General features: G+C 64.5%; 55 protein-coding genes (2 of these 55 running past the window's edge). 24 read left to right on the forward strand and 31 right to left on the reverse strand.

Annotated elements, in window-relative coordinates; all coding sequences use genetic code 11:
- A protein-coding gene (gene mutS / locus BLS61_RS12460) for a DNA mismatch repair protein MutS (protein WP_090431267.1) crosses the window boundary here: on the reverse strand, positions 1-564 show its 5' portion. It extends 2,004 nt beyond the left edge of the window; the window shows 564 of its 2,568 coding nt (coding positions 1-564); its start codon is at positions 562-564; the stop codon falls past the left edge of the window.
- A gap of 171 nt (positions 565-735) precedes the next feature.
- Here mutS and BLS61_RS12465 point away from each other — a divergent pair, with 171 nt between their 5' ends.
- From BLS61_RS12465 to recX, 3 genes are all read left to right on the forward strand, one after another.
- On the forward strand, positions 736-1,236 hold the full coding sequence (locus tag BLS61_RS12465) for a CinA family protein (RefSeq protein ID WP_090431268.1): 501 nt from the start codon (positions 736-738) through the stop codon (positions 1,234-1,236).
- 87 nt (positions 1,237-1,323) lie between these two features.
- On the forward strand, positions 1,324-2,367 hold the full coding sequence (gene recA / locus BLS61_RS12470; RefSeq protein ID WP_090431270.1) for a recombinase RecA: 1,044 nt from the start codon (positions 1,324-1,326) through the stop codon (positions 2,365-2,367).
- Between the two features lie 9 nt (positions 2,368-2,376).
- Complete coding sequence (gene recX, locus BLS61_RS12475; protein ID WP_090431272.1) at positions 2,377-2,838, forward strand: recombination regulator RecX; 462 nt, start codon at positions 2,377-2,379, stop codon at positions 2,836-2,838.
- 4 nt (positions 2,839-2,842) lie between these two features.
- Here recX and BLS61_RS12480 read toward each other — a convergent pair whose 3' ends face one another.
- The gene (locus tag BLS61_RS12480; RefSeq protein ID WP_090431274.1) at positions 2,843-3,733 is read right to left on the reverse strand and encodes a DUF6685 family protein; all 891 of its coding nucleotides are present in this window, start codon (positions 3,731-3,733) and stop codon (positions 2,843-2,845) included.
- Between the two features lie 144 nt (positions 3,734-3,877).
- Here BLS61_RS12480 and BLS61_RS12485 point away from each other — a divergent pair, with 144 nt between their 5' ends.
- Positions 3,878-4,099, forward strand: coding sequence for a DUF2835 domain-containing protein (locus tag BLS61_RS12485; protein ID WP_090431276.1), 222 nt, complete (start codon positions 3,878-3,880; stop codon positions 4,097-4,099).
- Positions 4,100-4,186: 87 nt separating this feature from the next.
- Positions 4,187-5,209 (forward strand): quinone-dependent dihydroorotate dehydrogenase, encoded by a 1,023-nt coding sequence (locus tag BLS61_RS12490; RefSeq protein WP_090431278.1) that lies wholly within the window; start codon positions 4,187-4,189, stop codon positions 5,207-5,209.
- A 93-nt stretch (positions 5,210-5,302) separates the two neighbouring features.
- Here BLS61_RS12490 and rmf read toward each other — a convergent pair whose 3' ends face one another.
- The gene (gene rmf, locus BLS61_RS12495) at positions 5,303-5,518 is read right to left on the reverse strand and encodes a ribosome modulation factor (RefSeq protein ID WP_003244273.1); all 216 of its coding nucleotides are present in this window, start codon (positions 5,516-5,518) and stop codon (positions 5,303-5,305) included.
- A gap of 415 nt (positions 5,519-5,933) precedes the next feature.
- On the opposite strand from rmf, the gene rlmKL reads away from it, so the two are divergent.
- On the forward strand, positions 5,934-8,114 hold the full coding sequence (gene rlmKL / locus BLS61_RS12500; RefSeq protein WP_090431280.1) for a bifunctional 23S rRNA (guanine(2069)-N(7))-methyltransferase RlmK/23S rRNA (guanine(2445)-N(2))-methyltransferase RlmL: 2,181 nt from the start codon (positions 5,934-5,936) through the stop codon (positions 8,112-8,114).
- Between the two features lie 72 nt (positions 8,115-8,186).
- Here the strand turns inward: rlmKL and dacB are convergent, their stop codons facing one another.
- Positions 8,187-9,623: a D-alanyl-D-alanine carboxypeptidase/D-alanyl-D-alanine endopeptidase gene (gene dacB, locus BLS61_RS12505; protein ID WP_090431282.1), complete on the reverse strand. Its 1,437-nt coding sequence runs from the start codon at positions 9,621-9,623 to the stop codon at positions 8,187-8,189.
- Positions 9,624-9,865: 242 nt separating this feature from the next.
- Between dacB and BLS61_RS12510 the strand changes: the two genes are divergently transcribed.
- Positions 9,866-10,207 carry a YggL family protein gene (locus tag BLS61_RS12510; protein ID WP_024308874.1) on the forward strand — a complete coding sequence of 114 codons (342 nt, stop codon included), beginning with the start codon at positions 9,866-9,868 and terminating at the stop codon, positions 10,205-10,207.
- Positions 10,208-10,339: 132 nt separating this feature from the next.
- On the opposite strand, the gene BLS61_RS12515 is transcribed toward BLS61_RS12510, so the two are convergent.
- The 7 genes from BLS61_RS12515 to BLS61_RS12545 form a co-directional block, all read right to left on the reverse strand.
- Positions 10,340-13,291 (reverse strand): HD domain-containing phosphohydrolase, encoded by a 2,952-nt coding sequence (locus tag BLS61_RS12515; protein WP_090431284.1) that lies wholly within the window; start codon positions 13,289-13,291, stop codon positions 10,340-10,342.
- Positions 13,292-13,362: 71 nt separating this feature from the next.
- Positions 13,363-14,427 (reverse strand): FUSC family protein, encoded by a 1,065-nt coding sequence (locus BLS61_RS12520; protein WP_090431286.1) that lies wholly within the window; start codon positions 14,425-14,427, stop codon positions 13,363-13,365.
- 12 nt (positions 14,428-14,439) lie between these two features.
- Complete coding sequence (locus BLS61_RS12525; protein ID WP_090431288.1) at positions 14,440-15,771, reverse strand: deoxyguanosinetriphosphate triphosphohydrolase; 1,332 nt, start codon at positions 15,769-15,771, stop codon at positions 14,440-14,442.
- 72 nt (positions 15,772-15,843) lie between these two features.
- Positions 15,844-17,007, reverse strand: coding sequence for an EAL domain-containing protein (locus BLS61_RS12530; RefSeq protein WP_090431290.1), 1,164 nt, complete (start codon positions 17,005-17,007; stop codon positions 15,844-15,846).
- An 84-nt stretch (positions 17,008-17,091) separates the two neighbouring features.
- Positions 17,092-17,409, reverse strand: coding sequence for a hypothetical protein (locus BLS61_RS12535; protein WP_090431292.1), 318 nt, complete (start codon positions 17,407-17,409; stop codon positions 17,092-17,094).
- Entirely contained in the window at positions 17,406-17,765 is a 360-nt protein-coding gene (locus BLS61_RS12540; RefSeq protein ID WP_090431294.1) for a phage holin family protein, read from the reverse strand. The genes BLS61_RS12535 and BLS61_RS12540 overlap by 4 nt, the downstream gene beginning before the upstream one ends.
- 8 nt (positions 17,766-17,773) lie before the next feature.
- Positions 17,774-18,091, reverse strand: a complete 318-nt coding sequence (locus BLS61_RS12545; protein WP_090431296.1) for an ElaB/YgaM/YqjD family protein — start codon at positions 18,089-18,091, stop codon at positions 17,774-17,776.
- 369 nt (positions 18,092-18,460) lie between these two features.
- On the opposite strand from BLS61_RS12545, the gene BLS61_RS12550 reads away from it, so the two are divergent.
- Positions 18,461-19,669, forward strand: a complete 1,209-nt coding sequence (locus BLS61_RS12550) for an ammonium transporter (RefSeq protein ID WP_090431298.1) — start codon at positions 18,461-18,463, stop codon at positions 19,667-19,669.
- 856 nt (positions 19,670-20,525) lie between these two features.
- On the opposite strand, the gene BLS61_RS12555 is transcribed toward BLS61_RS12550, so the two are convergent.
- The 3 genes from BLS61_RS12555 to purM are packed head-to-tail and all read right to left on the reverse strand — an operon-like array spanning position 20,526 to position 22,953.
- Positions 20,526-21,242, reverse strand: a complete 717-nt coding sequence (locus BLS61_RS12555) for a DUF3108 domain-containing protein (RefSeq protein ID WP_090431300.1) — start codon at positions 21,240-21,242, stop codon at positions 20,526-20,528.
- Between the two features lie 8 nt (positions 21,243-21,250).
- On the reverse strand, positions 21,251-21,895 hold the full coding sequence (gene purN, locus BLS61_RS12560; protein ID WP_090431302.1) for a phosphoribosylglycinamide formyltransferase: 645 nt from the start codon (positions 21,893-21,895) through the stop codon (positions 21,251-21,253).
- Positions 21,895-22,953 carry a phosphoribosylformylglycinamidine cyclo-ligase gene (purM, locus tag BLS61_RS12565; protein ID WP_090431304.1) on the reverse strand — a complete coding sequence of 353 codons (1,059 nt, stop codon included), beginning with the start codon at positions 22,951-22,953 and terminating at the stop codon, positions 21,895-21,897. The genes purN and purM overlap by 1 nt, the downstream gene beginning before the upstream one ends.
- A gap of 237 nt (positions 22,954-23,190) precedes the next feature.
- On the opposite strand from purM, the gene BLS61_RS12570 reads away from it, so the two are divergent.
- From BLS61_RS12570 to hda, 3 genes are all read left to right on the forward strand, one after another.
- Complete coding sequence (locus BLS61_RS12570) at positions 23,191-24,234, forward strand: DUF2066 domain-containing protein (protein ID WP_090431306.1); 1,044 nt, start codon at positions 23,191-23,193, stop codon at positions 24,232-24,234.
- Positions 24,235-24,305: 71 nt separating this feature from the next.
- On the forward strand, positions 24,306-25,388 hold the full coding sequence (locus BLS61_RS12575) for an AI-2E family transporter (protein ID WP_090431308.1): 1,083 nt from the start codon (positions 24,306-24,308) through the stop codon (positions 25,386-25,388).
- Entirely contained in the window at positions 25,385-26,089 is a 705-nt protein-coding gene (hda, locus tag BLS61_RS12580; RefSeq protein ID WP_090431311.1) for a DnaA regulatory inactivator Hda, read from the forward strand. The genes BLS61_RS12575 and hda overlap by 4 nt, the downstream gene beginning before the upstream one ends.
- Before the next feature lie 94 nt (positions 26,090-26,183).
- Here the strand turns inward: hda and BLS61_RS12585 are convergent, their stop codons facing one another.
- The 4 genes from BLS61_RS12585 to arsC are packed head-to-tail and all read right to left on the reverse strand — an operon-like array spanning position 26,184 to position 28,208.
- Positions 26,184-26,849: an alpha/beta fold hydrolase gene (locus BLS61_RS12585; RefSeq protein WP_090431313.1), complete on the reverse strand. Its 666-nt coding sequence runs from the start codon at positions 26,847-26,849 to the stop codon at positions 26,184-26,186.
- A complete protein-coding gene (locus tag BLS61_RS12590) occupies positions 26,849-27,259 on the reverse strand; it encodes a DUF2069 domain-containing protein (protein WP_090431316.1) in 411 nt (136 codons plus the stop codon). The genes BLS61_RS12585 and BLS61_RS12590 overlap by 1 nt, the downstream gene beginning before the upstream one ends.
- Before the next feature lie 2 nt (positions 27,260-27,261).
- A complete protein-coding gene (gene wrbA, locus BLS61_RS12595) occupies positions 27,262-27,858 on the reverse strand; it encodes an NAD(P)H:quinone oxidoreductase (protein ID WP_090431318.1) in 597 nt (198 codons plus the stop codon).
- Positions 27,855-28,208 (reverse strand): arsenate reductase (glutaredoxin), encoded by a 354-nt coding sequence (arsC, locus tag BLS61_RS12600; RefSeq protein ID WP_090431320.1) that lies wholly within the window; start codon positions 28,206-28,208, stop codon positions 27,855-27,857. Before arsC ends, wrbA begins: the two co-directional genes overlap by 4 nt.
- Before the next feature lie 135 nt (positions 28,209-28,343).
- Between arsC and BLS61_RS12605 the strand changes: the two genes are divergently transcribed.
- Both BLS61_RS12605 and BLS61_RS12610 read left to right on the forward strand, forming a co-directional pair.
- Positions 28,344-29,561: a YihY family inner membrane protein gene (locus BLS61_RS12605; protein WP_090431323.1), complete on the forward strand. Its 1,218-nt coding sequence runs from the start codon at positions 28,344-28,346 to the stop codon at positions 29,559-29,561.
- 217 nt (positions 29,562-29,778) lie between these two features.
- Positions 29,779-29,979 (forward strand): hypothetical protein, encoded by a 201-nt coding sequence (locus tag BLS61_RS12610; protein WP_090431324.1) that lies wholly within the window; start codon positions 29,779-29,781, stop codon positions 29,977-29,979.
- A gap of 48 nt (positions 29,980-30,027) precedes the next feature.
- Here the strand turns inward: BLS61_RS12610 and BLS61_RS12615 are convergent, their stop codons facing one another.
- Both BLS61_RS12615 and BLS61_RS12620 read right to left on the reverse strand, forming a co-directional pair.
- A complete protein-coding gene (locus tag BLS61_RS12615) occupies positions 30,028-30,420 on the reverse strand; it encodes a hypothetical protein (protein ID WP_090431326.1) in 393 nt (130 codons plus the stop codon).
- 114 nt (positions 30,421-30,534) lie between these two features.
- The gene (locus BLS61_RS12620; RefSeq protein WP_090431328.1) at positions 30,535-31,941 is read right to left on the reverse strand and encodes a PilZ domain-containing protein; all 1,407 of its coding nucleotides are present in this window, start codon (positions 31,939-31,941) and stop codon (positions 30,535-30,537) included.
- A gap of 30 nt (positions 31,942-31,971) precedes the next feature.
- On the opposite strand from BLS61_RS12620, the gene BLS61_RS12625 reads away from it, so the two are divergent.
- The 5 genes from BLS61_RS12625 to BLS61_RS12645 all read left to right on the forward strand — a co-directional run bounded on the left by BLS61_RS12625 (position 31,972) and on the right by BLS61_RS12645 (position 36,561).
- Positions 31,972-32,448: a TlpA disulfide reductase family protein gene (locus tag BLS61_RS12625; RefSeq protein ID WP_208598798.1), complete on the forward strand. Its 477-nt coding sequence runs from the start codon at positions 31,972-31,974 to the stop codon at positions 32,446-32,448.
- Positions 32,449-32,547: 99 nt separating this feature from the next.
- Positions 32,548-33,720, forward strand: a complete 1,173-nt coding sequence (locus BLS61_RS12630; protein WP_090431330.1) for an MFS transporter — start codon at positions 32,548-32,550, stop codon at positions 33,718-33,720.
- A 112-nt stretch (positions 33,721-33,832) separates the two neighbouring features.
- On the forward strand, positions 33,833-34,438 hold the full coding sequence (locus BLS61_RS12635; RefSeq protein WP_244157945.1) for a porin family protein: 606 nt from the start codon (positions 33,833-33,835) through the stop codon (positions 34,436-34,438).
- A gap of 66 nt (positions 34,439-34,504) precedes the next feature.
- Positions 34,505-35,182: a response regulator transcription factor gene (locus BLS61_RS12640; RefSeq protein WP_090431332.1), complete on the forward strand. Its 678-nt coding sequence runs from the start codon at positions 34,505-34,507 to the stop codon at positions 35,180-35,182.
- On the forward strand, positions 35,179-36,561 hold the full coding sequence (locus BLS61_RS12645; RefSeq protein WP_090431334.1) for an ATP-binding protein: 1,383 nt from the start codon (positions 35,179-35,181) through the stop codon (positions 36,559-36,561). The genes BLS61_RS12640 and BLS61_RS12645 overlap by 4 nt, the downstream gene beginning before the upstream one ends.
- Before the next feature lie 46 nt (positions 36,562-36,607).
- On the opposite strand, the gene BLS61_RS24020 is transcribed toward BLS61_RS12645, so the two are convergent.
- Together BLS61_RS24020 and BLS61_RS12655 are read right to left on the reverse strand one after the other, a co-directional pair.
- Positions 36,608-37,918 (reverse strand): methyl-accepting chemotaxis protein, encoded by a 1,311-nt coding sequence (locus BLS61_RS24020; protein WP_090431336.1) that lies wholly within the window; start codon positions 37,916-37,918, stop codon positions 36,608-36,610.
- A 103-nt stretch (positions 37,919-38,021) separates the two neighbouring features.
- A complete protein-coding gene (locus tag BLS61_RS12655; protein WP_090431338.1) occupies positions 38,022-39,020 on the reverse strand; it encodes an AraC family transcriptional regulator in 999 nt (332 codons plus the stop codon).
- Positions 39,021-39,182: 162 nt separating this feature from the next.
- Between BLS61_RS12655 and BLS61_RS12660 the strand changes: the two genes are divergently transcribed.
- Complete coding sequence (locus BLS61_RS12660) at positions 39,183-40,322, forward strand: acyl-CoA dehydrogenase family protein (RefSeq protein ID WP_090431340.1); 1,140 nt, start codon at positions 39,183-39,185, stop codon at positions 40,320-40,322.
- A 94-nt stretch (positions 40,323-40,416) separates the two neighbouring features.
- Positions 40,417-41,598 carry a CaiB/BaiF CoA transferase family protein gene (locus tag BLS61_RS12665; protein WP_090431342.1) on the forward strand — a complete coding sequence of 394 codons (1,182 nt, stop codon included), beginning with the start codon at positions 40,417-40,419 and terminating at the stop codon, positions 41,596-41,598.
- A 96-nt stretch (positions 41,599-41,694) separates the two neighbouring features.
- On the opposite strand, the gene BLS61_RS12670 is transcribed toward BLS61_RS12665, so the two are convergent.
- From BLS61_RS12670 to BLS61_RS12685, 4 genes are all read right to left on the reverse strand, one after another.
- A complete protein-coding gene (locus BLS61_RS12670) occupies positions 41,695-42,189 on the reverse strand; it encodes a SprT family zinc-dependent metalloprotease (RefSeq protein ID WP_090431344.1) in 495 nt (164 codons plus the stop codon).
- Positions 42,190-42,251: 62 nt separating this feature from the next.
- Entirely contained in the window at positions 42,252-42,917 is a 666-nt protein-coding gene (locus BLS61_RS12675; protein WP_090431346.1) for a Yip1 family protein, read from the reverse strand.
- A 135-nt stretch (positions 42,918-43,052) separates the two neighbouring features.
- Positions 43,053-43,652 carry a Yip1 family protein gene (locus BLS61_RS12680; protein WP_090431348.1) on the reverse strand — a complete coding sequence of 200 codons (600 nt, stop codon included), beginning with the start codon at positions 43,650-43,652 and terminating at the stop codon, positions 43,053-43,055.
- 166 nt (positions 43,653-43,818) lie between these two features.
- Positions 43,819-44,412, reverse strand: coding sequence for a DNA-J related domain-containing protein (locus tag BLS61_RS12685; protein WP_090431350.1), 594 nt, complete (start codon positions 44,410-44,412; stop codon positions 43,819-43,821).
- 101 nt (positions 44,413-44,513) lie between these two features.
- On the opposite strand from BLS61_RS12685, the gene ttcA reads away from it, so the two are divergent.
- The 4 genes from ttcA to BLS61_RS12700 all read left to right on the forward strand — a co-directional run bounded on the left by ttcA (position 44,514) and on the right by BLS61_RS12700 (position 47,790).
- A complete protein-coding gene (gene ttcA / locus BLS61_RS12690) occupies positions 44,514-45,338 on the forward strand; it encodes a tRNA 2-thiocytidine(32) synthetase TtcA (RefSeq protein WP_090431352.1) in 825 nt (274 codons plus the stop codon).
- Positions 45,339-45,457: 119 nt separating this feature from the next.
- Positions 45,458-45,589, forward strand: coding sequence for a hypothetical protein (locus BLS61_RS24025; protein WP_279615168.1), 132 nt, complete (start codon positions 45,458-45,460; stop codon positions 45,587-45,589).
- A 261-nt stretch (positions 45,590-45,850) separates the two neighbouring features.
- Positions 45,851-46,915: a 3-deoxy-7-phosphoheptulonate synthase gene (locus tag BLS61_RS12695; protein ID WP_090431354.1), complete on the forward strand. Its 1,065-nt coding sequence runs from the start codon at positions 45,851-45,853 to the stop codon at positions 46,913-46,915.
- Between the two features lie 122 nt (positions 46,916-47,037).
- Positions 47,038-47,790 (forward strand): DNA-3-methyladenine glycosylase I, encoded by a 753-nt coding sequence (locus tag BLS61_RS12700; RefSeq protein ID WP_090431356.1) that lies wholly within the window; start codon positions 47,038-47,040, stop codon positions 47,788-47,790.
- On the opposite strand, the gene BLS61_RS12705 is transcribed toward BLS61_RS12700, so the two are convergent.
- From BLS61_RS12705 to BLS61_RS12725, 5 genes are all read right to left on the reverse strand, one after another.
- A complete protein-coding gene (locus BLS61_RS12705; RefSeq protein WP_090431379.1) occupies positions 47,780-48,031 on the reverse strand; it encodes a YheU family protein in 252 nt (83 codons plus the stop codon). The two genes, BLS61_RS12700 and BLS61_RS12705, sit on opposite strands and share 11 nt — an antisense overlap.
- A 64-nt stretch (positions 48,032-48,095) precedes the next feature.
- Positions 48,096-50,846: a hybrid sensor histidine kinase/response regulator gene (locus tag BLS61_RS12710; protein ID WP_090431358.1), complete on the reverse strand. Its 2,751-nt coding sequence runs from the start codon at positions 50,844-50,846 to the stop codon at positions 48,096-48,098.
- 296 nt (positions 50,847-51,142) lie between these two features.
- Positions 51,143-52,342, reverse strand: coding sequence for an osmoprotectant NAGGN system M42 family peptidase (locus BLS61_RS12715; RefSeq protein ID WP_090431360.1), 1,200 nt, complete (start codon positions 52,340-52,342; stop codon positions 51,143-51,145).
- Between the two features lie 63 nt (positions 52,343-52,405).
- Positions 52,406-54,145: an N-acetylglutaminylglutamine synthetase gene (ngg, locus tag BLS61_RS12720; RefSeq protein WP_090431361.1), complete on the reverse strand. Its 1,740-nt coding sequence runs from the start codon at positions 54,143-54,145 to the stop codon at positions 52,406-52,408.
- A 126-nt stretch (positions 54,146-54,271) separates the two neighbouring features.
- Positions 54,272-54,333 carry the 3' end of an N-acetylglutaminylglutamine amidotransferase gene (locus BLS61_RS12725; protein WP_090431363.1) on the reverse strand. The gene runs 1,708 nt beyond the window's last position, so the window shows 62 of its 1,770 coding nt (coding positions 1,709-1,770); the start codon falls outside the window, past its right edge; the stop codon is at positions 54,272-54,274.

The following is a 54,333-nucleotide window of genomic DNA, read 5'->3' on the forward strand; positions in this document are numbered from 1 at the left end:
CTCGGCCGGCAGGCCCTGCGGCCAGTCGTCCGGGATCAGCAGTTCGGCGGGGTTCAGACGTTCCAGTTCGGCCAGCAGGTTTTCCCAGCCCTTGATCTCCTGCACGCTGAAACGGCCGCTGGTGATGTCCAGCACGGCCAGGCCGAACAGGCGTTCGTCACCGAGCACGGCGGCCAGCAGGTTGTCGCGGTGCTCGTCGAGCAGGGCTTCGTCGCTGATGGTGCCGGGGGTGATGATGCGCACCACCTGGCGCTCCACCGGGCCCTTGCTGGTGGCCGGGTCGCCGATCTGCTCGCAGATCACCACCGACTCGCCCAGCTTGACCAGCTTGGCCAGGTAGCCTTCGACCGAATGGAAGGGAATGCCGCACATGGGGATCGACTGGCCGGCCGACTGGCCGCGGGCGGTCAGGGTGATGTCCAGCAGCTTGGCTGCCTTCTTCGCGTCTTCGTAGAAAATCTCGTAGAAGTCACCCATGCGATAGAACATCAACTGGTCCGGGTGCTGATTCTTCAGCTTCCAGTACTGCTGCATCATCGGGGTGTGGGCGGAGAGATCGGTCATGCCGGGCCTTACGTGCGGTGGGTGTGACGAAACGGGGAATCTTCCCATACTTCGCCTATCGCGTGGACCCCGAATCGTTGGCGATATACGTCGCGGTTGCGCCGTGGGGCATGAGCATTTCCACTGCTCGCGCAAGATGTGTAGGGTGGACGACTCGATAAGGAGGCGAACATGAACAGAATCAGTCAGCTGGCCGAGCAACTTGGCCTGGCGCTGAAGGCGCAGGGCGCTCAGGTCAGCACGGCGGAATCCTGCACCGGGGGCGGCATCGCCGAGGCGATCACCCGCATACCGGGCAGCTCGGCCTGGTTCGAAGCAGGTTACGTGACCTACTCCAATGTGCAGAAAACCCGGCAGCTGGATGTGTGCGCCGATCTGTTCGACAGCGTCGGCGCGGTCAGTCGCGAGGTGGTCGAGGCCATGGTACGCGGTGCCCAGGCGCACAGTGGAGCGCGCTACGCGGTTGCCGTCAGTGGCGTGGCGGGGCCCGATGGTGGCTCGGCGGAAAAACCGGTCGGTACCGTCTGGCTGGCCTGGGGAGATGGCGAGCGTCTTTACAGTGTGCGCAGGCAGTTTTCCGGCAGCCGCGACGAGGTGCGCCGACAAACGGTCGAGACCGCTCTGGCGGGCCTTCTGCGCCTGTTGGCCGAGGAAAATCCTGCGATGGGGTAGGCGGACGACTTGCCCTGTGGAATAATACTGGCTACTTATACAGTTGTTGGCGGCCGCTGAGGCCCTTGTGAATACGTGAGGATGGTAATGGACGAGAACAAGAAGCGCGCCTTGGCGGCTGCCCTGGGTCAGATCGAGAAGCAGTTCGGCAAGGGCGCCGTCATGCGCATGGGCGATCATGAGCGTCAGGCGATTCCGGCCATCTCCACCGGCTCGCTGGGTCTGGATATCGCGCTGGGTATTGGCGGCCTGCCGAAAGGCCGTATCGTCGAGATCTACGGGCCGGAATCCTCCGGTAAGACCACGCTGACCCTGTCGGTGATCGCCGAAGCGCAGAAGCATGGCGCCACCTGCGCCTTCGTCGATGCCGAGCACGCGCTGGACCCGGATTACGCCGGCAAGCTTGGCGTCAACGTCGATGACCTGCTGGTATCGCAGCCGGACACCGGCGAGCAGGCCCTGGAAATCACCGACATGCTGGTGCGTTCCAATGCCATCGACGTGATCATCGTCGACTCCGTGGCAGCTCTGGTGCCCAAGGCGGAAATCGAAGGCGAGATGGGCGACATGCACGTCGGCCTGCAGGCCCGACTGATGAGCCAGGCACTGCGCAAGATCACCGGCAACATCAAGAATGCCAACTGCCTGGTGATCTTCATCAACCAGATCCGCATGAAGATCGGCGTGATGTTCGGCAGCCCGGAAACCACCACCGGCGGTAACGCGCTGAAGTTCTACTCCTCGGTTCGTCTGGACATTCGCCGCACCGGTGCGGTGAAGGAAGGCGAGGAAGTGGTGGGCAGCGAAACCCGCGTTAAGATCGTCAAGAACAAGGTTGCCCCGCCGTTCCGTCAGGCCGAGTTCCAGATCCTCTATGGCAAGGGCATCTACCGTAACGGCGAGATCATCGACCTGGGCGTGCAGCAGGGTCTGATCGAGAAATCGGGTGCCTGGTACAGCTATCAGGGCAACAAGATCGGCCAGGGCAAGGCCAATGCCGCCAAGTTCCTTGAGGACAATCAGGAAGTGGCGCGCGAAATCGAAGGCCAGATTCGCCAGAAGCTGCTGGTCAGCGGCGCTCCGGTCAAGGCCTCCGCCGATGATCTGGCTGACGCAGAAGTCGATTTCTAAGCCCAGCGCATGACCGTCGTACTGGATAATCCGCTCGCCGTCAGGCGAGCGGCCATGGATCTGCTGGCACGACGTGAACATGGGCGCGTCGAACTGACGCGCAAGCTGCGCAAGCGCGGTGCCCCCGAAGAGCTGATCGAAGCTGCCCTGCAGCGCCTGTCGGAGGAGGGCCTGCTGTCGGAGGCCCGCTATCTGGAGAGTTTCGTCGCCTATCGGGCTCGTGCCGGTTACGGCCCGCAGCGTATCCGTGAAGAGCTTGGCCAGCGTGGCCTGGCGCGCAGCGACATCGACCAGGCGCTGCGCGAGAGCGGCATCGACTGGTTCGAGCAGTTGCGTGAAACCTGGCTGCGCAAGTTTTCCGGCCAGCTTCCCGTCGATGCACGTGAACGTGCCCAGCAGGGCAGGTTTCTGGCGTACCGTGGCTATTCGTTGGAGATGATCGGGCGCTTGTTGCGCGGTTGTGACGAATAGCTCGTCAACTCGCGCCCTCGGCTGGGACGCCCAGCTTGCGCAGATGGCCAGGTACGTCGGGCGCGCCGGCCAGGCGCAAACCTTCGCCAAGAGCGGTGGCGTCCTGGTGGCCCTTGGGCAGCAGGAGGAATTCCGGCGTGCCGGCTTTCTTCAGCAGCGACAGGCGCGCATAGGGAATGCCGTTGTCCAGCAGCAGGCCCATGAAGCCGGGATCACTCCATGCCGCCTCCGGCATGGCCAGTACGTGATAGCGACTCTGCAGATTATCCAGCCCTGCCTCGTTCAGTCGATAACGCACCAGATTGGCTGGCAGTTGCACATCCAGCCCACGCCTGCGTGCATAGGCGATGGCGCCGGCGAAAGACTCGCCTTGCGTTTCACCCGACCAGAAGGTGCGTGAACCTCGCCAGTTGGCCTGGCGTAGCTCGATCGGCTCGCCGGCGAGAAAGCGTGGCAACGCCTGGCTGATGGTTTTGACGAAATCCTTGTAGCTGATGATGCGAATCTGCTTGCAATGTTCACTCGCAGCATAGTCCTCGAAGCAGGCGTAGCCTGGCGCAGGGACAGGGCAGGCGAAGCCGTCGATCATGCGCAGGTCGAAGGCCTGCAATTGCTGCGCTTGCGCTTCCACTACCTGGGTCAGTGCCGAATGAGCCTGGGCCTTGTCTTCCTGTACCGGGCCGGAGAGCGCGCCGCGAGGCAGATTGAGCAGCAGTTGCAATTGCGGGCCGTCGTGCCAGCAGATGCTCTCGACTGCCGCGGGCAGGGGTTTGAATGGCAGGCGCAGGGCGCTGGCCCTGGCGAAGATCTGCCGCGAGCCACGACCAAGCAGGCCCATGCGTTGAGCGAGGGCTGCCAGACGGCTGCTGATGGTTGAGGATTCGGACAGGCTCATGGCCGGCAGATCGCTCCTGAAGCGTCCACTGCAGTGTGGCAGACGTGCGCGGCTGCTGCCCATAGGGCGTAGCGCGGCGCATGAGCAGCAGCGGCTGTGCAGGTCTGTGGCAATATAGCCGCATTCATTTGCGAGGGTGCCTCCATGCCCAGCTTGGTGCTGGATATTGCGTTATCGGCCGAACGTTTGCAGGCCATCTATCGTGGCCATGCCAACCGGATTATGGCGCAAAGCCGCGACGGGCGCCGCGTGAGTTTGCCTGCCCACCATCTGCGGCCTTATCTGACCCACGCCGGTATCTATGGTTCCTTCGTGCTGGAGTTCAACACCTCGGGCGAGTTGCTGAGCTTACGCCCTTTGGACTGATCTGGCGCGCCTGCCTCGCGCCGGGGCTGCCTGCGCGGCTATAATCGCCGGCCTGCCAACCCTCTACCTGTCGAGCTGAGCCTGCCCATGTACTCACTGGCCCGCGAGCTGCTGTTCAAACTGACCCCGGAAACTTCTCACGAACTGTCCATCGATCTGATCGGTGCCGGTGGGCGGCTGGGGCTCAACGGTCTGCTGACCAAGGCGCCGGCCAGCTTGCCGGTCAACGTGATGGGCTTGCAGTTCGCCAACCCGGTCGGTCTGGCGGCGGGGCTGGACAAGAACGGCGATGCCATCGACGGCTTTGCCCAGCTTGGTTTCGGTTTCGTCGAGATCGGTACCGTCACCCCCAGGCCGCAGCCGGGCAACCCCAAGCCGCGCCTGTTTCGCCTGCCCGAAGCCGAGGCGGTGATCAATCGCATGGGCTTCAACAACCACGGTGTCGATCATCTGCTGGCACGGGTCAGGGCCTCGAAGTTCAAGGGCGTGCTGGGTATCAACATCGGCAAGAACTTCGATACGCCGGTCGAGCGTGCGGTGGATGATTACCTGACCTGCCTGGACAAGGTCTATGCCCACGCCAGCTACGTCACGGTCAACGTCAGCTCGCCCAATACTCCGGGGCTGCGCAGCCTGCAATTCGGCGATTCGCTCAAGGAGCTGCTCGAGGCGCTGCGTCGCCGTCAGGAAGACCTGACCCAAGAGCATGGCAAGCGCGTGCCGCTGGCGATCAAGATCGCGCCGGACATGAGCGACGAGGAGACAGCCCTGGTCGCTTCTGCGCTACTGGGCGCGGACATGGATGCGGTGATCGCCACCAACACCACGCTCAGTCGCGAGGGTGTGGAAGGGTTGGCCCATGCTGACGAGGCCGGCGGACTGTCCGGGGCGCCGGTGCGCGACAAGAGCACGCATATCGTCAAGGTACTGGCTGGCGAGTTGTCGGGCCGTCTGCCGATCATTGCGGTCGGCGGCATCACCGAGGGCAAGCACGCAGCGGAGAAGATCGCTGCCGGGGCGAGCCTAATTCAGATCTATTCGGGGTTCATCTACAAGGGGCCGGCGCTGATTCGCGAGGCGGTGGATGCGATTGCCGCGCTGCGCAAATAAGCGGCGCCAATGAATAGGGCTCCCGAAGGAGCCCTTGGGCTTGCGCCCGCCGCCCGGAGGGGGTCGGCATGGTGAAGTCGGGTGTGATCCTGATCAGCCGACAGCGTGAAGTTCGTTGAGTCGATGAATACCGGCCGTGCCGGTCAGCCCATCCCAGTTGTCGCCACGGCCCTCACGCCAGCCATTGAGCCAGGCCTGACGAACCGAAGGCAGGGTAAAGGGGCAGAGTTCGCGGGATTTACCATTGATGCCGTATTGATAGCCGCGCAGGAAAGCTCGTTCTAACGGATCACGCTTAAGTCTTCTCATAGGGTGTTGCCCTCACTGTTGACTGTTATGTCCCGTTGGCCTTGTGGCAAGGCCGGGCAGACGGATCTGCCTACGAAAGCCCGCTGCCGGCGTGGCGGACTTTCTACGCCTTCGCCGTTGCAGCGAAAGCCTTAGGTAGTGTTCTAACGAATGCACCGGGGCCTGTGAATGATCGATTTGTCATAAGCACGTAACCTAAATGCGGGTCGTGCCATAAGAGCGCTGGGGTTATGTCCAGCCTCTTCCAGCGAAGCGCCGCCATAGCTGGCTGTGCGCATCGATGCCTTCATTGTGCTCGTGCAAATGAGAGCGCTTACTTATTCCGACGAAGGGTCGCACTGTGGCCTTTTGTCACTTATTTTGAGTCGAGGTGCGCCCGCCGCACCTCCCGATTGCCATAGGCAGTGGAACATTCATGTCTGATCGTTACGAAATCGTACTGACCTGCCCCAAGGGGCTCGAAGGCCTGCTGCTGGAAGAGGCCAAGGTCCTTGGGCTGGAGGAGGCGCGCGAGCAGACCGCCGCCGTCCGCGGGCATGCCGAGATCGAGGTGGCCTACCGCTTGTGTCTCTGGTCGCGCCTGGCCAACCGAGTGCTGCTGGTGCTGTCGCGCTTTGCCATGAACAACGCCGATGAACTGTACGAGGGCGTCAAGGCCGTTGACTGGCGTGATCATCTGGAGCCGGCAGGCAGCCTGGCGGTGGAGTTCAGCGGCAACGGTTCGGGCATCGACAACACCCACTTCGGTGCGCTCAAGGTCAAGGATGCGATCGTCGACCGGCTGCGCACCAGCGGTGGCGAGCGTCCCAGCATCGACAAGCTCAACCCCGATTTGCGCGTGCATCTGCGCCTGGATCGTGGCGAGGCAGTGCTGTCTCTGGACCTTTCCGGACACAGCCTGCACCAGCGCGGCTACCGTCTGCAGCAGGGTGCTGCGCCGCTGAAGGAAAACCTGGCTGCCGCGGTGCTGATCCGCGCCGGCTGGCCGCGTATCGCGGCCGAGGGCGGCGCGCTGGCCGACCCGATGTGCGGTGTCGGCACCTTCCTGATCGAAGCTGCGCTGATGGCCGCCGACATCGCGCCCAACCTCAAGCGCGAACGCTGGGGCTTCTCCAACTGGCTCGGCCATGTGCCGGCCATCTGGAAGAAGCTGCATGCCGAGGCCGAACAACGGGCCGCAACCGGGTTGGCCAAGCCGCCGCTGTGGATTCGCGGTTATGAAGCCGACCCACGCCTGATCCAGCCTGGGCGCAACAACGTCGAGCGTGCCGGCCTCTCCGACTGGGTGAAGATCTATCAGGGGGAACTGGGCAGTTTCGAGCCGCGACCGGACCAGAATCAGAAGGGCCTGGTGATCAGCAACCCGCCCTATGGCGAGCGCCTGGGCGACGAAGCCAGCCTGCTGTACCTCTACCAGAACCTCGGCGAGCGCCTGCGTCAGGCCTGCCTGGGCTGGGAGGCGGCGGTGTTCACCGGGGCACCGGAGCTGGGCAAGCGCATGGGGTTGCGCAGCCACAAGCAGTATTCGTTCTGGAACGGTGCGCTGGCGTGCAAGCTGCTGCTGATCAAGGTGCGGACCGAGCAGTTCGTTACCGGCGAGCGGCGCGCGCGCGAGGACGATCAACAGCCGGTGAACGAAGCACCACAGCAGGCGCGTTTGTCCGAGGGCGGGCAGATGTTCGCCAACCGCCTGCAGAAGAATCTCAAGCAGCTGGGCAAGTGGGCGCGCCGCGAAGGTGTCGAGTGCTACCGGCTGTACGATGCCGACATGCCGGAATACGCCCTGGCGGTCGATCTGTATCGTGACTGGGTGCACGTGCAGGAATACGCCGCGCCGCGTTCGGTGGACCCGGACAAGGCGCAGGCGCGTCTGCTCGATGCCCTGGCCGCGATCCCGCAGGCGCTGGGTGTGGCGCAGAGCCGGGTGGCGATCAAGCGCCGCGAGCGCCAGACCGGCACCAAGCAGTACCAGCGCCAGGCTGCCCAGGGCCAGTTCATGGAGGTGAGCGAAGGCGGCGTCAAGCTGCTGGTCAATCTCACCGACTACCTGGATACCGGCCTGTTCCTCGATCATCGTCCGCTGCGTCTGCGCATCCAGCGTGAGGCGGCCGGCAAGCGTTTCCTCAACCTGTTCTGCTATACCGCCACGGCCACCGTGCATGCGGCCAAGGGTGGGGCGCGCAGCACCACCAGCGTCGATCTGTCGAAAACCTACCTGGACTGGGCGCGGCGCAACCTGTCGCTCAACGGTTTTTCCGACAAGCACCGCCTGGAGCAGGGCGACGTGATGGCCTGGCTGGGTGACGATCGCGGCGAGTACGACCTGATCTTCATCGACCCGCCGACCTTCTCCAACTCCAAGCGTATGGAAGGTGTGTTCGACGTGCAGCGCGACCACGTTGAGTTGCTCGACCTGGCCATGGCGCGCCTGGCCCGCGGCGGCGTGCTGTATTTCTCCAACAACTTCCGCAAGTTTCAGCTCGACGAGAGTCTGGTGGCGCGTTATCAGGTCGAGGAAATCAGCGCGCAGACCCTGGATCCGGACTTCGCGCGTAATCCGAAGATCCACCGCGCCTGGCGTTTCACTGCACGCTGACTCCGTAGCCTGGATGCAATCCGGGGGCTCCGCGAACCAGGCCCCGGATTGCATCCGGGCTACACAAAATCGTCAGCGCTTGGGCTGGTTGTAGGTGTACAGCAGCACCTGATCGAGAATGGACGTGGCGCCCCAGGGTTTGGGATCGTTGAGGATGGCCACCACCGCCCAGTCATGGCCGTTGCTGTCGCGGCTGTAGCCGGCGATGGCGCGTACGTTGTTCAGTGTGCCGGTCTTGATATGTGCCTCGCCCACCAGCGGCGTACGTTGCAGGCGCCGGCGCATGGTGCCGTCCATCGCCACCAGTGGCATCGAGCTGCGGAATTCGGCGGCATAGGGGCTGCGCCAGGCTGCCTGGAGAATCAGCGCCATCTCGCGCGCGCTGATGCGTTCGGCGCGCGACAATCCGGAGCCGTTTTCCATCACCAGATGCGGCGCGGTGATGCCCTTGCGCGCCAGCCAGCTACGGATCACCCGCTGTGCGGCCATGGCGTCGTCCTGGTCGGCTTCGGTGCGGAACTGCGCGCCGATGCTGAGGAACAACTGCCGGGCCATGGTGTTGTTGCTGTACTTGTTGATGTCGCGGACGATTTCCACCACGTCGGGCGAGAAGGCGCGTACCAGCATGCGGGCTTTTTCCGGCACGGGGCCCTGGCGATCCTTGCCGAGGATCTTGCCGCCCAGTTCCTGCCAGATGCCGCGTACCGCACCGGCTGCATAGCTGGGGTGATCGAGCAGCGACAGGTAGGTCTGCGCGCTGCAGCCCTCGGCCAGTTGGCCGCTGACGATCAGAGTGGTGCCGTCGAACTGGTCCACCGCGTTGTAGCGGATGTCCGGCCACGACGGGCATTTGTCGGCCTTGAGCACGCGCACCTGGTTTTCGATGCGCACCGTGGCGATGGGCGGGTCCATGGCGATATACGCCTTACCGCCTTCGGCGCGGGTGATGAAACGCTGCGCCTTGAGATTGACCAGCAGCGAGTCGGGCTTGACCAGGAACGGCTTGTTGGCGTCCCCGCCGTCGTCGTTGAAAGCCGGCAGTTGCGGGGCGACGAAGAAACTGCGATCGAGCACCAGATCGCCCTGGACCTGGCGCACGCCATTGATGCGCAGGTCGCGCAGCAGCAGCCAGAGTTTCTCCATGTTGAGTTTCGGGTCGCCGCCACCCTTGAGGTAGAGGTTGCCGTGCAGCACGCCGTCCTTCAGCGGGCCGTCGGCATAGAACTCGGTCTTCCACTGATGGTTCGGCCCCAGCAGTTCCAGGGCTGCGTAGGTGGTCACCAGCTTCATGGTGGAGGCCGGGTTGACCGAGACATCGGCGTTGAATTGCAGGCCGCCGGTCTGTCCGCCCAGGGGCACGGTCATCACCGACAGCGAGTTGCTGGAAATCTTGTTGGCCTTCAGCGCCTGCTCCACCTTGGCAGGCAGTGCGGCGCTGGCAGCATGGCAGGAGAGGGCGAGGGGCAGAAGCACGGCGCTCAGCGCCAGTTGGCGAAACCGTTGAATCATCGACAGGAACCTTCCGCGATCGGGCGGGAGTAACGAGATAGACAAACGACCGTCTGGCTCGGGAAAAAGTTGCCCGCATTATGCCGCAAGAGCCGATCCGCAGTCGGCCCCATCCGCTCAAAAACAGGCGCTGCGAACAGCTGGCGTTCAACCTGTTCCAGGGCGCCGGGGCGACACAAAGCGGGCGCTCGGCCGGCGAAACTGCTAGAGTGCCGCGCGTTATCACCTTTGAGGATTGTTTCATGGCGACCAACCGTTCCCGCCGTCTGCGCAAGAAGCTCTGTGTCGATGAATTCCAGGAGCTGGGCTTCGAGCTGACCCTGAACTTCAAGGCCGACCTGAGCGACCAGACCCTCGACGCTTTCGTCGATCAGTTCCTCGATCAGGCCATCGCCGGCAATGGTCTGGATTATGTAGGTGGCGAAGACTACGGTCTGGTCTGCCTGGCCAAGCGTGGCTCGGTCAACGAGGAGCAGCGCGCTGCCGTCGAAGCCTGGCTGAAGGGCCGTGACGAGCTGCAGAACTACGAGATCAGCCCGCTGCTGGACGTCTGGTATCCGGAAAATCCGATCAACCAGGCTTGATCGCTTCGGCGCCGGTTTGTCCGGCGCCGTTTGCCTGGACAGGTTTCGGCCAACTCAGGCGACTCCCAGCTTGTAGGAGCGAGCTCTGCTCGCGAACCGAGGCGTTGTAAGGCCTATCGAGCGCAGTTGCTCCTACAGAACTCCCGCCTTTTCCAGCACGGCCTGCTCGTTTACCTCATCGATCTGCTCGGCCTGCATGAAGCGCTCGGCATAGCGCCGATAGATGCCGCTGCGCACGAACAGGGCGAACAGCTGCGGGTCGATGTGCGCGCCCTTGCACATGCCGACCATGATGTTCAGCGCCTCCGACAGCGTCTTGCCCTTCTTGTAGGGACGGTCCACCGCCGTCAGGGCTTCGAAGATATCGGCGATCGCCATCATCCTTGCCGGCAGGCTCATCTGCTCGCGTGTCAGGCGCTTGGGATAGCCGGTGCCATCCATCTTCTCGTGGTGTCCGCCAGCGATCTCGGTGACGTTCTGCAGGTGCTTGGGGAAGGGCAGGCGGTCGAGCATCAGGATGGTCTGCACGATGTGGTGGTTGATGATGTAGCGCTCCTCGGCGGTCAGCGTGCCGCGCGCGATGCTCAGGTTGTGCAGTTCGCCACGATTGAACTTGTGCTGCGGCACCTCGAGTTTGAAGCCCCAGCGATTGTCCGGTGCGATCAGCTCCTGCGCCGGGCGCTCGATCAGATGATCGAGGCGATCGGCCAGCAGCGGCTCTTCCACCGGCAGGCTGGCGGGCGCCGAGCGCTCCATGCGTTTGGCCTCTTCCCAGGACACCCCCAGGCGGTTGTCCAGGGTGCGCAGCCAACGGCGTTCGGCGATCTGCGCAAGGCGTGCCTGGTCGGCATCGGCCATGGCCTCGCCACCCAGGTTGATACGCGCGATGAAGGCGAACTCGTCGTCCAGATCGCCCAGCAGCTGATCGCGCAGCGCGGCCAGTGCGCTTTCTTCCCCGCCTGCGGCAAGGCCTCGCCAATAGGCGATCCAGGCATCGCGCTTGAGCACCTCGAAGCGCATGCGCACTTCGTGAATGCGGTCGTACAGGGTTTCCAGCTTGGTCGCCTTGTCCACCACGTATTCCGGCGTGGTGACCTTGCCGCAGTCGTGCAGCCAGGCGGCGATGTGCAGCGCTTCCCATTCCTCCTCGCTGGGGGCGTAGTCAGTGAACTCCGGGGCGTCGCTCTCGGCGGCAGCGCGCGCCAGCATCAGGGTGAGTTCCGGCACGCGCTGACAGTGGCCGCCGGTGTAGGGGCTCTTGGCATCGATGGCGCCGGCGATCAGCTGAATGAAGGCGTCGAGCAGCTGCTTCTGCCTGGCCAGCAGGCGCTGGCTTTCGATGCACAGGGCTGCGCTGCCCGAGACGGCGTCGACGAAGGCGACGCGGTCCGGCCTGAGCATGCTCTCGCTGTCCTCGCCGGTATCGCGTTGCAGCAGCACCAGCACGCCAACGGTATCGCCCTGACGGTTGTGCAGGCCGGCGGCGATCAGGTGCAGGCGCGGGCTGTCCATGGTCGATAGCAGCCCCTTAAACGCGCCTGCCTGATCGAAGCCGATGGAGGTGGCGGTGCTTGCGCCGCCGCTGGCCGGGCTTCGCAGCCAGGAGGGCAGGCTCGGGTCATCATGGGCCAGCGCGTGGATGCCCAGTTCGCTCAGGCTACGGCTCTGGCCGTCGATCACCAGCCCCTGCGGTTCCAGCCGGCCGCTGTCATTGTCGAGCAGATAGAGCAGCCCGCCCTGGGCTTCGCTGATCGATACCGTCGCATCCATCACCCGCTTGATCAGGGCGTCGAAATGGGTTTCCGCGGAGAGGCTGGCAGCGATGTCGAGGAAGCTCGACAGGGTATCTTTCATGCTGCTCATCGACACTGCCAACTGGTCGACTTCGAGAATCGGCGAGCGACCGCTGGCCGGGTAGCTGAAGTCGAAGCGGCGGATGGCCTGCGCCTCCTGCACCAGGCTGCGCAGGGGCTTGACCACCAGGCGCGAGGTCAGCCAGCCCAGCGGCAGGCACAGCAGCAGCGTGGTCAGGGTGATCAGCGCGCCCTGCCAGCGGATACGGTAGGCCTCGGCCAGCAACTCCTGCTCGGGCACCAGCAGGGCTAGGTGCAACCCCTGCGGGCCACCTTCCCGGATGTGCCGGTGGGCCATCACCCAGCGCTTGCGAGCCAGCTCGACGACGCCCTCGTCCTGTTCGCTCAACTGGCCGGCCAGCAGTTCACCCAGTGCCGGATCGAGCTCGCTGACCTTGACCAGCGATACCTTGCCATCGACCTCCTTGAGCAGGCGGTCGCTGTCGGGGTAGGCCACCGCGTTGCCGTCGCCGTCGGCGAGCACCACCTGGGTGTGGGGGGTGACGCGATGACCGGCCAGTGTGGCAGAGAGATCGTCGAGGGTGAGATCGGCGCCAAGCACGGTGGTCAGGCCGCTGCGTCTGGCCAAAGTGGTGCCGATTTCCTGGGTGGAGAAGAACAGATAGGGTGCGGTGGTGATCTGTCCGCCGTCGCCGCGCGCGCGCTTGAACCAGTCGCGCTGCCGCGGATCGTAGGGCTCGCTGAGGTTCTGGCGGCGGCTCAGCAGGTTGAGTGAGCCGTCATAGAACAGGTAGTCGCTGTCGGTCCCGGCGCTGCCACGGTCGATGGCCCAGACCTGGTAGGCGGCCGTGTCGGGGGCATTGAAACGCTGCTTGAGCATGTCGCTGCGCAGCGGCCTGACCATGAAGAAGTCGCCGTCTTCGTAGCCCAAGTAGATCGACGCCAGCTTGGGATTGTCGCGCAGCGCCTGGGCGAACAGCGGCAGCATTTTCAGGCGTTCATCGAGCGTGTCGGCCTGGATGGCTGGGTGCAATGCCAGCAGGCTGAGCAAGTGGCGGATGGGCCGGTAGGTGCTGTCCAGGTCACGCTGCACGTCGTGCTGGATGCGTTCGAAGAGTGTCGAGCTGCTGGTGAAGATCAGCCGGCTGGTCTGCTGATAATTGAACAAGCCCAGCACGGCGCCGGTCAGCAGCAGCAGGAGGGTGAACAGGACGCTGATATGAACGTGCAGGGGGAAACGCCGTTCACGCGGGGCGGCGGTATTGAGCATCACACTTCACTCCTTGCGGGACGCTGCAGGCATCCACAGCATAGTGAAGAGTGGGCGAATCTGCCGAAACGTTATAAGGAGCGCGGCGTACTGTTCTCGATCTTGCCCGGTTTGTTCAGTTGCAGGCGCAGGCCATGCACCAGCAGGGCGACCGTCAGGGTCAGGGCGACGCCGATCAGCGCGTTGAGCAGGCGCACCTCGGCCAGGTGCCAGTCCTGCGACAGGCTTTCGGCCAGCAGCACGAAGCACAGGCTGGTCTGCAGCACGAACAGGCCGTAGTGATTGGCCTGCAGCGCCCGGCTGAGGATGACCAGCACCAGCAGGGTCATCACCATCAGTGGCGGGCTTTGCAGGCTGTGGCCGAAGAGGATCAGCAGCCCGGAAGCGGCCAGGCTGGCGAGGCTCGCCTGCAGCGCGCGCACCAGGCTGCCCTGGAACTCCAGCTGCAGGGTGCTGATCACCGTCAGGGTCAGCCAGTAACCACGCGACAGGCCGGCCAGATTGACGATCAGGCCGGAGGCGGCGAAGGCCAGCATGCAGGCCAGCGCATGCAGGCGCCATTGCTGGCGTGGCAGGCGCTGCGCGTGGCGCTTGAGCACCTTGAGAATGGCGAGAAAGCGCGGCATGTAAGGCCACATGCGCAGGCCATGCAGGCCGCGCAGGCCGAAGGCCAGGAGCATGACCCAGAGCCCGCCGAGGATGAACAGCATGGCCACCGCGTAAGGATTGTGCAGGTTGCCGATGCCGAACTGCCCCTGGCCGAGGCACAGGCAGATGCACAGGCCGATGCCCAGCTTGCCGGCCTCGCTGCCGAAGCGCTGCAGCCAGGCCAGCAACAGGCCGAAGGCGGCGAAGATGCCCAGGCTGACCAGCGGATGACTGCCGGCCCAGAACCCCAGGCCGGCACTGCAGGCGCCAAGGCCGGTGAGCAGCAGCATGCGCAGCATGCCGAAGCGGTGCAGCGGATTGGCCTGCGCGGCCTGGAAGGCACCGGCCGAGGCCCAGAGAAAGCCGCTGTGGGCAGTGAACAGGCCGAGCAGCAACGGAAGTGCGCAGCCGAGGCCGGCGACCACCGCCGGGCCCCAGGCCGGCGGACCGGCATGCCAGGTGAAACTGCTTCGGATCAGGTTCTTCATGCGTGCTTTTCGTCAGCCCGGGTTCGAGCGGCCCGTCATTTCCCTCGCCATTTCCGTAGCGTAGCTGTCGGTCATGCCGGCGATGAAGTCGATCACCCGCATGAACGAGCGATACAGCGGCCAGCCCGGCTCGGGCGCGTAGTAGCTGAGCAGATCGAGAATGCGTCGGTGCTTGAACGACAGCGCCCGGCCGCTGTGCTGCTCCAGCGCCGCGCCGCAGAAGGCATTGAGGAGAATTTCCAGTGTGGTGTAGGCGCCGATCTCGTGCAGCGTCTTGCGCTTGTCGTGGAAGATCTTCTCCCGCGCCAGCAGCTTCGCGCTCTGCACGCAGCGCTTGGCCGCGCCGTGCATATGTTCCACCAGATCGCCCTGCAACTGGCCGGCGAGCAGGTCGCGCTGCTGCTCGACGAAGGCGCTGGCGGCCGCGTTGGTCAGGTGCTCGATGGCCTTGCCGCGCAGGATCGCCAGCTTGCGCCGACGCGAGTCCCGCGGGCCGAGCTGACGGTAGGTTTCCGGCAGATCGTCGCCAACCAGATCGAGCAGCAGCGCCTCGACCTCGGTGTAGTCGAGCAGCTCCATCTCCACGCCGTCTTCCAGGTCGATCAGGCCGTAGCAGATGTCATCCGCCGCTTCCATCAGGTAGACCAGCGGGTGGCGTGCCCAGCGTTGCGTTTCCAGCTGCGGCAGCTCGAGCTTGGCGGCGATCTGCTCGAGCAGCGGCAACTCGCTCTGGTAGCAGCCGAACTTGTGTTTCTTGTAGCCCTGGGCGTCGGCATGGCGCGCCGTCCAGGGGTACTTGAGGTAGGTGCCGAGTGTGGCGTAGGTCAGCCGCGTGCCGCCGTCGAACTGGTGGTACTCGAGCTGGGTGAGTACGCGAAAGCCCTGGGCGTTGCCTTCGAAATTAAGGAAGTCGGCGCGTTCGGCATCGCTCATCGCATCCAGCCAGCCGCGCCCGGCCGCCTGCTGGAACCAGTGGCGAATGGCGTCCTCGCCGGAATGGCCGAACGGCGGGTTGCCGATGTCGTGGGCCAGGCAGGCGGATTGTACGACCATGCCCAGATCGCTCGGCGCACACCAGTCGGGCAGCTCCTCACGCAGCATCTCGCCGACGCGCATGGCCAGCGAACGGCCGACGCAGCTGACCTCCAGCGAATGGGTCAGGCGGGTGTGGATATGGTCGTTGCTGGAAACCGGGTGCACCTGCGTCTTTCGCCCCAGACGGCGGAAGGCGCCGGAGAAGATGATGCGGTCATGATCCTTGTGAAAGGGGCTGCGGCCGAGCTCTGCCGAGCTGGGAGCGGGTTTGCCGAGACGTTCGCGGGTGAGCAGGGTGTGCCAATCCAAGGCCGATCCTCGCCAGGTTGATCCAGGCCCCTAGCTTGGGTGTTCGTGCCGCTGCCTGCAACCCCGGGCTGACTACAGATCGGCGGCATCGATGTCCACCAGCAGCAGGCGGCGGCCGTTGTCGATGAACTGGCCGGCGGTCAGGCAGTACTGGTTGCTGGTGGCGTCGCGGTAGGTGGTAGAGAGGGTCAGGCGTCGTTCTTCCCAGCCTTCGGCCAGCAGTTGATAGAAGTAGGGGCGCCACGACCAGTTGTGCCCGAGGTAGCGGTCATCGGCGTGCCAGGTCTGTTGGCGCCACTCCAGGTTCGGCGTCAGCTGGGTGCCATGACGATCGCACTGATAGATGCGCAGCAGCCAGGGGTAGCTGTCCGGTGCAGGCAGGCTGCTGGCCGGGGCGCCGCTTTCGGCCCAGGTCCGCAGTTCGCTCATCAGCTCGGTCAGCTGCTGGCGCAGGTGTACCAGGCGTGCCCGTTCGGCAAGTTTCTGCTTCACGTAACTGTCGCGCAGGCGGGCGAAACGGCCGACGAAGGCATCGCTGGCGAACAGCTCTTGCTCGGCCCTGGCGAAGAGAAAGCCCTGCACGTAGCGGGCGCCGCACTCCAGGGCGAAGTTCAGTTCGGCTTCGGTTTCCACCCCTTCGGCGATGATCCAGCAGCCGGTTTTCTCTGCCATCTGCGCCAGGGCCTTGACCACCTCACCGCTGGGGCCGCCGCGAGCGGCTTCCTGGAACAGGCGCATGTCCAGCTTGAGAATGTCCGGCTGCAGCGCCAGTACGCGGTCGAGCTGCGAGTAGCCGGCGCCGAAGTCATCGATGGCGATGCGCGCGCCGGCCTCCCGGTAGCGTGCGACCACATTCGGCAGACGCTGGCTGGCACCGCCCAGCTCGGTGATCTCGAATACGATGCGCGTCGGGTCGATACCGCTGCGCTGCAGCTGGATCAGGCTCGGCAGAGGCTGCGCCGGGCGCAGGCGGCTGATCCAGCGCGGCGAGATGTTCAGGCTGAGGAACCAGTCGGCCGGGGCCTGGTGGAAGCGCTCAAGAGCATTCTCGCGGACCTGGCGGTCGAGGCGGCGCAGGGCGGCTGGCGGCGTTTTCGGATCGGCGAACAGCGGCCCGGCGGAATGCGCCCGGCCCTCGCCATCGCGCAGCCGAGCCAAGGCTTCGACGCCCGCGATCCGGCCGGTGGCGGTGTCGATAAAGGGTTGGAAGACGGCAAACGGCAGTCCGTCGATCACCTGGGAGGTCCTTAGCGCTCAGCGGTTGAGCCACCACGAGGCGGCCGGGTGGCTCAACCTAGCAAGATCGCGGCCAGCCCGGTGCTACCTCAGCGGTGAGCGCCTGCCCGTACCCTGCTGCGTACGCCGTAGCAGAGGCATGACGATCAGGGCCAGGCGCAGCCAGCGACGCCAGCCGCTTTTTCGGCCGATCAGCCCGACCAGAGCCAGTGCGCCACCGGTGAGCAGAAATGGTGCATTGCCTCGCCGCAGGCGACGACCGTACTCGCGCACCTGCTTCAGCGGATGGCCGATCTGCAGCATTTCATGGCGCAGTTCCTGGCGGTGCATCTCCAGGCGCATGCGCAGCACGGCTTTGCGCAACTCACGGCGCGAGGCGCCTTGGGGCAGGTTCGGAGTCATGGCAGCAGTTGCTCGCGGTCACGTTGCAGTTCTTCGAGGCTGGCACTGAAGGGGGCTTCGGCATTGCGCAGGCTGGTCAGCAGCCAGGCACCGCAGCCGAACAGGCCGATACCGTAGACCAGGCACAGCCCGCCAGCGACCAGCAGGCGGTGACTCTCCCAGTAGAGGATCAGCAGCAGTGCGGACAGGCCGATCAGCAGCAGCAGGGCGAAGGCCAGGCACAGGCCCCCCAGCACCAGGGCGCGCAGTGCCTGGTTGCGCTGGTCTTCGAGTTCATGGGCCAGCAGCGCCACGTGGCCCTGCAGCAGGCCCAGGAACGCGGCGCCCAGGCGCCGTGGTGATGGTCCGTTGCTCATGGGCACTGTCAACGGCGGCTGATCAGCAGACCGAGCACCAGACCGATGGCGGCCGCCAGACCGAGCGCCTGCCAGGGATGCTTGTGCACGTATTGCTCGGTGGCATCGACGGCGATCTTGCCCTGTTCGCGCAAGGCGGCTTCGGCGTCGTGCAGGGTTTCTCGGGCGCGACCAAGGCTGCTGCGAATGTCGTCGCGCAGCGCTTCGGCCTGTTCGCCGGCGAGGCTGGCGGAGTGTTGCAGGAGCTTCTCGGTATCGCTGACCAGAGCCTGGAATTCATCCAGCAGGGCGTCCTTGGTGCTTGGAGTAGCGGCTTTGCTTGTCATGGTGAGCAGTCCTCTGCGTTGGGTATGTATGGTTTACGAGTGCTCAACGGCGTGAGGGTTCCGAAAGAAATAGTCAGGGGGAGCGGTTCGCTGTTTGGTATAGCGATTGCATTTTGCTGGTGCGCGAAAGCCGGTAAATGCCCTTTCATGGGGCTTTTCAGGTGCGGCTCAGGATGGTCTTTTTCGCGCATAACCAATTGATTAATAAGAAATTAGCATCGATCAGACGATTTTCGGTGGCGCTGTTTTAGTGCCATCTGCAGGCACTCTTCGAGGGCGCGCTTTGTAGCTTGGCTGCATTGTGGTGCGTTGTTTTGGGGCTGTGCCTTGGTTTGGTGCCTTTTCTTCTGCCCCCGGAGTTTTTCCTCGATGGAAAACATCAACAGCGCCGTGGCCACGCTGATCCACGGCTCCAATACCCTGTTCATCCTGCTGGGTGCGATCATGGTCCTGGCCATGCATGCCGGTTTTGCCTTTCTCGAAGTGGGCACGGTGCGGCAGAAGAACCAGGTCAATGCGCTCTCGAAGATCCTCTCGGATTTCGCCATCTCCGCCCTGGCGTATTTCTTCATCGGTTACTGGATCGCCTATGGCATCAACTTCCTCGAACCGGCCGCGGTACTGACCGAGAACCACGGCTATGGCCTGGTGAAGTTCTTTTTCCTGCTGACCTTCGCCGCTGCGATTCCGGCGATCATTTCCGGCGGCATAGCCGAGCGCGCCAAGTTCGGCCCGCAGCTGTGCGCCACGGCGTTGATCGTGGCGTTCGTCTATCCCTTCTTCGAAGGCATGATCTGGAACGGCAACTACGGCCTGCAGGCCTGGCTGGAGGCGCGTTTCGGCGCCGGCTTCCATGACTTCGCCGGATCGGTGGTGGTGCATGCCATGGGCGGCTGGCTGGCGTTCGGCGCCGTCGTGCTGCTCGGTCGCCGCAATGGTCGTTACCGCGACGGCAGGCTGGTGGCCATGGCGCCGTCGAACATTCCGTTCCTGGCGCTGGGTTCGTGGATCCTGATCATCGGCTGGTTCGGCTTCAACGTGATGAGTGCGCAGACGCTCGAAGGCGTCAGTGGGCTGGTGGCGGTCAATTCGTTGATGGCCATGGTCGGCGGCACCGTCGCCGCACTGCTGGTGGGGCGTAACGACCCGGGCTTCCTGCACAACGGCCCGCTGGCTGGCCTGGTGGCGATCTGCGCAGGTTCGGACCTGATGCATCCGATCGGTGCCCTGGTCACTGGCGCGATTGCCGGCGCGCTGTTCGTCTGGGCCTTCACCGCGACTCAGGTGAAGTGGAAGGTCGACGACGTGCTCGGCGTCTGGCCGTTGCATGGCTTGTGTGGCGTGTGGGGCGGTATCGCCTGCGGCATCTTCGGCCTCGAAGCCTTCGGTGGCCTGGGTGGCGTGAGCCTGGCCAGTCAGGTGATCGGCACAGCGCTGGGGGTGGTGATCGCGCTGGTCGGTGGTTTCGCGGTCTATGGCCTGCTCAAGACTTCCCTGGGCATTCGCCTGAGTCAGGAAGAGGAGTACAACGGCGCCGACCTGTCGATTCACAAGATCGGTGCGGTAAGTCAGGACTGAGTCATTGCCGGGCGCTGCCAGCCAGCGCTCGGAACAGACAATAAAAAAGGCTCTTCGCGTTCTCGTGGGGAAGATACGCTTGACATCTGATTGGCATTTACGTGTTAGCTGTTGATGGCTTGGCACTATCCATTAGCGCGCCGCCTGGTCTGATGGGTTTCGCCCCTTACGGGCGACTCACTTTCTTTGCTTGTGCAAAGAAAGTAAGCAAAGAAATACACCCCTGCATACGGCCCCGGCTGCGCCGGGGTTCCCTCATTCCATCACCACTCCAGGGGCACGCCACGAGGGGCCATCCCTGGCCCATCGTGGCTCTCGCGACATCCATGTCGCTCAACCCCTTCCGCGGTGATTCCACTCGGCCTCCTGAAGGGGGACTTGGGCGTCGTCTGTACCATCGCAGTTGAAGAGCAAAGGCAAAGGTCAGACGCCGCTAAGTTTAATTTCGCGAAGATTTCGCAAGCTCGCGACCCGCCCCACCCTTCAGGAGGCCGAGTGGAGGTGTTGCGTAGGGGGACGAGCCGCATGAATGCGGCGAGATACCGATGGCGGCCCCGCTTAATGGGCCAGGGATGGCCCATGTAAGCCGGCCCCCGGAGCAGCGCCGGAGCGAGGAAACGCAGCGCAGCGGAGTAACAGCCGCAGGCTGGCCCGAAGGCTGAGCGCAGCGAATTAAGGTGTGGCGCCCGTAAGGGGCGCAACCCGAACGCTCAGCGCACTCGGCAACGGATAGTGCTAGTCAGTAAGCGATACGCACACAAATTTGCCAGTCCGGTGTCAACCCGCACTTTCCCCAAAATATGCGAAGAACCATAAAAAAACCGGGCATTGGCCCGGTTTTTTATTCGATCGCCGATCAGTCGCGGCGGCCTTCGACCGGCTTGCCGGCGACGGTGCCTTCCTTGAGCATGATCTGGTATTCCTTGCCATCGGTTTCCACCTGATGCAGGCGCACCAGCAGGTGGCCCCAATCCTTGGCGAACCACAGCACGGTCTTGCGGGTGCTCTGCGTGGGGTCGCGCACGCGCTCGACCTTGATCGCATCGATCAGACCGGCCTTGGTACGTACCACTTCCTCGCCCAGCACGCGGAAGTCGTAGGTTTCGATCTCGTCACCGTCGACCACCTGGTAGCTCACGCTTTTCTTGCCGGCCGCGACATCCTGCTGCAGGGCGATCTGGTAGGTCGACTTGTCCAGCAGGCCGCGGTTGAGCGGAAAGCGCACCGAGTCGCCGCGGTCGCTGCCGATGACCTGCTTCTGCTCCCAGTCGAAGTCTTGCTCGACCTTCTTGCCTTTGCCCAGCCCGCTGCGGTTGAGGCGGTAGGTCAGTGGCAGCAGGGCGCCATTGTCGACGCGGAAGGTGCTTTCTTCGGTGAGGCCGGCCACCAGCATCGAGGCCTCGAAGTTGAGCGTCCAGCGCCCGTCGCCCTCGCGCTTGAGGCTGCGCGAGGCGCTGCCGCTGACCGGCAGCTGCTTCCAGTCCGCTGTGTAGCTTGCGGAGAAGGGCTCCAGGTCCTCGGCGAGGGCCGGCAGGGCGAAGAGTGTCAGAGCGAACAGCAGGGCACGACGCATAGAGTCTCCTAGGTTCGAATCAGGTGGCCGCTGGCGGGCAGCGGCTCGCCGTCCAGCATTGCGCCTTGGGCGCCAAGACGCAAGCGGCCTTCGGCAAACCAGCGTACGGCCAGCGGGTAGATCTGGTGTTCCTGCTGGTGCACGCGGCTGGCCAGGCTTTCGGCCGTGTCGTCTGCCATCACTGGCAACACAGCTTGTACGACCAGAGGGCCACCATCGAGTTCCTCGGTGACGAAGTGCACGCTGCAGCCGTGCTCGCTATCGCCGGCCTCCAGCGCTCGCTGATGGGTGTGCAGCCCCTTGTGCCTGGGCAGCAGCGAAGGGTGGATGTTGAGCAGACGCCCGGCGTAGTGCTGAACGAAGCCTGGCGTGAGAATGCGCATGAAACCGGCCAGCACCACCAGGTCGGGCTGGTGGGCCTCGATGGCCTGGATCAGGGCTGCATCGAAGGCTTCGCGGCCGTCGAACTGCTTGTGGTCAAGCAGTTCGGTGGCGATGCCGGCCTGTTTCGCCCGTTGCAGGCCGTAGGCATCGGCGCGGTTGGAGATAACCGCGCCGATGCGAGCCGGATTGCCGTCTTGGGCGACGCTGTCGATCAGCGCCTGCAGGTTGCTGCCTGACCCGGAGATCAGGACGACGACATTGCAGGGCATCAGTGGCTTTTCAGGTTGTTCAGCTGAACCTGGGCCGCGCCTGCCGCCGCCTCGGTGATCTGGCCGATGACCCAGGGCTGCTCGCCGCTGGCGCGCAGGCTGGCCAGGGCTGCTTCGACCTGATCCTGGGCGACGCAGATGACCATGCCGACGCCACAGTTCAGTACGCGGTGCATTTCATGCTCGTCGACGTTGCCTTGTTCCTGCAGCCAGTCGAACACGGCCGGGCGATTCCAGCTGGCGACGTCGATCACCGCCTGGGCGCCTTGAGGCAGTACGCGCGGGATGTTGTCCAGCAGGCCGCCACCAGTGATGTGGGCCATGGCCTTGACCGCACCGGTGTCCTTGATCAGCTTGAGCAGCGGCTTGACGTAGATGCGGGTCGGCGCCATCAGCAGGTCGGCCAGGGCCTTGCCGTCCAGTTGCACCTGCTCGATATCGGCGCCGGACACTTCGATGATCTTGCGGATCAGCGAGTAGCCGTTGGAGTGCGGGCCGGAGGAGGGCAGGGCGATCAGCGCGTCGCCGGTGACGACCTTGGAGCCGTCGATGATTTCGCTCTTTTCCACCACGCCGACGCAGAAGCCGGCCAGGTCGTAGTCTTCGCCTTCGTACATGCCCGGCATTTCGGCGGTTTCACCACCGACCAGGGAGCAGCCAGCCAGCTCACAGCCGGCACCAATGCCGGTGACCACGGTGGCCGCCACGTCGACGTTGAGCTTGCCGGTGGCGTAGTAGTCGAGGAAGAACAGCGGCTCGGCGCCACAGACCACCAGGTCGTTGACGCACATGGCGACCAGATCCTGGCCGATGCTGTCGTGCTTGTTCAGGTTCAGCGCCAGGCGCAGCTTGGTGCCCACACCGTCTGTGCCGGAGACCAGTACCGGCTGCTTGTAGCCGGCCGGAATCTCGCACAGGGCGCCGAAACCGCCCAGGCCACCCATGACTTCCGGACGGGCAGTGCGCTTGGCGACGCCTTTGATGCGCTCGACCAGGGCTTCACCGGCATCGATGTCGACGCCTGCGTCCTTGTAGCTGATGGAGGGTTGCTTGCTCATAGATCCGGGCCTTTGGATGGGAGTTCGTGTAGGCGCCGACGTGGCGCAGGCTCTTCCAAAGAGCCCGGCGCGCGTACCGGCTGGCGAAGGCGCGCGATTTTATCAGGCTTGCCCGGTAGCGGCCACTCGCGTGCATGCGCTTCGTCGCGGGCAGTGGCTCAGGTTGCCGGGGCAGGGGCGGCTGTTTAAGGTATAGGCCTTTGCGCCCGCCCCCATCCCTTTGCGAGATCCCGCCCCATGCGTCTGTCTGCCCGCCTGCTGCTGTTCTGTCTGTCGCTTCTGAGCCTGTCGGCATTGGCCGCGCCGGTTGCCGGCCTGTATCAGGTCCGTGAACCGGTGGCGGACCAGCAGCCGGAAAGCCGTGATGCAGCAATGCAGAAAGCTTTGCAGACCCTGGTGCTGCGCCTGACGGGCGATGCCAAGGCGCTGCAGAACCCGGCGCTGGAAGGGTTGCGCAAGGACCCGCAGCAGATCGTCAGCCAGTACGGTTTCGAAGGCGAGGCGCTGCTGGTCGAGTTCGATCCGGCCAGTACCGACCGACAGTTGCGCCAGGCCGGTCTGGCATTGTGGGGCGCCAATCGTCCGGCCATCCTGGCCTGGTGGCTCAACGAGTCGCCGGAGGGCAGCCAACTGGTCGGCGAGAGCCAGAGCGCTTCGGCGTCGCTGCGCGATGCCGCTCAGCATCGTGGTCTGCCGCTGCGTTTGCCATTGGCCGATCTGAGCGAGCAGGCGCTGGGCAGTGCCGATGTTTTGCTGGCCAACGATCCCCAGGCGCTGCGCGAGGCGTCCGAGCGCTATGGCGCCGATGCCCTGCTGGCGGTGCGCGCCGCCGAGAGCGGCGGCAGCTGGCAGGCGACCTGGCGCCTGTGGCTGGGGGATGAGCGTGAGCAGGGCAAGGCCGAAGGCGCGGACAGGGCCGCGCTGGCCGATGCGGTGATGCTGGCCGTGGCCGAGCGCCTGGCGCCGCGTTTCGTGGTCAAACCGGGCGCGGCGCAAAGCCTGACGCTGGTGGTCGAAGGGGCCGACCTGAGTCGTTTCGCGGCGCTGGAGCGCCTGCTCGAACCCTTCGCCGCGCGCTTGCAGGAGATCGATGGGCAACGCCTGGTCTATCAGGTCAGTGCCAGCCCGGAGCAACTGCGTGCCCAGCTTGCGTTGGCTCAGTTGCAGGAAGTCAGCGAGCCGCTCGATGCCGCTGAACCGGTGCAGAATCCGCAGGAGAGTCCCAAGGATGAGGCGCCTCAGGTGAAGCCGCGCACCGATCAGCTGCGCTTTCGCTGGTAGAATCCCACCGGTAAGACACAGCCCTGTTTCACGGCGCCTTTCAGGCGCCGTTTCGCATCGAGGACGCGAGCATGACCGATTCCACCCGCTGGCTATGGATGGCTGGGCTGTTTCTGCTTGGCTGGCTCCTGTATCTGTTGCACCCGATTCTTTCTCCATTTCTGGTGGGCATTCTGCTGGCCTATCTGGGCGACCCTCTGGTCGACCGCCTCGAACGGCATCGTCTGTCGCGTACCGGCGGCGTGGTCGTGGTATTCGCCCTGTTCGCAATGCTGTTGCTGATTCTTCTGCTGGTGCTGGTGCCCATGCTGGGGCGGCAATTGGTGCGCCTGTATCAGCTGGCGCCGGAGATGCTCGACTGGCTGCAGGGCACCGCCTTGCCCTGGTCGCAATCGCATCTCGGCTTGCAGGATAACCTGCTGCAGCTCGATCAGCTCAAGCAGGTATTCGCCGACAACATCGGCAAGACCACCGACGTGCTCAGGGTGTTGCTGGCCCAGGCGACCTCCTCGGGGCTGGCGCTGCTGGCCTGGCTGGGCAACCTGCTGCTGATTCCGGTGGTGAGCTTCTACCTGATGCGTGACTGGGATGTGCTGGTCGAACGGGTGCGCCGTTTGCTGCCGCGTCAGCGCGAGGGCCTGGTGGTCAAGCTGGCCGGCGAATGCCATGAAGTGCTCGGTGCCTTCCTGCGCGGCCAGTTGCTGGTGATGCTGGCCTTGAGCGTGATCTACTCCGTCGGCCTGATGCTGGTGGGCCTGGAGCTGGGCCTGTTGATCGGTGTGCTGGCCGGACTGGCGAGCATCGTGCCCTACATGGGGTTCATCGTCGGTATCGGGGCAGCGCTGAGTGCGGCGCTGTTCCAGTTCGGCCTCGAGCCCTATCCGCTGATCGGCATCGGTGTGGTGTTCATGATCGGTCAGTTGCTCGAAGGCATGGTGCTGACTCCCATGCTGGTGGGCGATCGCATCGGTTTGCATCCGGTCGCGGTGATCTTCGCCATCCTCGCCGGTGGCCAGCTGTTCGGCTTTACCGGCGTGCTGCTCGCCTTGCCGGTGGCTGCGGTGATCATGGTTCTGCTGCGCCATGCTCATGATTTGTATAAACTTTCCGGCCTTTATGGAGAGACAAGCGGTTCCCACGAGCCCCCAGCATGAAACCTATCCAGCTGCCTCTGGGGGTGCGTCTGCGCGACGACGCCACCTTCGCCAACTACTACCCCGGCGCCAACGCCGCGGCCCTGGGCTATGTCGAGCGTCTGTGCGAGGCCGACGCCGGCTGGACGGAAAGCCTGATCTACCTATGGGGTGCACAAGGCGTCGGGCGCAGCCATCTGCTGCAGGCGGCCTGCCTGCGCTTCGAACAGCGTGGCGAGGCGGTGGTGTATCTGCCGCTCGGCGAGGTGGTGCAGCACGGTCCGGAGCTGCTCGACAATCTCGAATTGTGTGAGCTGGTCTGCCTCGATGATCTCGATGCGGTGGCGGGGCGCAGCGACTGGGAAGAAGGCTTGTTCCACCTGTTCAACCGTCTGCGTGACAGCGGTCGACGCCTGCTGCTGGCCGGCACCATGTCGCCGCGCGAGTTGCCGATTCAGTTGCCTGACCTCAAATCCCGGCTGACCCTGGCGCTGGTTTTCCAGCTGCACGAACTGTCCGATGAGGACAAACTGCGCGCCCTGCAATTGCGCGCCTCGCGTCGCGGTTTGCAGATGAGCGACGAAGTCGGCCGCTTCATCCTCACCCGCGGTGAGCGCAGCATGAGCGCGCTGTTCGAACTTCTCGAGCGCCTCGATCAGGCCTCGCTGCAGGCCCAGCGCAAGCTGACCATTCCCTTTCTCAAGGAAACGCTGGGCTGGTAGGGGGCTGCAAGCCTCAAGCTGCAGGCTTCAGGCTTCAGGCTTCAGGCTACAAGCAAGAGCGCAGCCGCAGCCCGAATTCAGTCCTGCGGACTTTCTAGCCCTGGATGAACTCGACGATTGCATTGGCGCAGGCCTGTGGCCGCGTCTGCAGGATGAAGTGCGGGCCATCCAGGCGTATCTGGCGGATGTCGGTGCAGGCCTTGGACAGTCGTTCTGCAGTGCTGTCGGCGACCAGGCGATCCTGCTGTGGCCAGAGGTGTAGGCAGGGTAGATCCAGGGTTTGCGTTGGTGCTTGCAGGCTGGCCAGTGTCGCCAGTCGCGTGCGCAGCAGCCTTGGATCCAGCCGGCGAATTTCTCTTTGCACCCGTTGCAGCATGTGCGCGTCTGCCGTTTTATCCAGGCACAGGGTGCGCAGCAACCAGGGCTGTGTGGCCAGTGCATTGGGGATCGGCAGATGCGCGAGCAGGGTCAGAGCAGGATTGGGCCGGCTCAGGAACGAGGCGGCGAAGATCACGCCGCGCAGCCCGGTGGGCTGGCGCAGGGCTAACTGGTAGGCCAGAGGGCCGGAAAACGATTCGCCCAGCAATGCGAAAGGAGTGGTACCCAGCTGCTCCATTAGTGCGTCGGCCAGGCTGGGATAATCCTGCGGCCCTTGTTCCGGCAGGCTCAGTGGCCAGCAGTCGATGCCCGCGAGAGTCTCGAGCAAGGGCGCGAAGAGGGCGCTGCTGCCATTGAGGCCAGGCAGCAGCACCAGGCGCATCAGGCTTCCCCGGCCTTCTTGCGGTCGTACTGAAAGCGCCAGCGGGTGTAGAGCAGGGCGCAGCAGAACAGGCCGAAGCTGATCACCGCCTCCAGGGCGCCGAACAGCGCGCGTGCCGGGTCGATGGCGGCGAGTATGCCCTGGATGAAGTAGAGGTTGACCACGAAGCAGGCCCAGGCATGAGCACGGGCGTTGCCCATGAGTATGCCGGGCGCGAGCAGGGCCAGTGGCAGCAACTGGATCGCCAGCACCACGCCGACGCGGGCGCCATGCAGGTCGGCGAAGGCCAGGTTCCATACCAGCAGCAGGGTCAGCAGGGCAATGAAGCTGAACAGGCTCAGCGCTCGGCTGAGTTTGACCCGCGGCTCCAGCCATTCGAGGCTGGGCAGGGGTTTCTTGGCTCGGGCCACGATCAGTGCTCCAGTTTGCCGGCGATCTGCGCCAGGCGTTGGCCCAGTGCTCGGCACAGGGCAACTTCATGTTCGTCCAGCGCGCGTTTGCCGTCGCCACCGGCGTGGTGGCTGGGGCCGTAGGGCGTGCCGCCGCCGCGGGTTTTGAGCAGGGCCGATTCGCTGTACGGCAGGCCGCACAGCAACATGCCGTGGTGCAGCAACGGCAGCATCATCGACAGCAGGGTGGTTTCCTGACCGCCATGCAGGCTGGCGGTGGACGTGAACACGCCGGCCGGTTTGCCTACCAGCTCGCCGGTGAGCCACAGGCTGCTGGTGCCGTCGAGGAAATACTTGAGCGGCGCTGCCATGTTGCCGAAACGGGTCGGGCTACCCAGGGCCAGGCCGGAGCAGTGCTTCAAATCGTCCAGGGTAGCGTAGATGGCGCCATCCTCGGGCACGCTGGGTGCCACGGCCTCGCATTCGCTGGATACCGCCGGCACCGTGCGCAGGCGTGCTTCCATGCCAGCCATCTCGACGCCGCGGGCGATCTGTCTGGCCATCTGCGCAGTGGCGCCATGGCGGCTGTAGTAGAGCACCAGGATATAGGGCGTTCTCATGCCAGCAGCTCCAGGACTTTCTCCGGTGGACGGCCGACCACGGCCTTGTCGCCAGCGATCAGAATCGGGCGCTCGATCAGCTTGGGATGCTGGACCATGGCTTCGATCAGTTGCGCTTCGCTCAGGCTGGTATCGCTCAGGCCCAGTGTCTTGTACTCGTCCTCACCGCTGCGCAGCAGGTCACGGGCGGTGATGCCCAGCTTGCCCAGCAGGCTCTTGAGTTCGCTGGCGCTGGGTGGCGTTTCCAGATAGCGCACTACATTCGGTTGCACGCCGCGGGCTTCCAGCAGTTCCAGCGCACCGCGAGATTTGGAGCAGCGCGGGTTGTGATAGAGGGTCAGGTCGGTCATGGTGGCTCGCATCCGGCTTGAAGTGGCGGCTATTCTAACCGCCTGATGCGCGGATGCACGCGAACCGACCGCTGCTTCGTGCGACCTTTTCACGCGGTGCGCTGTCTGTTCAGGTTTGGGGACTAAGGAGAGGTCATGCAGGTTCGTCTCAAGGACTGGCTGGGATTCTGGCTCAGTCTTTACAAGCGCTTCATGGCGAATCGCGGCGCAGGCAATGCCGCGGCGCTGACCTACACCACGCTGTTCGCCGTGGTGCCGATGATGACCGTGACCTTCGCCATGCTCTCGGCGGTTCCGGCGTTCCAGGGCGTCGGCGAAGAGATCCAGGGCTTCATCTTCCACAACTTCGTACCCTCGACCGGCGAGACGGTGCAGGAATATCTGCGCGAGTTCACCACCCAGGCGCGGCAACTGACCTGGTTCGGCGTGGGCCTGCTGGCAGTGACCGCCTTCCTCATGCTGGTGACCATCGAGAAGACTTTCAACGTGATCTGGCGGGTGCGCCAGCCGCGTCGTGGCATGTCCAGCTTCCTGCTCTACTGGGCGATTCTCAGCCTCGGCCCGTTGCTGCTCGGCGCCGGTTTCGCGGTCAGTACCTACATCGCCTCGCTGTCGCTGATCTCCGGGCCGGATGCCGTGGTCGGTGCCAAGACGCTGCTGGGTTTCACGCCGCTGCTGTCGAGCTTCGCCGCCTTCACGCTGCTCTACGCGGCGGTTCCCAATACCCGCGTGCCGCTGCGCCACGCACTGCTTGGCGGCCTGTTCAGCGCCGTGCTGTTCGAGATCGCCAAGGCGCTGTTCGGCCTCTACGTGCGGCTTTTTCCCGGCTATCACCTGATCTATGGCGCCTTCGCCACGGTGCCGCTGTTTCTGGTATGGATCTACCTGTCCTGGCTGATCGTGCTGCTCGGCGCCGAGCTGGTCTACGGCCTTTCGCAGCCACGCCACTGGCGCCGTGATCCTGTCCCCAAGGGCCTGATATTGCTGGTGGTGCTGCGTCTGCTGCTCAAGCGTCAGCAGAAGGGTGAAGCCCTGCATTACGGCGACATGCAGCGCGCGGGCTGGCGCCTGCCCGAGGATGAATGGGGACAGGTGCTGGATTTCCTCGAGCGCGAGCATCTGGCCTGCAAGGCAGGCGGTGGAGGCTGGGTGTTGTGCCGGGATCTGCATACCTTCCCTGTTCATCAGTTGCTCGAGTGCAGCCCATGGCCATTGCCGAGTCTGTCGCAGCTCCCTGCTCAGCTCGACGAGCCCTGGTATCCGGCCTTGCGCGAGGGTCTCCAGCGCCTGCAGGCCGAGCGTGAGGCACAATTCGGCACCAGCCTGGCGGACTGGCTGACCGGCAAGGGCTGACAGGAGCCCCGTGGGGCGATACTGACGTGGCGAGCATGCCAGGTGCGAGGTGACAAAAAACGTCAGTTAAGGGCCTTGTGCCGTTGCGCCGTGGCCCTGGCGCGGGGCTGGACGTCAATGAATGCGGTGCCGCGAGGGTGGCACGCTTCTGGCTATCGCAGGAGTAGTTGCTATCGAACTGCCAGCAGGGCAGGGATCGCTAAGGACGCATGCAGTAATGACAGGTAAAGACCGGGTAATCCACCTCCATCGTCGCGACCCGCAGGAAGCGCTGACGCGGCTCAACCGTATTACCGGGCTGCGTTTCGCCCGCTGGCCGGAATCGCTGCTCGAGCACGCCGTCAGCGAGAGCCTTCAACCCGAAGCGGCCGATGCGAGCTCGCAGCCTTCGCCCAGTGCAGAGGTCTCCTCTGCCTGAAAGCAAAAACCCCGCGACGCTGCGCGGGGTTTTCTCTGTCTTCCTGCCTCAGGCCATGGCCTGGCGGCTCTCGCTATTGGCCAATTCGACGGCCTGCACGAAGAATTCCTCGACTATCAGGCTTTGCGCCGGCACGGCCGAGCGCAGACGTACCTGCATGTCTTCGATCTTCTGCCGCACCGGCATGCGCGCGATGCCCGAGAGCAGGATCTTGCCGTGTGCGTTGACCTTGCCATGATCGACGCTGACTTCGCGGCGTTTGTCGCCGTCGCGATAGCTCACCAGCAGCGATACCGGCAGGTTGGCCAGGCCGGGTAGCTGCAGCCAGGTTGCTACGTTGAATTCGGCGACGCGTCCCTCGTAGGGAGTGAGCTGCAGGCGGGCATCCTCGACGATGCGCGAGGGTACGGAGCCGATCAGCTTGTCTGGCGCTTGAGACATGGCGAAATTCCAGGCTGGGTGAGACTTGAGTGCCAGGAATTATAAGCAGCCGCCCATTGGCGAAACTGTGCACTCGACAGGCAGGGCACGTGACTGGGGTCGCAGTTTCGCGTATCAGGCCAGACGCAGCGGATGACGAGTGACTGCGGAAGTCTGCAGGTTGCTTTCCGGAAGCGGCAGGATCGCCTGGTTATGCACGCTGGCGAGCTGCAGCCAGAGGTGTTCGCCTGAGGCGAACTGGCCATTGGGCAGCCATAGACCATGATGCCAGCCGTTGCCCGGTGCCGGAGTGCTCTGCAACACGCCGGGATGGGTTTGTGCATTGGGCGCGCGGCGTAGCCAGACCGGTCTTGGCAGACCTTTCAGGTAGCGCAGTCCCAGATGCAGCCCTTCGCTGCCCTGATGACGCCAACGCACCAATGCCAGTGTGGGCGTGCCATCGGTGAGCAACAGCACCAGTTGCCCTACCTGCAGTTGCCCGCCTTCGTTGATATTGCACAGCAGGCGCGCGCCGCCGGGGCTGGCATCGAGCAGTTGCGCCTCGGTACGCTGCGGCAGTTTGTCGAGCAACTGCGCATGGATGGCGGGCAGGCCGATCACCAGGCTGCAGTGGCCGTCCAGCTCGGCGCGTTCATGGCGACGCTGCTGGCGTCCCAGCCAGTGATGGCGTACCCGTTCCAGCAACTGGTGTTCCTCGGCGCTTTGCAGGGGCGCCGGTTCGTCCAGGGCGATCAGCAGCGCGCCCAGTTCGAAGCGGCGCAGATTGCCGACCTCACCCTCGACAGGCTGTTCGAAGCCCAGGCAGGCCTGGGACTGGCTGAGATCGACCAGGGGACCTTCGGCGTCGTCCTCTTCGTCCCAGGCCTGCAGCCTGGCCTGCGCAGCCAGCGGCGCGAGTGCGCTGAACAGGGTCAGGCACTCGCCCTCGTCGAGGTGGAACGGGTTGCTCAGGGCCAGCAGCAGCATCTGCTGGTACAGCCCGCGCAGGGTGCTCGCCGGTTTCGGCTCGAAGGCGGCCGCCACGGGTTCGTCCAGGCACTGCTGATGCTCGCCGATCCAGTACAGCAGGTGGCTGTCACGCCAGAGCGCCGGCGGTGGCTCCTGATACAGCTGGTAATGGCGCAGCAGCTGCTGGGCGAGGAAATGCTGGGCCATGTACAGGCACCAGGCCAGGTGCGGCATCGACGGCTGGCGGCCCTGCAGGATCTGCAGCAGCAGACGCTTGAAGCCGATCGCCAACTCGCCGCACAGGCGCACGAACAGCGTGCTGGGCGGATGCTGGCGCTTGGCGAGGCTGGCGTAGTGGCGATATTCGTCACTGAAGCTTTGCAGCGCACGCTGCCTTTCCAGTAAGGTCAGGCCGCTGCGATTGAGCGTGAACAGCAGCCCCAGCACCTGTTGCAGGCCATGCTCCGGTTCCAGCAGGCGCGCGGCTGCGAGTCGCTGGGCGATCTCCGCCGGCGCAAGGCTGTTGTCCTCGCGGATATCCGGTACTTCCAGGCGCAGTGCATTCAGCGTCATATCAACCCCGAGTGGACGAGGATCGAGTACATGGGCTTACGGCTCCGGATTGTCGGCAAGGCTGTTTTGGGTATCTGCGCCGGTCTGCTGCTGGCGGCTTGTGCCGAGGATTTCGGCCCTGATCAGCATGGACGAAAGGTAACGGCTGCCAGCCTCGATGGCCAGTGGCTGATCATTAATTATTGGGCCGAATGGTGTGCACCCTGCCGCACGGAAATACCCGAGCTCAATGCTCTGGAAGAAGCGCTGAAAAGCCGGTCGGCGCGCGTGATCGGCGTCAACTTCGATGCCCTGCAGGGCGATGACCTCAAGCGTGCGGCAGACAGCTTCGACATTCGCTTCACCGTGCTGGCGCAGGACCCGGCAGGGCGTTTCGAGCTGCCGCGCAACGATGTCCTGCCGGTGACCTATATAGTCGATGCCGACGGCAAGCTGCGCGAGCGACTGGTCGGTGAGCAGACCTCGGCGGGGCTGCAGGAGCACCTGAAGCGCCTGCGCGGTCAGTAGCAGGCGAGAAAAACCGCCGAGATGGGCAGTCGCTGCGATAGATAGCATGCTAAGCTTTTGCTCCGGCCGAACCTGCGCCGTGCTTCATGAGTCTGCCTGATGTCCGCTACCCATCTCACCCGTGGCAGCGCCGGTTATCGGCGTGCCACTCTGGCGCTGTTCTGCGCCGGCTTCGCCACCTTCGCCATGCTCTATTGCGTGCAGCCGTTGCTGCCGCTGCTGGCCGCGCACTTTCGCGTGTCGGCGGCCAGCAGCAGTCTGGCGCTGTCGCTGACCACCCTGAGTCTGGCGCTGAGCCTGCTGGTATCCGGCGCCCTGGCCGAGAGCTGGGGGCGCAAGCCGGTGATGGCCGCGGCGCTGGGGTTGGCGGCGCTGCTGGGGATTGCCTGTGCGCTGGTGGAGGAGTGGGGCACGCTGCTGATGCTGCGTGCGCTGCTAGGGTTGGCGCTGAGCGGTCTTCCGGCGCTGGCCATGGCCTATGTGGGCGAGGAGTTCGACCCCGAAGCGCTGCCTGCCGCCATGGGGCTGTACATCGGCGGTACGGCGCTGGGCGGTCTGCTCGGGCGCCTGCTGGCCGGCCTGCTCAGCGATATCGGTGGCTGGCCCTGGGCATTGGGCGGCATCGCCGGGCTCGGCTTGCTGGCGTTGGGGCTGTTCCTCTGGCTGTTGCCGCCTTCGCGGCATTTCACCGCGCAGCCATTGTCCCTGCGCGGGCTGCTGGGCAATTTCGTTCTGCACCTGAGCAATCCGCGCCTGCGCCTGCTGTTCACCCTGGCCTTTCTGCTGATGGGCGGCTTCGTGGCGCTGTTCAACTACGTCGGCTTTCGTCTGGCCGGCGCGCCGTTCAACTTGTCTGCCACGGTGATCGGCCTGCTGTTCACCGTCTATCTGCTGGGTATCTTCAGCGCCGGCTGGGCCGGGCGCCTGGTCCCGCGATTCGGTGCGCGCCAGGTGCTGCATGGCGGCATCGCGCTGATGCTGCTGGGGGTGGCCCTGTGCGCGGCGCCCTGGTTGAGCGCTGCGGTGGTCGGTCTGGCATTGTTCACCCTCGGCTTCTTCGCCGCTCACGCAGTCGCCAGCGGCCAGGTTGGTACCCATGCGCAGGGGGCCAAGGCGCAGGCCTCGGCGTTGTATCTGTGCGCCTATTACCTGGGCTCGAGCCTGGTGGGCTACGTCGGCGGTTATGTCTGGGAACATGCCGGTTGGCTGGCCTTGCTCGGCGTTCTGGCCTCGCTGTTCGTCGTCGCGATGCTGCTGGTACGTAAGATTTAGCTTGTTTGCCGCTCGTTCAGTGCAGGTTCAAGGAGGGTTCAGCGGGTATTCAGTAGTCTTCCCGCAGACTTGTTGTCGAGTTGATGAAAACCGCAACGAGAGGAATGACTCGATGAAAATCACCCTGAACCGTATCGCATTCGCTACCTGCCTGGCACTGGGCGCAACCGCTGCCCAGGCCAACGACAACTTCGTCGGCCTGACCTGGGGCCAGACCGACAACAACATCCAGAAGTCCAGCGCGCTGAACGCCAATCTCGGTAACCCCAAGCTGGACAAGGTGATCAACGGCGAGGGCACCTGGGGCATCCGTGCCGGCCAGAAGACCGCCGATGGCCGTTACTACGCGACCTACGAGAACGTCTCCGACACCTACAGTGGCTACAAGCTGCGTCAGCAGAATCTGCTCGGCAGCTACGACATGTTCGTCCCGCTGGGTGACAACAACACCAAGCTGTTCGGTGGCGTTACCGCCGGCCTGGTCAAGCTGGAGCAGGAGAGCCGCGGCTTCTCCCGCGATAGCGATATCGGATTTGCCGCGGGCCTGCAGGCCGGTATCCTTCAGGAACTGAACAGCAACACCTCGATCGAAGCGGGCTATCGTTACCTGCGTACCAACGCCAGCACGGAAATGGCGCCGCACGGCGCGGGCAAGGCAGGATCGCTGGACCTGCACAGCAGCTCGCAGCTTTACCTCGGTGCCAACTTCGCCTTCTGACGGCGGCTTAGCGTTACCAGGCCGGGCATCGCCCGGCCTTCGTTCAACTGAAAAAGGGAGAGTCTCATGAAATTGCTGGTGGTGGAGGATGAGGCGCTGCTGCGTCATCATCTGTTCACTCGCCTCAGTGAAAACGGGCACGTGGTGGATGCCGTGCGCACTGCCGAAGAGGCGTTGTATCGAGCTGAGTCCTTCAACCATGACCTGGCTCTGGTCGATCTCGGTCTGCCGGGCATGAGCGGCATCGATCTGATTCGTCAGCTGCGCAGCCAGGACAAGAACTTTCCGATCCTGATCCTCACCGCGCGCGGCAACTGGCAGGACAAGGTCGAAGGCCTCTCCTGCGGCGCTGACGACTATCTGGTCAAACCCTTCCAGTTCGAAGAATTGGAGGCGCGTTTGAATGCTCTGCTGCGGCGCTCTTCCGGCTTCACCAAGTCCACCATCGAGGCCGGCTCGCTGGTGCTGGACCTCAATCGCAAGCAGGCCATGGTGGACGAGCAGTCCCTGCAACTGACGGCCTACGAGTACCGCATCCTCGAATACCTCATGCTGCACCACCAGCAGGTGGTGGCCAAGGAGCGCCTGATGGAGCAGCTCTACCCCGGCGATGACGAGCGTGACCCGAATGTCATAGAAGTGCTGGTCGGGCGCCTGCGGCGCAAGCTGGAGGCCGTGCTGGGCGGCAAGCCGATCGAAACCGTGCGTGGCCAGGGCTACATGTTCAACGAGCGCTGCAAGTGAGGCGAGCGCGCGCCTTCCTGCGCAAGCTGCGCATCCGCTTCGGTTCCCTGCGCCTGCGCCTGATGCTCGCCAGTGCGGCGCTGGCGATGTTGTTCATGCTGCTGCTCATGCCCGTGCTGCAGGGCGTTTTCCTCATGGCCCTGGAGCAGACCGTGGAAAAGCGTCTGGCCTCCGACGCGGCTGCGCTGATCTCCGCTGCGCGCATTCAGGACGGCCAGTTGCACATGCCGGACAAGATGCCGGATGAAGAATTCGACAACCTCGATTCACACCTGCTGGGCTTCATCTTCGATCGCGAAGGCCAGATGATCTGGCGTTCGCGCTCCTCCATCGATGAGCTGGTGCGCTACCTGCCGCGCTACGACGGCCGCGGCCATGAGTTCGTGCGGATTCGTGACGACAGTGGCCAGGAATACTTCGTGTACGACATCGAAGTGGATCTGCTGCGCGGCGATCAAACCGCCCTGAGCATCGTCACCATGCAGCCGACACGCGAGTATGAGGGGCTGTTCAACGGTTTCGCCTGGCAACTGCGCCTGTGGCTGGGGATCGCACTGCTGGTGCTGCTGGGCCTGCTCTGGTTCGGCCTGACCTGGGGCTTTCGCAGCTTGCGCGGCCTCAGCGACGAGCTCGATGGCGTGGAGGCGGGCACTCGCCAGCGCCTGAGCGACGAGCATCCGCGCGAACTGCTGCGCCTGACCAATTCCCTCAACCGCCTGCTCGACAGCGAGCGGCGTCAGCGCGAGCGTTATCGCGATTCGCTGGAGGACCTCGCCCATAGCCTGAAAACACCGCTCAGTGTGCTCCAGGGCATCGGCGAAACCCTCGCCGTGCAACCGGAGAATCGTGAGCAGGCGCAGTTGATGCAGGCGCAGATCGAACGCATGAGCCAGCAGGTCGGCTATCAGTTGCAGCGCGCCAGCCTGCGCCGCAGCGGCCTGGTGCGTCATCGCGAACAGGTCTGGCCGCTGCTCGACGGCCTGTGCCGTTCGCTGGACAAGGTCTACCGCGACAAGCGCGTCGAAGCGACGCTGGAGGTACCCCAGCACAGCCAGATCACCATGGAGCGTGGCGCTCTGATGGAGCTGCTGGGCAACCTGCTGGAGAATGCCTACCGCCTCTGCCTGCAGCGCGTGCGCGTCAGGCTCAAACCGCTGGCCGACGGTTGCCTGATCACTATCGAAGACGACGGCCCCGGCGTCCCGCAGCATCAGCGTGCGCGAGTATTGCAGCGTGGTGAACGTCTCGATGTGCAGAATCCGGGGCAGGGCATCGGCCTGGCGGTGGTGGAAGACATCGTCGAAAGCTACGACGGCGAGCTGAGCCTGGAGGATTCCGAGCTCGGTGGTGCCTGTTTCAGGGTGCGCCTGTACGACTGAGTAGGGCGCTCTGCGCTAGCGGTCAAAGCTGTCAGGCCGGCTGCATCTAGAGTTGCGTCGCGAACCGCTCCACCGCGCTGACCACGTGCTTGGCGCCTTCCTGAATTTCCGCGATCACCTGGCCGGCCTGGGCGGAAAGCTCCAGGCCGCGCTCGGCCTGCGTCCTGCCACGGTCGATCAGCCCCACCGCGCGCTCGGCCAGCTCCTGATTCTGCCCGACCACCTGGGTGATTTCCTCCGTCGCTGCGCTGGTTCGCGACGCCAGCTGGCGCACTTCATCGGCCACCACGGCGAAACCACGCCCCTGCTCGCCGGCACGTGCCGCCTCGATGGCGGCATTGAGCGCCAGCAGATTGGTCTGATCGGCGATGCTGCTGATGTTCTTGACGATGGAGCCGATGACCTGCGACTGCTTGTCCAGGGCCTCTATGCCCTGCGCCGCCTGCTGCATGCGGGCCGACAGTTCACGCATGGCGTCGAGCATCTGCTGCACCACCGAGGCGCCGTTCTGGGCGCTGGCGTCGGTGCTTTTCGAGGTTTCGAAGGCGATCCCGGCCGCTTCGGCGATCGCACGCTCGCGGTTGACCTGATCAGTGATCACCGTGGCGAATTTCACCACCTTGTACAGATTGCCCTGCGCGTCGGTGACCGGGTTGTAGGAAGCTTCCAGCCAGACCTCGCGGCCGTGCGCGTCGACGCGCTTGAAGCGGCCGGCGACGAATTCGCCGCGCCGCAGCTGCTCCCAGAAGCGCTGATATTCCGGCGTGGCGGTCATGGCGGGGTCGCAGAACATGCGGTGGTGCTTGCCCTGTATCTGCGCCAGGGTGTAGCCCATGGAGTCGAGAAAGGGCTTGTTGGCGGTGAGAATCTCGCCGGCGAGGCTGAACTCGATGACCGCGGTGGAGCGCTGCAGGGCATTGACCAGATTCTCGTGCTCACGCGATGCGACGATGGTACGTGTCAGGTCGCTGGCGTAAATGGAGAAGAACTGGATCTGCCCCTGGCTGTTGCGTACCGGCTGCAGGATCGAGCGCAGCCAGGCTTCCTGACCGTCGCCGCGCTTGAGGCGAATGACACCGGCCAGATGCTCGCCGCGTTCGAGGGCGTGACGAACGCGGTGGTGGAAATCGAGGTTGCGCACCTGCTCCGGGATCAGCTCCAGCAGCGAGCGGCCGCGCAACTGTTCGGCACGGTAGTGCATTTCCGTCTCGAAGTTGGCATTGACCTTGTCGATGCGACCCTGCGGGTCGAGGGTCAGGGCGATCATTTCGTCGTCGAGGCTGGCACGCACCTGTTGGAACAGCGACAGTTCTTCGCGTAATGCCTTCACCTCTTGCTTGAGTCGGGTCGTGAACATCGGGGCAGGCCTTTGCCGGGAGTTGACGTCATCGACTTAATGTTTAGGGCATTACCGCGCAGAGCGCCAAGGCAAATGTTTCCGCATGTGGCAGCGCTCGCCATCAGCCTTCCTGCGCCCGATACGCCCCGGGTGTCAGCCCCGTCCACTTCTTGAACGCGCGGTGAAAGGCCGAGGGCTCGGAGAAGCCAAGCTGTTCGGCGATATCCTGGATCGCCAGTTCGTCGCGGCCCAGGTGGTAGATGGCCAGGTCACGGCGCAGGTGGTCCTTGAGTTCCTGGAAGCTGGTGCCTTCTTCGCGCAGGTGGCGACGCAGGGTCTGCGGGCTGGTATGCAACTGCTGGGCGACCTGTTCCAGGTCGGGCCAGGTGCGACAGTCACGGCCGAGCAGGCGACGGATCTGGCTGATCAGGCTGTCGCCGCCATCGGGGCGGGCCAGCAGGTCGGCGGGAGAGTGCTGGAGAAACTGCTTGAGCGTGCGTTCGTCCTGCAGCAGCGGCATCGCCAGGTAGCGCGCGTGGAACAGCAGGCTGGTCTGCCCGGCGGCAAAGCGCCGGTTGCAGGGGAACAGCAATTCGTATTCGGCGGCATGCGCGGGCTCGGGATAGGCGAAGGTGGCTTCTTCCAGGCGGATGCGCTGGCCGATCAGCCAACTGCCGAGGCGATGCCAGATCACCAGCAGGCTCTCCAGCAGAAAATGATCCGGGTCCCACAGCGTGCTGTCGTCCACGCTCAGCCGCGCCCAGTCGCCTTCGCGTTGCAGGCAGATGCCCGGTGCGTCGGGAAACAGGCCATAGAACATCGCCCCGCGGCTCAGGGCCTTCTCCAGACTGCGGCAGTGGATGATGGCGTGGCCCATCATGGCGAAGGTGCCGCGCTTGCTCGGCTGGCGGCCGAAGCCGAGGTATTCGTCGTCCAGCGCTTCCCACAGCAGCTGCATCAGGCGGGCGAACTGCTCCGGTGCGATGCGTGCCCGCGGCTCGATGAGCACCGCGCTCTGGATGCCGGCCTGGCGCAGGATCGCCTCGCAGGCCAGACCCTGGCGCTCGGCGCCGCGCAGGGCGGCGCGGACGAAATGGCTGGCGATGGTGCGTTCGCGCATGCTGGGTTTCCAGATCGGGGGTGGCCGATGGTAGTCAGCAGCTCTCGAGCAGAGCAAGCCAGCCGAGCGATTGGGTCAAGCGAGGCTGAGCGCATGGGTCATTGAGGGGCCGCGAGGCGGCCCTTAACCTCCGGGAGATAACAACAGCGGAGGACCCGCCCCATGCAACGCAACCATTTCGACACCGAGCACAACCTGTTCCGCGATGCCTTCGCGGCGTTTCTGGACAAGGAGGTGGTGCCCCATCAGGAGGCCTGGGAGGAGGCCGGCGTGGTGGATCGCAGCGTGTGGCGCAAGGCTGGCGAGATGGGCTTTCTGCTGCCCTGGGCGGATGAGGAATACGGCGGTGCGGGGCTCAGGGATTTTCGCTACGAGCAGATCATGTGCGAGGAGCTGGCGCGGATCAACGAACCGGGTTTCATGATCCCGCTGCACTCGGCGCTGTGCGGCCCCTATATTGCCGAGTACGGCAGCCCGGAGCAGAAGGCGCGCTGGCTGCCCGGCATCATCCGTGGCGAGACCATCCTTGCCGTGGCCATGACCGAGCCGTCTGCCGGCTCCGACCTGGCCGGCATGCGCACCACTGCGCTGGACAAGGGCGACCACTGGCTGCTCAACGGTTCCAAGGTGTTCATCTCCAATGGTTACCTGGCCGATCTGGTGATAGTCGCGGCCAAGACCGATCCGGCCAACAAGCACGCCATGGGCCTGTTCCTGGTGGAGCGCGGCATGCCCGGTTTCGAGCGCGGCAGGAAACTGAAGAAACTCGGCATGCACAGCCAGGACACCGCCGAGCTGTTCTTCAATGACGTCAAGGTGCCCAAGGAAAACCTCTTGGGCGATGCCAAGGGCGGCTTCTTCTACCTCATGAACATGCTCGCCCAGGAGCGGCTGACCAACGCCTGTGGCGCGGTGGCCGGTGCCGAGGCGGCGCTGCAGACCACCATCGACTACGTCAGGGAGCGCCAGGCCTTCGGCCGCCCGGTGGCGCACTTTCAGAACACCCGTTTCAAGCTGGCCGAGATGCGCACGCAGATCGACGTGGCGCAGGTCTTCACCGACCGCTGCGTGCTGGACCACAACCAGAAGAAGCTCACCCCGGAAGTGGCCGCCGAGGCCAAGCTGTTCACCACCGAACTGCTCGGCAAGGTGGTCGACGAGGGGGTGCAACTGCACGGCGGCTGGGGCTACATGTGGGAGTACCCGATCTGCAAGATGTACGCGAACGCGCGGATTCAGCGGATCTTCGCCGGCACTTCGGAGATCATGAAGGAGATCATCAGTCGCGGGATGAAGCTGTAAGAACCTGCAGCCCCGCGTTGAGTCAGGAGTAAGCCGGTAAGCGTCAGCCCGGAGCGCATCCGGGCGACCTCGAATAAGCCAATCTGGAGTCACCATGTCCGGACCCTTGTCATCGCTGAAGATTCTCGATTTTTCCACCCTGCTGCCGGGGCCGTTCGCCTCGCTGCTGCTGGCCGACATGGGCGCCGAGGTGCTGCGTGTTGAGTCGCCCACGCGCATGGACCTGGTGCGCGTGCTGCCGCCGCATGATGGCGGAACGTCCACCAGCCATGCCTATCTGAACCGCAACAAACGTAGCATCGCCCTGGACCTCAAACGCCCCGAGGCCGTGGAAGTGGTGAAGCAACTGGTGAGCGAGTACGACATCCTGCTCGAGCAGTTCCGCCCAGGTGTGATGGACAAGCTGGGCCTCGGCTACGAGGCGCTCAAGGCGATCAACCCGCGGCTGATCTACGTGTCGATCACCGGCTACGGCCAGAGCGGGCCTTATCGTGATCGCGCCGGGCATGACATCAACTACCTGGCGTTGGCCGGCATCGCCAGCTACACCGGGCGTCGCGACAGCGGCCCGTTGCCGCTGGGCGTACAGCTGGCCGATCTGGCCGGTGGCTCGCTGCATGGGGTGATCGGCCTGCTTGCAGCCGTTGTGCAGCGCCAGGTCAGCGGCGTGGGGCAGCAGGTCGATGTGAGCATGACCGACTGCGCCTTCAGCCTGCATGGCATGGCTGGGGCAGGTTATCTCGGCGGTGGGGTGGAGCCCGGCATGGAAAACCAGGCGCTCAATGGCGGCAGCTTCTATGACTACTACCGCACACGCGATGGTCGCTGGTTTTCCGTCGGCAGCCTGGAGCCGCAGTTCATGCAGCAGTTCTGCGCCGCCATCGGCCGGCCCGAGCTGGCGGCGCGTGGCCTGTCGCAGAAGCCCGAGGATCAGCGTGCGCTCAAGCGCGAGATCGAGATCGAATTCGAGAAACGCGATTTCGCGCAGTGGTGCGAAGTCTTTGCTGGGCTGGATGCGTGCGCCGAGCCCATGCTGCCTTTGTCCGAAGCGGTACGCCATCCGCAGATCAGGGCGCGCGAGCTGGTCGTCGAGGTGCCGCGCGAAGGCTTGCCGGCCCAGGCGCAACTGGCCTGCCCGCTGAAGTTCTCCGAGGGTTTGCCGCCGCCCCGGCATGTGGGCGTGGCAGTTGGCGCGCATACCGAACAGGTGCTGGCCGAGCTGGGTTATGACGCTGAACGGATCGCGGCCTTGAGGGCTGCAAGGGCGTTGGGTTGAATCTGGCCCCTGTCGGTGCGCACAGCGCACCCTACGGGAGTTCGAGGCGGGCGTAGGGTGCGCTGTGCGCACCACGGCGTTATGGCATGGTCCCCATCACTCCTGGCGCTGCTGGCCGGTGAACTGCAGCGTCGCCTTGCAGCGTCTGCAGTAGTAGCGGCGCCCCTTGGCCACCAGCGCATGACGCTGAGCGGAGAAGGGAAACTCGCCATCCACGCAGCGGCAGCGATAGATGAAGCGGGCCACCTTGCGCCGTTCGACCTCGTAGCTGTGGCAACGATGCGGTGGCAGCTCGTAGACGCCGCGCATGATCAGCTGCCACTCCTCGCCATGCGGCTGGATGCGCGGGCCGAACAGCTGATGGGCGATCATGTGGGCCACTTCATGGGGCACCGTCTGGCGCAGGAAGTCCTCGTGGTTGTCGCGGTACAGCTGCAGGTTGAAGCGCAGCTTGTTCTCCGTGAGATGCGCGACCCCCGCCTTCTGCCCGCGCAACTTGAAGCTGATCTCGGGGCGGGTGAAGCGTTGCTTGAAGAAGGCTTCCGCCTGCTGATAGCAGGCTTCGACGCGGGCGTGGATCTGTTCGGGCATGGACTGACGCAAGGGCGGGCTGAGGGCCGATTATGCCGCAAGCGGCCCGCCCTGCGCAGGCCTCACTCGTCTGTTGCTGGTGCCTGCATCCGCTCCTGTTGCGTACCGCGGCTCTGGTCCTGTTGCACCGTCCGCTGATAGTCGGGTTCCAGGGTGAGGGTCCAGAACAGGATGGCGCTGACCAGAATGGTCACCACCACCAGCAGACCGACGCCGATCATCGAGGAGGCGTAGAGAAAGCCCTGCTGGTTGTCGATGCGCATGAAGCGCGGCAGGCCGACATAGAACAGGTAGGAGGTATGCGCGCAGGCCGCCAGCAGAACCAGTATCGCCAGCCAGCGAGTGGGGTAGAGCCCGGCGATGCCGGCCAGAAAGAAGGGCGTGCAGGCATAGGCGATGAAACCGATGCACTGGTTGAAGGTGGGCCTGGCCTTGAATGTGCGTGACATGTAGCGCAGGAAGTAGCCCATGATGCCGACGCCGATCAGCGTCGCCACATAGATCAGCGCACTCAGTTGCAGCGCGCTGATCGCCTCCAGGCGAATGCGCTCCTGATCCACCAGGCTCCAGCCCATCCAATGGGTGCCGATGAACAGGCAGACCGCTGGCAACAGGCTGAACAGCAACAGGTAGGGCAGGTAATTGGCGCTGTTACGTTCCTCGTCCTGGCGAATTGCCGTCCAGGCGCGATCCGGGCGGGTGAGAAGGGTATAGAGGTTCGCATACATGGTCTGTCCATCCACTGACTGCCTTTATAGGTGGGGCAGTCATCGCGGCGCAGGGTTCAACTCAAATTCCCGCCAATGCGACAGACAAGAAAACGGCCGCCCGAAGGCGGCCTGTGGTTGCGATGCCCAAGGCAATCAGCTGGTATAGACCGGGCCGATCCCCATGCCCCAGAGGATCACCGAGCTGGCGATCATCGCCACCAGCACCACCAGACCCACCGCCAGCACCGAGCTGGAGAACATGAAACCCTCGTCTTCGGGAATGTTCATGAAGGTCGGTATGCCGACATAGAGCAGGTAGACGGTGTAGCAGATGGCGACCGTGCCTACGATCATGCCCAGCCACAGGTGCGGGTAGAGCGCTGCCAGACCGCCGATGAACAGCGGGGTAGCGGTATAGGCCGCGAACACGACGCACTGGGTGAAGGTCGGATTGGCGTCATAGGTACGTGCCATCCAGTGGATGAAGGCGCCCATCACGGCTACGCCAGCGAGCATCGCCAGGTAGGACATGATGGTCATCACCATCGCACTGCCCTCGGTGAGCATGACCGGCGCTCGGTCGCCGATGGCCCAGCCAACCTGGGTGGTGCCGATATAGGCCGAGATGGCGGGGATCGCCGCGAGAATCAGTACGTGGGTCAGGTACATGTGGCTGATGGTTTCTTCCTCGCCACGAATTTCTTGCCATTCTTGGTCGGGATGGGTGAAGAGCCCCCAAACGTGGTGGATCATGCCAGACACCTCCTTTTCTTATGACGGTCGCCCCCCAGCGAACGCCCGGGGCGCATGTACAGCGCCTCCGGGTGTCAGGCCAATTCGATGCGACCTTATGTCGCAGTATAGGCAGGGCCTGGAGCCGCCGTGATGCCTGGCTTTAGAGCAAATCGCTCTCTCGGCGTCAGTGGTAATAGCGGCCGAGAATTTCCATGGCCAGGTTGATCGACTGCAACCGCTCTGTGCTGCCGCCTCGGTCCGGATGATGCACGCTGACCATTTGTCGGTAGCGCTGCTTGATGCGCGGCAAGTCGAGGGCTTGCTCGTGGTGCAGCTCGAACAGCTCCAGCGCTGCCTGCTTTTCGTCGCCGCCCTGCATGCGCGTCCAGAAACTGGTCAGCAGGCGTTCCACGTCGCATTCATCGGTGTCCTGCAGCTGGCTCAGGTCCAGGTAGTAGTCGCGCAGCTCGTCGCGCTCGCTCAGCGCGCTACTGCCGTGCTGATAAGGCTGCAGACGAATGCACAGCGGGCTGATCTCGAGCAGGTACGTCTGCTCCTGCCAGAGTCGGTCGCGCAGGCGGTAGAGGGCGTTGAACAGCAGGAAATGGGTGCGAAACAGCACCAGCTTGTCGGTCAGTGGCAGGTTGGGCAGGTGGCCGCTGTGGCGGGACTTGAGCTGCTGGATCAGGGCGTATTCGGCCAGCCCGTCGGGGGCTGCCTGCAGTAGCTGCAGCACCTGGTCGGCTAGATCCTGGCTGGGGTCGAGGTCGTCGTTCATCGGCCGAGCCTAGCATTTAACCGTCGACGGGGTAGGGGCGCGGCACCTTTGTGCGTAAAATGTCGCGCTTTCGTTCCCACCCCCTCGGATTTCGACGCACCATGGGCACCCTTTCGGTCAACCAGAACAAACTGCAGAAGCGCATTCGCCGCCTGGCCGGCGAAGCCATCACCGACTTCAACATGATCGAGGATGGCGACAAGGTGATGGTCTGCCTGTCCGGCGGCAAGGACAGCTACACCATGCTCGACGTGCTGCTGTACCTGCAGAAGGTGGCACCGATCAAGTTCGAGATCGTCGCGGTGAACATGGACCAGAAGCAGCCCGGTTTCCCCGAGCACGTGCTGCCGGCCTACCTCGAATCCATCGGTGTGCAGTACCACATCATCGAGAAGGACACCTACTCGGTGGTCAAGGAGAAGATCCCCGAGGGCAAGACCACCTGCTCTTTGTGCTCGCGTCTGCGTCGCGGCACGCTGTACACCTACGCCGACGAGATCGGCGCGACCAAGATGGCGCTGGGGCACCACCGCGACGACATTCTGGAAACCTTCTTCCTCAACATGTTCTACGGCGGCACGCTCAAGGCCATGCCGCCCAAGCTGCTGTCCGACGACGGCCGCAACGTGGTGATCCGCCCGCTGGCCTATTGCGCCGAGGCCGATATCGAGGCCTACAGCCAGCTCAAGCAGTTCCCCATCATCCCGTGCAACCTCTGCGGCTCGCAGGAGAACCTGCAGCGCCAGGTGGTCAAGGAGATGCTGCAGGAGTGGGAGCGCAAGAGCCCGGGGCGCGTCGAGATCATGTTCCGCGCCCTGCAGAACGTGCACCCCTCGCAACTGGCCGACCGCAACCTGTTCGACTTCAGGAGCCTGAAGATCGACGACAGCGCCACACCGCGCTTTCTCGATGTGATGAGCCTGTAAGGCATCGCGGCTGAAGCCGCTCCCACGGTTCGTCTCGCTTGTGGGAGGGGCTTTAGCCGCGACGCTTGCCAGGCCGCAAAGGCCTGGAGTATGGTTCGGCCATCGCTTTGGAGAATTCCATGTCCGCCAGCCTCAACCTCCTGTCCTCGCTGCAAGTCGGTGCCTCGCGCGCCGCGCTGGCTCGTGCGCAGATGGCCGTGGCTGCGGCGTACCACTTCTTTGGGTATTGGTTTAGCCACAGGCGCGCCTGATACCCCACAGGCGGCCTGAGAAACCAGGGTCGCCACCAGAGACGTTTTCCAGAAAACCCCCGGTCGGCAACCCGACCGGGGGTTTTGTTTTTCCGGCCGAAAACGGCCACAGATCGAGGACTCACAGATGAACCGTTATTACCGCAACTACCGCTACGACTGGCGATTTAGCAACGTCACCACCGCCCTGACGCCTTTGCAACGAACACTCAGTTAGCGCCGCTGCGGCGCAGGCCGCACCGGTCAAGGAACCGCCAGATCATGAATGCATCCGTCTCCGCTCAACTCGCTTGCCCCGTCACCACCATCGCCCGCCGCAGCGCCCAGCCGCTGCCCAGTCCCGCCGTATTGCGCCAGCGCTTACCGCTATCCGCCGCACTTGCCAAACGTATCGCCGCCGACCGTGAGGCCATCCGCGCCGTGCTCGATGGCCGTGATTCGCGCCTGTTGGTGGTGGTCGGCCCCTGTTCCCTGCATGACCGCAGCAGCGCCCTCGAATATGCCGAGCGCCTCGCCGAGCTGGCCCCGCAGGTCGACGACCAGCTGCTGCTGGTGATGCGCGCCTACGTGGAGAAACCGCGCACCACCGTGGGCTGGAAGGGGCTGCTGTACGACCCGCATCTGGATGGCAGCGGCGACATGGCCGAAGGCCTGCGCCTGTCGCGCCAGCTGATGCTGGAAATTCTCGAGCGCGGCCTGCCGCTGGCCAGCGAGCTGCTGCAGCCGATGGCCGCCGGTTACTTCGATGATCTGCTCGGCTGGGCGGCAATTGGCGCACGCACCAGCGAGTCGCAGGTGCACCGCGAGATGGTCAGCGGCCTGGATCTGCCGGTGGGCTTCAAGAATGGCACCGACGGCAGCATCGGCATCGCCTGCGATGCCATGCGTTCGGCAGCGCACCCGCACCAGCATTTCGGCATCGACGATCTTGGCCACCCGGCGCTGCTGCATACCGCCGGCAACCCGGACACCCATCTGGTGCTGCGCGGCGGTCATGGCGCGCCGAACCATGATGCCGCCAGCGTCGCCGCCGCGCGCCAGGCGCTCGAGCGCCAGGGTATCGCGCCGCGGATCATGGTCGACTGCAGCCATGCCAACAGCGGCAAGGACCCGCTGCGCCAGCCCGCGGTGCTGGACAGCGTGATCGACCAGCGCCTGGCCGGCGACAGCAGCCTGCGCGGGGTGATGCTGGAGAGCCACCTGTTCGATGGTTGCCAGGCGCTGTCCGGCGAGCTGCGCTATGGCGTGTCGATCACCGACGGCTGCCTGGGCTGGAGCGGCACCGAGGCGGCGCTGCGCCAGGCCGCCGAGCGGTTGCGCGAGTAGGGCGGGTGCAACCCGCCGGTTCGCGATTGGCGGGTTTCACCCGCCCTACGGTTTTACAGGGCTTGCGGTGCTCGGCTTACTGGATGCAGGCTTCGTCATCCGATTCATGAAGGATTCGATTCATGCGTGATTACAAGTGGCTGCACGAGTTCTGCCTCAACCGCTTCGGCTCGGCCAAGGTGCTGGAGGCCATGCTGCCGCAGCCGCGCAGCGATGCCGAGCTGCGTGCGCTCTCCGATGACCGCTACCTGTCGCTGATCAGCCTGCGCATCTTCCGCGCCGGGCTCAAGCACAGTCTGGTGGATGCCAAGTGGCCGGCGTTCGAGGAGGTGTTCTTCGGCTTCGACCCGGAAAAGGTGGTGCTGATGGGCGCCGAACGCCTGGAGAACCTGATGCAGGATGCGCGGCTTATCCGCCACCTGGGCAAGCTCAGAAGCGTGCCGCGCAATGCCCAGTTCATTCTCGACGTGCGGGCGGGGCGTTTGTCGGGCAGTCCCTCTTCCGGCGCTGCGCGCCACCTTCTCCCAGAGGGAGAAGGCCATCAGACTCGGCCTGCGGCCGATTTTTCTTTTGGCGCCCTGATCGCCGACTGGCCGGTGAGCGACATCGTCGGTCTATGGAAGTACCTGGCCAAGCACGGCAATCAGCTCGGCGGGTTGTCGGCACCGCGCTTTCTGCGCATGGTGGGCAAGGACACCTTCGTGCCCACCGACGATATGGTCGCGGCGCTCAAGGCGCAGGGCGTCATCGACAAGGCGCCCACCAGCCAGAAGGATCTGGCTGCGGTGCAGGCCGCCTTCAACCAGTGGCAGGCCGAGAGCGGGCGGCCGCTGTGCCAGCTATCGGTGATGCTGGCGCACACGGTCAATCACTGAGGGCGTCGTTCAGGGCGTCCAGCCATTCCCTGGGCACGTCACGCTTCATCGCCAGTTGGCACTGCTGGCTGTCCGGGTCGAACACGATCACCGCCTCGCCCTTGTCCAGGGCGCGGCGTACCCGTTGCACGCGGGTTTCCAGCGGGGTCTCGTCGCCGTTGTCGGTGCCGTCGCGGGTGACGAAATCTTCGATCAGGGCGGTGAGGGTGTCGGCTTGCAGCAGGTGAGCGGGGATCAGCACGGCGAATGGACTCCGGTTGTTGGCGCCCATGATAGAGCCAGAGGGCACCACGCTGCGAGCGGGCTCAGGCGCGATTGCCGGGGCGCTTCAGAAAACGCTCCAGTGTGCTGTAGAGCAGCGTGCTGTCCAGCGGTTTACCGAGGAAATCGTCCATGCCGGCATCCAGGCCATGCTGGCGATGCTCTTCGAGGATGTGCGCCGTCAGCGCGATCACCGGCACCGCGGGGAGTTGCCGGCTGCGCTCCAGGCGGCGGATCTGCCGCGTGGCCTCGAAGCCGTCCATCACCGGCATCTCGCAGTCCATCAGGATCAACTGCACGGCTGCGGGGTCGCGCTCGTATTCATCCACGGCGGCCTGGCCGTTGGTGACCAGGCGTACGCTGTAGCCGCGTTTCTTCAGGAAACCCTGAACCACCAGCTGGTTTACCGGGTTGTCTTCCGCCACCAGGATGCAGGGGGCGTTGCTGCTGTCGCTGCGCATGTCTCTGACCAACTGATGTACCTGTGCTCTGGGTTCTTCGTACAGCCCGGTGAGGGCCTGGCGCAGCGCGTTGATCGCCACCGGCTGGGCCAGGTGTTGCAGGCGCAGGCCCTGACTCGCCGGTAGCTGCTGGCAGGCTTCGGGCGGGCAGATCAGCAGCACGCGCTGCTGTGTCTGCAGCTTTGGCCTGATCGAGTCGAGCCAGTGGTTGACGCCACCCGGCCAGGGCGCCATCAGCACCAGCAGCGGCGGCGCGGCGAAATCCTCCAGATAGTCCTGCAGGCGTTCCGGCGTCTGGCAGCGTTCGGTGCGCATGCCCCAGCGGCCGAGCAGACGGCTCATGGCGTCCAGCCCCAGGCCATCGAGCGAGGCGAGCAGGGCGGTACGACCTGCCAGCAGGTGGTTGAGCTCGTCGGTGCTGTCCTGTTCGATCAGCAGGGGGATGTCGAAGGCAAAGCGTGTGCCCTGGCCGGGGGTGCTCTGCACCTCGATACGGCCGCCCATCATCTCCACCAGCTCCTTGCTGATGGCCAGTCCCAGGCCGCTGCCGCCGTAGCGGCGCGTGGTGCTGGAGTCGCCCTGGGCGAAGGATTCGAACAGCTGGGCCAGGGCCTGCTCGCTGATGCCGATGCCACTGTCGCTGACGGCGAAGACCAGATGCGGCGCGCCATGGCTGTCGCTGCGACGGGTGACGCTGACCGCCACGTGGCCCTCGGCGGTGAACTTCAGGGCGTTGCTGAGCAGGTTCATCAGTACCTGCTTGAGCCGTGTCGGGTCGCCCTGGATGCGCCGCGGCACGCCATTTTCCAGGCTTATGTAGAGGCGCAGGCGCTTGTCCAGGGCCTGGCCGGTGAACAGGCTGAGGGTTTCGGAAATCATGTTCTCGAGATCGAACTCGATCTGCTCGAGGCTGAGCTTGCCCGATTCGATGCGGGCGTAGTCGAGGATGTCGTTGATCACCGCCATCAGCGAGCTGCCGGAGCTGGAGATGGTGTCGACATAGAAACGCTGGCTGCGGTCCAGCGGAGTTTCGCGCAGCAGCTGCAGCATGCCCAGCACGCCGTTGAGCGGGGTGCGGATCTCGTGGCTCATCTTGGCCAGGAAGCGGCTCTTGGCCTGGCTCTCGAAGGCCGCCTGCTCGGCCGCCCGACGCGACTGGAAGCCTTCTTCCTTGAGCAGGTTGATGCGGTCGGCCAGGCCGATGGACAGGGTGATCAGCTCGATGGTCACGCCGATCTTCACCACCGTGGCGCCGAACACCCCGAACACTTCCAGCCCCAGCGACCCGGTGGTGGCCTGGATGAAGGCGAACAGCAGGATGGCCCAGGCCAGGGTGTAGTAGGACCCGTAGCGCACGCCGCGACGCCAGACGTAGATGCCGGTCAGCAGCAGGATCAGCGAGACCAGGGAAACCGTGACGCTGGCCAGGATGTTCCAGGCCGAAAAGCCGATCAGCGGCACCGACAGCAGGCAGCCGAGGCAGGCCAGCATCAGCAGGCGAAGGCCTGTGTCCAGCCGTGGAAAGTACTGACGGGCATGGAGGAAATGGCGGCTGAACTGGATGGCCGTGAGGCAGTGCACGTACATCAGGATGTAGATGCTCACCGACTGGAAGGCCACGTGCTCGGGCAGCAGCTTGAACAGCATGCCGTCGAAACAGGCGGCGAGCAGGCCGACGTTGAGGTTGTAGGCCAGGTACCAGAGGTAGGCCGACTCGCGCAGCGACAGATAGAGGAACAGGTTGTAGCAGAACATGGCGAACAGCACGCCGTAGAACGCGCCGTTGAAGCCCATCAGGTTTTCCTGCGCCGCCGCGCTGGCGCCGTAGGTGGCGAAGAACAGCGGTACGAACACCGTGCTGGTGGTTTCCACCTGGATCAGCAGGGTGCTGACGCCGGGCTGCAGTTGCATGGGGAACCAGAAATTGCGCACCTGTACCGGTCGCTGGGAAAAGGCGAAGCGGTCGCCGCTTTCCTGCCGCAAACGCTCGCCGTCGGGGTTGACCAGGTAGATCTCCAGGTGATCGAGCAGCGGGTAATTCACTTCCAGGTAGCCGCCCACCTCATGCGTCAGGGCGTTGACCAGGCGCACCTTGAACCACCAGACCGATGCGTTCTTGCCGAGGTTGGCATGTTCGCCGCCGACCTCGCGGAAAGCATTGTCGTCCAGCGCCTGCACCTGCTCGACGTCGAGGCTGCCATTCGCGTCTTCGTAATAGCCGGTGTAGGGGCCCAGTGACAGGCGCAGGTCGTCGCTGTCGAGTGGTACAGGCGTGAGCGCCCAGGTCGGGCAGGCGAGCCACAACAACAGCAAAGCCAGGCAAAGACGAGGCATCCGTGAACCTCAGAAGGGGTCTGCAAACTGCTGCGTGTGGCCATCGGACGTGAAACCAGCCGGAAGATGTGCAATTGCCGCCGAACATTGCGTCTTCTCCAGCGATACCGCCTGCCTGACCTCCCTCGCTGCCTCGCCGACTCCCTCTTAGTGGGCCATGCAGCATGGCCGTCAGTCGTTCTTCAAACGTCGCGGGGCGACGTCCCTAGGGTGGCCGGCCGGAGGCAGGCCAGAAAAAGGGGAGCTGCTGCTCCCCTGTGGTTCGTTGGTCACTTTGCCCTTATGCGCCGAAGCCTTCAAGGGTCGCGATCATGTTGCCCGACCAGGCTGTCCACAGGTGGGACGCGGGTATCGCTTTCCATCTGCGCATCGTGCTCCAGCTGATGGCTGAAGCGTTCCAGCGAACCCTGCGCCGGCTGTGCGTCGCTGGCGAATACCGGCGGGCTCATCATGTAGGCGGTAAGCAGGCGACTGAGGGCCTTGAGGCTGTCGATGTGGGTGCGCTCGTAGCCGTGGGTGGCGTCGCAGCCGAAGGCCAGCAGTGCCGTACGGATATCGTGGCCGGCGGTGACGGCCGACTGCGCATCGCTGTGGTAATAGCGGAACAGGTCGCGGCGCACCGGTATTTCCTGCTCGGCGGCCAGGCGCAGCAACTGGCGTGACAGGTGATAGTCGTAAGGCCCGCCGGAGTCCTGCATGGCCACGCTCACGGCATGTTCGCTGGATTGCTGGCCCGGTGCGACCGGTGCGATGTCGATGCCGACGAACTCGCTGACATCCCAGGGCAGGGCAGCGGCAGCGCCGGAGCCGACTTCCTCGGTGATGGTAAACAGTGGGTGACAGTCGATCATCGGTTGCAGGCCCTGATCGCGAATCGCCTTGAGTGACGCCAGCAGCGCGGCGGCGCCCGCCTTGTCATCGAGGTGGCGGGCGCTGATATGACCGCTTTCGGAAAACTCCGGCAGCGGATCGAAGGCGACGAAATCACCCACGCAAACGCCGAGTGAATCGCAATCAGCACGGGTGGCACAGTAGGCGTCCAGGCGCAGCTCGACGTGATCCCAGCTGATCGGCATGGTGTCGACAGCGGTGTTGAAGGCGTGCCCCGAGGCCATCAGCGGTAGCACGCTGCCGCGAATCACGCCGTTGTCGGTGAACAGGCTGACGCGGCTGCCTTCGGCGAAACGACTCGACCAGCAGCCCACCGGCGCCAGGCCGAGACGGCCGTTGTCCTTGATCTCGCGGACGATGGCGCCAATGGTGTCGAGGTGCACGGAGACGGCACGGTCGAAACGTTCGTACTCGCTCTGACGCCCGCGCAGGGTGGCGCGGATGGTGCCGCGGCGGGTCAGCTCGAAGGGGATTTCCAGCTCTTCGAGGCGTTCGGCAACGTAGCGCACGATGGTGTCGGTGAAACCGGTAGGGCTGGGGATGGCGAGCATCTCCAGCAGCACCTTCTGCATGTAGTCCAGATCGGGTTCGGGTAACTGTTGCATGTAGGCTCCTCGCGTTCGGATTGCCCCTCTCCCGAGTGCGGGAGAGGGCCGGGGGAGAGGTTTTCAGCTTGTTGCCTGGCTCAGCGGGAACAGCAGGTCGACGAAGCGCTCGGCGGTCGGCTGCGGTTCGTGGTTGGCCAGGCCGGCACGTTCGTTGGCCTCGATGAACACGTAATCGGGCTGGTCGGCGGCAGGCACCAGCAGGTCGAGGCCGACCACCGGGATTTCCAGGGCGCGGGCAGCCTTGATGGCGGCGTCGCGCAGGGTCGGATGGAGGATCGCGGTGACGTCCTCCAGGGTCCCGCCGGTATGCAGGTTGGCGGTCTTGCGCACCGCCAGGCGCTGGCCGGCCGGCAGCACGCTGTCGTAATCGAGGCCGGCGCCGTGCAGGGTGCGCAGGGTTTCGGCGTCCTTGGGGATGCGGCTTTCGCCACCGGTGGCAGCCTGGCGACGGCGGCTCTGGGCGTCGATCAGCTCGCCGATGCTGTGCCGGCCATCGCCAATGATCTCGGCCGGACGGCGGATCGCCGCCGCCACCACCTCGTAGCCGATCACCAGGATGCGCAGGTCGTGGCCTTGGTGATAGCTCTCCAGCAATACGCGCTGGTCGAATACGCGGGCCCGCTCGATGGCCTCCTGTACTTCGCCTGGCGTGCGCAGGTCGACCGCCACGCCCTGGCCCTGTTCGCCGTCCACCGGCTTGACCACCAACGAGCCGTGCTCGGCGAGGAAGGTGGCATTGTCCTCGGCGCTGCCGGCCAGGCGCTGCGCCGGTACGCTGAGGCCGGCGCGTGACAGGGCGCGGTGGGTCAGGCGCTTGTCCTGGCACAGGGTCATGCTCACCGCGCTGGTCAGGTCGCACAGCGACTCGCGGCAGCGAATGCGGCGGCCGCCATGGCTGAGGGTGAACAGCCCGGCCTCGGCGTCGTCCACCTGCACCTCGATGCCGCGGCGCAGCGCCTCGTCGACGATGATGCGCGCGTAGGGGTTGAGTTCGGCCTGCGGGCCGGGGCCGAGGAACAGGGTCTGGTTGATGCCATTCTTGCGCTTGAGGCTGAAGGTCTGCAGCTCGCGAAAGCCGAGCTTGGCGTAGAGCTTCTTGGCCTGGCGGTTGTCGTGCAGCACCGACAGGTCGAGGTAGCTCAGGCCGCGGCTCATGCAATGTTCGATCAGGTGACGCACCAGCGCCTCGCCGACACCCGGGCGGCTGCACTGCGGCGCCACCGCCAGGCACCAGAGGCTGCTGCCGTTTTCCGGATCGCGGAAGGCGCGCTGGTGGTTCAGGCCCATGACGCTGCCGATCACCGCGCCGCTGTCCTCGTCCTCGGCCAGCCAGTAGGTGGGGCCACCTTCGTTGTAGGGGGTGAGCTTGGTCGGATCGATCGGCAGCATGTTGCGGGTCTGGTACAGGCAGTTGATGGCCTGCCAGTCGGCATCGTTCTGCGCGCGGCGGATATGGAAACCACGGAAGATGCGGCGCGCGGGGCGGTAGTCGCTGAACCACAGGCGCAGGGTGTCGGAGGGGTCGAGAAACAGCTGCTGCGGCGCATGCGCCAGCACCTGATGCGGGGCGGCCACGTACAGCGCGATATCGCGCTCGCCGGGCTGCTCGGCAAGCAGGGCTTCGGCCAGCGTCGTGGCATCGGGATAGGTGTGGCCGATCAGCAGGCGGCCCCAGCCGCAATGAATGGCCTGCGGCTGGCTCGGCTGGCTGGCATGATCCTCGGCCAGGCGCGCCTGCAGACGTTCGTAGGAGGGCGCCTGGCCGCGCAGCAGGCGTTGGTTGTAGGCAGTGGAGCGCATGAGTTGTCCTTGATCTCTACCTCCGGTCTGGGCCGGATCGAGTGTGGTGTCGTGACCACCCCGGATTCATCCGGGCTACGACCATTGATCCTGTAGGGGCGGCGCTAGGTCCGCCCCCGTTTGGTTTTACAGACCCTGCTCGCTCAGCCACAGGTTGAGCGCCGCGAGCTGCCACAGCTTGGAGCCGC

It is taken from the genome of Ectopseudomonas guguanensis, assembly GCF_900104265.1.
In the GTDB taxonomy this organism is placed as follows: Bacteria; Pseudomonadota; Gammaproteobacteria; order Pseudomonadales; family Pseudomonadaceae; genus Aquipseudomonas; species Aquipseudomonas guguanensis.

Excerpts from the sequence above, each read along its gene's own strand:
- ttcA (WP_090431352.1), top strand. The coding sequence starts at position 44,514 with ATGGGCACCCTTTCGGTCAACCAGAACAAACTGCAGAAGCGCATTCGC.
- BLS61_RS12605 (WP_090431323.1), top strand. The coding sequence starts at position 28,344 with ATGCAGGTTCGTCTCAAGGACTGGCTGGGATTCTGGCTCAGTCTTTAC.
- ngg (WP_090431361.1), bottom strand. The coding sequence starts at position 54,145 with ATGCGCTCCACTGCCTACAACCAACGCCTGCTGCGCGGCCAGGCGCCC.
- BLS61_RS12620 (WP_090431328.1), bottom strand. The coding sequence starts at position 31,941 with ATGACGCTGAATGCACTGCGCCTGGAAGTACCGGATATCCGCGAGGAC.
- BLS61_RS12665 (WP_090431342.1), top strand. The coding sequence starts at position 40,417 with ATGTCCGGACCCTTGTCATCGCTGAAGATTCTCGATTTTTCCACCCTG.
- BLS61_RS12515 (WP_090431284.1), bottom strand. The coding sequence starts at position 13,291 with ATGCTCAATACCGCCGCCCCGCGTGAACGGCGTTTCCCCCTGCACGTT.
- rmf (WP_003244273.1), bottom strand. The coding sequence starts at position 5,518 with ATGAGAAGACTTAAGCGTGATCCGTTAGAACGAGCTTTCCTGCGCGGC.
- purM (WP_090431304.1), bottom strand. The coding sequence starts at position 22,953 with ATGAGCAAGCAACCCTCCATCAGCTACAAGGACGCAGGCGTCGACATC.
- arsC (WP_090431320.1), bottom strand. The coding sequence starts at position 28,208 with ATGACCGACCTGACCCTCTATCACAACCCGCGCTGCTCCAAATCTCGC.
- wrbA (WP_090431318.1), bottom strand. The coding sequence starts at position 27,858 with ATGAGAACGCCCTATATCCTGGTGCTCTACTACAGCCGCCATGGCGCC.
- BLS61_RS12685 (WP_090431350.1), bottom strand. The coding sequence starts at position 44,412 with ATGAACGACGACCTCGACCCCAGCCAGGATCTAGCCGACCAGGTGCTG.
- BLS61_RS12545 (WP_090431296.1), bottom strand. The coding sequence starts at position 18,091 with ATGACAAGCAAAGCCGCTACTCCAAGCACCAAGGACGCCCTGCTGGAT.
- dacB (WP_090431282.1), bottom strand. The coding sequence starts at position 9,623 with ATGATTCAACGGTTTCGCCAACTGGCGCTGAGCGCCGTGCTTCTGCCC.
- BLS61_RS12610 (WP_090431324.1), top strand. The coding sequence starts at position 29,779 with ATGACAGGTAAAGACCGGGTAATCCACCTCCATCGTCGCGACCCGCAG.
- rlmKL (WP_090431280.1), top strand. The coding sequence starts at position 5,934 with ATGTCTGATCGTTACGAAATCGTACTGACCTGCCCCAAGGGGCTCGAA.
- BLS61_RS12695 (WP_090431354.1), top strand. The coding sequence starts at position 45,851 with ATGAATGCATCCGTCTCCGCTCAACTCGCTTGCCCCGTCACCACCATC.
- BLS61_RS12615 (WP_090431326.1), bottom strand. The coding sequence starts at position 30,420 with ATGTCTCAAGCGCCAGACAAGCTGATCGGCTCCGTACCCTCGCGCATC.
- BLS61_RS12680 (WP_090431348.1), bottom strand. The coding sequence starts at position 43,652 with ATGATCCACCACGTTTGGGGGCTCTTCACCCATCCCGACCAAGAATGG.
- BLS61_RS12520 (WP_090431286.1), bottom strand. The coding sequence starts at position 14,427 with ATGAAGAACCTGATCCGAAGCAGTTTCACCTGGCATGCCGGTCCGCCG.
- BLS61_RS12635 (WP_244157945.1), top strand. The coding sequence starts at position 33,833 with ATGAAAATCACCCTGAACCGTATCGCATTCGCTACCTGCCTGGCACTG.
- hda (WP_090431311.1), top strand. The coding sequence starts at position 25,385 with ATGAAACCTATCCAGCTGCCTCTGGGGGTGCGTCTGCGCGACGACGCC.
- BLS61_RS12540 (WP_090431294.1), bottom strand. The coding sequence starts at position 17,765 with ATGAGCAACGGACCATCACCACGGCGCCTGGGCGCCGCGTTCCTGGGC.
- BLS61_RS24020 (WP_090431336.1), bottom strand. The coding sequence starts at position 37,918 with ATGTTCACGACCCGACTCAAGCAAGAGGTGAAGGCATTACGCGAAGAA.
- BLS61_RS12550 (WP_090431298.1), top strand. The coding sequence starts at position 18,461 with ATGGAAAACATCAACAGCGCCGTGGCCACGCTGATCCACGGCTCCAAT.
- BLS61_RS12715 (WP_090431360.1), bottom strand. The coding sequence starts at position 52,342 with ATGCAACAGTTACCCGAACCCGATCTGGACTACATGCAGAAGGTGCTG.
- BLS61_RS12710 (WP_090431358.1), bottom strand. The coding sequence starts at position 50,846 with ATGCCTCGTCTTTGCCTGGCTTTGCTGTTGTTGTGGCTCGCCTGCCCG.
- BLS61_RS12660 (WP_090431340.1), top strand. The coding sequence starts at position 39,183 with ATGCAACGCAACCATTTCGACACCGAGCACAACCTGTTCCGCGATGCC.
- BLS61_RS12585 (WP_090431313.1), bottom strand. The coding sequence starts at position 26,849 with ATGCGCCTGGTGCTGCTGCCTGGCCTCAATGGCAGCAGCGCCCTCTTC.
- BLS61_RS12485 (WP_090431276.1), top strand. The coding sequence starts at position 3,878 with ATGCCCAGCTTGGTGCTGGATATTGCGTTATCGGCCGAACGTTTGCAG.
- BLS61_RS12480 (WP_090431274.1), bottom strand. The coding sequence starts at position 3,733 with ATGAGCCTGTCCGAATCCTCAACCATCAGCAGCCGTCTGGCAGCCCTC.
- BLS61_RS24025 (WP_279615168.1), top strand. The coding sequence starts at position 45,458 with ATGTCCGCCAGCCTCAACCTCCTGTCCTCGCTGCAAGTCGGTGCCTCG.
- BLS61_RS12510 (WP_024308874.1), top strand. The coding sequence starts at position 9,866 with ATGGCGACCAACCGTTCCCGCCGTCTGCGCAAGAAGCTCTGTGTCGAT.
- recA (WP_090431270.1), top strand. The coding sequence starts at position 1,324 with ATGGACGAGAACAAGAAGCGCGCCTTGGCGGCTGCCCTGGGTCAGATC.
- BLS61_RS12465 (WP_090431268.1), top strand. The coding sequence starts at position 736 with ATGAACAGAATCAGTCAGCTGGCCGAGCAACTTGGCCTGGCGCTGAAG.
- purN (WP_090431302.1), bottom strand. The coding sequence starts at position 21,895 with ATGCCCTGCAATGTCGTCGTCCTGATCTCCGGGTCAGGCAGCAACCTG.
- BLS61_RS12570 (WP_090431306.1), top strand. The coding sequence starts at position 23,191 with ATGCGTCTGTCTGCCCGCCTGCTGCTGTTCTGTCTGTCGCTTCTGAGC.
- BLS61_RS12575 (WP_090431308.1), top strand. The coding sequence starts at position 24,306 with ATGACCGATTCCACCCGCTGGCTATGGATGGCTGGGCTGTTTCTGCTT.
- BLS61_RS12625 (WP_208598798.1), top strand. The coding sequence starts at position 31,972 with ATGGGCTTACGGCTCCGGATTGTCGGCAAGGCTGTTTTGGGTATCTGC.
- BLS61_RS12535 (WP_090431292.1), bottom strand. The coding sequence starts at position 17,409 with ATGACTCCGAACCTGCCCCAAGGCGCCTCGCGCCGTGAGTTGCGCAAA.
- BLS61_RS12700 (WP_090431356.1), top strand. The coding sequence starts at position 47,038 with ATGCGTGATTACAAGTGGCTGCACGAGTTCTGCCTCAACCGCTTCGGC.
- BLS61_RS12630 (WP_090431330.1), top strand. The coding sequence starts at position 32,548 with ATGTCCGCTACCCATCTCACCCGTGGCAGCGCCGGTTATCGGCGTGCC.
- BLS61_RS12555 (WP_090431300.1), bottom strand. The coding sequence starts at position 21,242 with ATGCGTCGTGCCCTGCTGTTCGCTCTGACACTCTTCGCCCTGCCGGCC.
- BLS61_RS12655 (WP_090431338.1), bottom strand. The coding sequence starts at position 39,020 with ATGCGCGAACGCACCATCGCCAGCCATTTCGTCCGCGCCGCCCTGCGC.
- BLS61_RS12640 (WP_090431332.1), top strand. The coding sequence starts at position 34,505 with ATGAAATTGCTGGTGGTGGAGGATGAGGCGCTGCTGCGTCATCATCTG.
- BLS61_RS12675 (WP_090431346.1), bottom strand. The coding sequence starts at position 42,917 with ATGTATGCGAACCTCTATACCCTTCTCACCCGCCCGGATCGCGCCTGG.
- BLS61_RS12490 (WP_090431278.1), top strand. The coding sequence starts at position 4,187 with ATGTACTCACTGGCCCGCGAGCTGCTGTTCAAACTGACCCCGGAAACT.
- recX (WP_090431272.1), top strand. The coding sequence starts at position 2,377 with ATGACCGTCGTACTGGATAATCCGCTCGCCGTCAGGCGAGCGGCCATG.
- BLS61_RS12670 (WP_090431344.1), bottom strand. The coding sequence starts at position 42,189 with ATGCCCGAACAGATCCACGCCCGCGTCGAAGCCTGCTATCAGCAGGCG.